Here is a 55,625-nt window from a genome sequence, read left to right on the forward strand (position 1 = left end):
ACCGGTAGACTCTTGCTTCGGTTCGGCGGGCGATCCTCGCTGAACCTTGGCCGCTTTAGCTCAGTCGGTAGAGCGTTTCACTCGTAATGAAAAGGTCATCGGTTCGATTCCGATAAGCGGCTCAAGGAAAATCCGACCTCAGGCTTTTGGACGCGTCCCCCCGGCGTCCCCCCACTGGTTCAACCGGGTCAATGCTGTCTCGTCTGCAGCCGTTCCGAGGTAGTGAAGGTATCTCTGGGTCGTGCCCAGATCCGCGTGTCCCATCCATGCCTGGACCGTCGTCGGAGAGACTCCGCCTTCAAGCCACAGACATGCCGCAGTGTGTCGAAGGTCGTGCAAGCGCCGACCGCGTCCGGTCTCTGCCCAATGCGTCGAGAGCTTGAAAGCGGTGGCATAGAGCCGCGCTCCGCTCTTTGTCGTGACCAGCAGGTCGTCTGCATCCTTACCCGCGGCCATGGACCTGACGAGCGGCAGGACGGCATCGACGAGGGGGACGTGGCGACTGCGCCCTGACTTCGGCCTCTTCGTGCCGATGCCTTCAGGTTGGGCTCGCCGGATCACCAACCGAGGGACGGGCATCTCGACGAAGTCGGCTACCCGCACCTCACGCAGCTCAGACCACCGAAGACCCGTCCACCCTGCAAGCCAGACAGCGTCGGCCAGGTCAGGGTGGTGTACGGCGATCTCGTGTCGAACCTCCTGCAGCTCCTCGCGTGAGAACGGCATCATCTCCGCGGCCGGAGCCATCTGCGCCGGTACCTTCGTGCGGGCGACCGGATTGATCGTGATGATTCGCTCGTTGATGCACGAGGCGAAGAAGGCCATCAGCGTCGCCCGGTATCGCTTCACGGTGGACTCGGCGTAGCGCCGCGACCAGTCGTTGATGCAGCGCTGGACCTCGCGGTCGGTCACCCGGTTTACGTGAAGGTTGGCTATCGCTGGTGGCATTGCCTTGAGGACCGATCGGTCCGACTTGGTCGTCTTGATTGCGACCATGCCTTCCCGGTCGACCAGCCACACGGCAAACGCGTTCCGCACCAGGATCTTGCCGGCGCGCGGGTCGACACCGCCGGCGAGGGAGGCGCGCTCGCGGGCGAGCCACGCCTCCGCCTCGCGCTTGGTGTCGAACGTCCGGCTTGCGACCTGTTCGCGCCCGAACTTCAATCGGGCACGCCACCGGCCAGACTTCTCTTGCTGGACGGCCATCAGGACGCGCGTGACTCGACGTAGGCGAGGAGGTCATCCTCGCGATAGCGCGGCGCATGGTCCGTAACCCAGATGCATCGAGGCCCCGTGCCGGTCTGCCGCATGCGGCACAACGTCGACGTCGCGACACCCAGGATCTTCGAGACCTCGGCAGGCGATAGAAGCTTGAGAGCTGTCATGGCGATCATTCCTTCCTCCCACCACGAGTGATGCTGTGCGGCCTGCCCGACCCTCCAGTTTCGCTCGGTCCGGGCGGGGACGAACCGACTCGATGAAGCTCTGTGGAGAACCGTGCATGCCTACGTCCTGTGGATAGGGCGTCACACAACAAGGGCCGTCTCCAAGGACTGAGCGGTCAGGGAACTTTCGAGTTTCGGGGGAACGTTGGGGAAAACGTTGGGGGAATGCGGGGTGGGGAACGTTCCCCGCCTTGTAAGCGTTGCGTTTATTGTGTTTAATGGAGGTATGGAAAAGACGATGCTCACAACTGGAGAGGCCGCTGAGATCCTCGGCGTCTCACGCCAGCACGTCGTCAACCTCTCCAATCGAGGCGAGATCACCTCGACCAAGGTCGGCGCGCACCGTCGCATCCCCCTGTCAGAGGTCCAGAGGCTGCAGCGCCCGGGTCTGACGCCCGAGCGCGAGAAGTCCTTGCGGCTACATCAGGCGCTCATCGGCGATCTGTTGGAGGATCCGGATGCGGTCATTGGCAAAGCTCGCGAGAACATCGCTCGCTGGCTGCCCCAGCAACGTCCGGATGGCATGAGCGCTATTTACCTGCGGGAGTGGGAGCGGATCCTGGACTCAGGCATCGACCAGATCATCGACGCATTCACGGCGACCGATGAGAAGTCGTATGAACTTCGCGAAAACTCGCCGTTCGCGGGCGTGCTGTCACAAGAGCGCCGAGTGAAGGTTCTCCGGACCATTCGCGAACGCCGGGCTGTTCTCGCCGCGTGAACCGTACGCAGCTGGCTCACGTCCTACGAAGCGCCTCCCGCATCGCTGGCGACAGCGATGTCCTCGTCGTGGGGTCTCAGGCGATCCTAGGAGTCCGCGACGAGGACGAACTGCCAGCTGAAGCGACTGCTTCGATGGAGGCCGACATCGCATTCATGCACGACGCCGATCGCGCGAAGGCTGATGAGGTCGAGGGTGGCATCGGTGAGTTTTCGTCCTTCCACGAGGAGTTCGGCTACTACGCCGAGGGCATCCATATTGACACCGTCGTCCTGCCACAGGGCTGGGCGGAACGACTCGTTCGACCGAATCTAGCTGGTGCTGAGCCGGCCGAGGCAGCGTTTCTTGAGCCCCACGACCTCGTTGCGACCAAGCTGGCAGCCGGTCGTCTCAAAGACTTGGCCTTCGCTCGTGCACTCGTCGACGTCGGCCTCGTCGACTTGGACGTCTTGCTCGAGCGGATCTACGCGATGCCCGCCGGTGTGCACCAGTCGGTCATCGACCGCATGATCGGCTGGGTTGCAGCGATAAAGGACGCCAACGGCTGACCACCGCATCGTCATATCAGCGCATGACGGGCGTTCTCAGTCTTCACCGGGGAACGTCGGCGAGCTTCGATGGGCAAGGCTCATCAGAACTACTCCCTAGGTCGATTCGCCATCGATCGGCTTGATGCATGCGTAGGCTCTCGGTGTGTATCAACCGCAGACCCTTGGAACGCCAGCGGGCTCGGTCGCGGCAAATCTGGCCAGCATGGCACATCTGGGTCGTCTGACGATCTATGCCGGAGCTGGGCTGTCAGCGGCTGATCCAACGTCTTTACCTGGGGCCGCAGCACTCGCCAGCCGCATCTGGCGGCACTTGTCGTCGGTGTTCCCGCTGGACGGGGTGAGCGAGTGGGATCTGCTAGCTGTCGCTGACGCCGTCGCGGAACAGCCGTCGGGGACCGCACTCCTCCGTCGCACCGTTTTAGAGGTCGCTGACATGACTGGCGCCCCGTTCAATTACGCGCACGAAGTCATTTCTCTCCTGCTCTGCGAAGGGGCGGTAACCGTCCTGGAGACCAACTATGACAACTGCATTGAGCGGGCAGCGCAACCAGAGATCCCCGCCGTGGTTCGCACGCCTGATGAACTCCTGCATGGAGCGGCCAAGGCACTCCTAAAGGCACACGGTTGCGCAACTCTCCCCAACACAATGCGGCTCACGACGGCAGAACTAGCAGGCATCGATCTCTGGGCCAATGCCGTCGTCCAGGCACAAATGAGCCAGGACCACGTCGTATTTGTCGGAATCGGAAGCGTCGCTGACTACGTTCGAGAATCGTTGACAGCGGTGGTCAGCGTGGTTGGATCCGAGCATCTGGTTCTTGTCGACCCTGGGCTCGCAGATTGGGATGAAAACGACCAACTCGATTGGCGTCTCCTTCTGGGCGATATCGCTCCTGCGCAGAGGGTCGCGACATCGGCTGATGAATTCTGCGATGCACTACTGCGTGCATACGTTATGGAGGTGTGTCGTCGTCTGACCACCCTTGTCGAATCATTGGCAGACCTTCACCCCCAGAAACTCGGAGTAGGCCGTCTCCTAGATGCATTCTTCGCTGAGGACGCTGTCTCAGTCCTCAGATGGCTCCGGGCAGTGTCATGGAGGCCCCGCGCTGGCCAAGGCGTCACTTCCACGACGGTCACCATGCAGGGGCTGTTCGCGATAAGCGGCCTGCTTGGGGCGACATGGACAACCGGCGCATTGGGACGCGACTTGGTGAGGCTCGAGCCAACCGATGCTTCTGCCTTTGCGCAAGCTGTCACAGTCCTGCCCTTGCTTGCTGGCGAAGTCGTCTCGGGCACTGATCTTGTGCGGGAGGCGGAAAGAAGAATCGCAATCGCCCGAAGGTCCGGTGTGGTCCTCGATGATTCTGAGATTCTGGTCCTGTGTGACGGCCATGTCGGAACTTTGGGCTCCGCCGAACTGACCGTGGGTCCCGACTCCGACCTCGATGTCGTGCTAACCGCAGCGCAGCCGTATGTCGACGGACTTGCCTATGATCTTGTTGCAGAGGCCAGAGCTGATCATCTCATCGACGGAAGCCGGCCTGGCCGAATTGTCTACATCCGCGCATCGCATCTGGGAGTTGACTCGTGACTCTCGATGACGAACTTGCAGACGTCGGCCTCTTGGACCTGGCTCAAGTTGTGATGCTCGAGGCTGGCTATGACGTGCAGCTCGGGTCAACTGAGCGACAGAGTGTCCTGCTAGTGGAGAACGACGACAACGTTGCGGTCATCGCCGCGCCCGTGACCCTCGAGCAGCTTTTCGAGGCAGAACCATCAGTCAGCCGGCTACTGAGCGAACAACTTGTCGCTGGGCCGCCGAGCAGAAAACGGTGGGATGCTTTCGTCATCCTGCTCTGTGCTCAAAATTCGACCCCTGACCATGCAGAGGCGATCTCTGATCTCGTCAACAACCTCAGGTTCGCTCGACGCTTGGTAAGGGTCGGCGTGGAGCCGACCAAGGCGGCACTGTCTCGATCGTTGCGGCCGTTGCTACCACCCCCGACAGCCACGACGAACCAGCTTGAGCAACCGCTTCACCAACTAGAACGATTGTTGGTTCGTGACGGGTTGGATCCGGTGGCAGTGGAGGACGCCATCAGGGATTTCGAGCTCTCCAAGCCGGCTGGGGCGATGATTGCCAATGAGGCTGCAGCGGCTGACGGCGAGGACGACCCATTAATGTCCCTCGACCTTGATGACGAGGAGGAGAGATGAATAGCGAACAGCCGGCAGATCGCCAAGACCTGCGGCGGCGCCTTGTAAGCGTCACCATCGCGGGCTTTCGAGGCTTCAATGACCCAGTCACGCTCGACTTTGATGCCTCGGCAGTCCTTCTCCACGGCCCCAACGGCAGCGGAAAGACGAGTGTATTTGACGCCGTTCAGTGGTTGCTGACAGCCGATCTTCCCAGACTTGGTCAGTATCGACTGCGAAGAACTGACCAGTATCTCGCCAACGCCTTTTCCGGCGGCCATGAGGCGCGCGTTGAAGCCACCTTCGACCTTGGAGGTGCACCTATACGCGTCATCCGACGAGGTGACAACCGGGGCTCAGTTCTCGAGGTTGAAGACCAGTACGGTCGCTACAGCCGCGCGAGTGCCGAGGTTCGCGTTCAGGAGCTCCTAGCGCCGGGCGCGCTGCCCTTGGCAGAAGTGCTGCATACGAGCGGCCTCCTCCAGCAAGATGAATTGAGGCAGATCCTGCAAACCCGACCAGATGCTCGCTATCGCCAATTAATGAGATTGCTCGGCCTTGAGTCACTGGAACAGTTCGAGGTCTATGCCAGAGATCGGAAGGCGCGAGCGCGATCACGATTGAACGAGCATGAACGCGAGCATGACGAGGCCATTCGGAAGCACGAGTCCGCCGTCGAGCAACTTGAGACGGCTGAGATCCAGGTACTGAGGGTCGCGCCGAGGCCGGACCTCGCGAACGCAATTAGCACTGTGCTTGAGCGCTTCCCTGGTGCTTGGACTCTTTCGCTCGCGGGCATAGAAGACGGATCAGGACCCGCGTTCGCCCTCGAAGTCACCCGTCGTCGTGGCGAGGTGACGCGCATTATGGAGTCCTTGAGATCATTTCCGGGCAGTGTTCCACTTGTTGAAGCGAGCGAGCTTGCCGAGTCAGACCAACGACGTGCCGAGGCGGAGCGAAAGGTCGACCAAGCGAGCCAGGCCGTGCAAGTGGCAACGCAGCTACGCGCAGGAGTGGCTGCCACCAGCGACGCGCTGGCGGCGCTGAGCGCCGTAGCTTTGCCTCTCCTCCCTGACACCCAAGAACTAACTCCCTGCCCGGTCTGTGAGTCGAGAATCAACCCGATGGAAACGAGCGCCGCCCTGCGGGCACGTTCTGCCAACGGAGAGGCGCTTGCGGCTGCAGACGAGTCTCTAGCTCTCGCGCAGTCTCAACTTGATGAGGCCCGCACCGAACTCGAACAGGCCGCCGCCGAACAGTTGGCCATAACCGGCAAGCGGGAGGAGCGTGCGCGTTGGTCGAGCGAAGCGAGATCGATACTGAACTCACTTGGAGCACTCGTTGATGGGTCGAACTTCGGGCTCAATGCGAACCTCCGCTCATTCCAACGAGGGGAGGACGAAGTAGGCGACGACTACGAACTCGTCCTTGCAGAACTCGATTCGCTGTTGGTTCAGCTGGAACTCCTCGACGCGGCCGCCGCCGCCCTCGAGTCTGCCTCGCGCGAACTCTCGCAGCACCAAGCCGCGACACGACTGGCGATTGAACGACAGAACGCCATACCAAGGCAGCGACAAAGCGTCGCTCTGTCACAGAGAAGTCTTGACGAACTTGTCACTGTTGTTGAAAGCGATAGGAAACTCGCTGTAGCCGCATCCGCTTTGGCCGATGGCACATCCGCAGCGAACGCCGCCATCTTTCGCGAGAGATTCCAGACCCTCGAGCCACTCATGAATGACGTTTTCGCCAGGCTCGACCCGCATCCGGCTTTTACCCATCTGAGCTTCAATGTCGAGTCCTATCGGGCAAAGGGGACAGCGTCGGCAACAGTCTTGGACTCGGAGCGAGAGATCACCGTCAATCCAATGCTGGTCTTCTCGTCGGCCCAAGCGAACATCGTTGCCCTCTCCGCCTTCTTGGCCTTAGGTTGGGCCGCCGGCCAGGGCCGCCTGCCATTTGTCATGCTCGACGACCCGCTGCAGGCAATGGACGATGTGAACGTGCTTGGCTTTGCGGACCTTGCTCGACACCTTCGTCGGGATAGGCAGCTGGTACTCGCGACTCACGAGGCTCGCTTCGCCGAGCTCCTCGAGAGAAAGTTGTCAGGCATCCATGCGGACGAGGATCTCCTGGTTCACAAGTTCGTCGGCTGGAGTAGGAACGGACCGGAGATTGAGACCACCAGACTGGCCGACGGCGACGAGGGCAGACAACGCATCTTGGTCGCGTAGGGCGTTTCTGTGCCGATGAACTCCTGAGCCTCCTGCCGTCGGCGTTTTGGTTGGCCTTTTCGTCAGTTTTCCGGGAATGCATAAGGTGTGTGACGAAATTCTTTGGAGAACGTGTCGTCTCAGGTAGGGGAACTCGACCTTTGTTGTCAGGAGGTCTTCTGATGAGCGATGACAAGGGATCGAAAGAGCCGAGCAAGCCTCGGTTGTGTGAGCGGTGCGGGAAGAGGATGCCGCCTCAGAAGCGGGGCAGGCCACGGCGTTGGTGTTCCCAGCAGTGTCGGCAGTTGGCGTACGAGGAACGTCACGGTCTGGAGAGCTGGAAGGACAAGCAGCCCAAGGTCAACGACTTGTCGGAGATCGTCGAGGTGATGTCGGAGCGTGGAGCGCGTCGAGATGCCACACGTCGACGGTCGACGTCCGATCGTCGCGGAGTCCATACGCCAAACGATTGCCTTTTTGCCGTCGGCGAGGACCTGATCTCGATGATGATGGTCGTCGAGCGGGTGACCGACATGGTGCGCGACTACGGCGTGGTCAACACATTCGAGGGCCGGCTCCTCGCTGATCGAGTGGCGGAACTCGTGAACACCGTTCTCGAGCGATGTGCGGCGGTAGTGCCGGTGGAGGCGTGTCCTGGGATCAACCCACCACCAACACCCGGAAGTTGACGACTACCACGCCCTGCCGCTTGGAGGATTCTGTTCCCTGTGTGCATCGGCAAGTGACAAATGTTGCCGGTCCACACGACGGACATTCGGAGGGTTGGGTGGCGTGCCCTGCGGGATCAGCTCGCGTCGTTCACTCCATTGTGGACGGGATGCCGCGGACACAGCCGTGGGCGGGCTGGCTAGGCTGGCGGTTCGGCCGGAGAACCGCCGGTCTCGCCGGTGACGAGGGGGCCACGAATGATGGACGCTCCGAGCGCTGACATCCACGTTGACGCAGAGCTCGCGGCCGGGCTCGTGGCGGCGCAGCATCCGGACCTCGTCGGACCAGTGGCCGTCGCTGCGAACGGCTGGGACTGCGTCATGTTCCGGCTCGGGGACGATCTCGCCGTGCGGTTGCCGAGGCGCAGCGTGGCCGCGGGGCTCGTGCTGCATGAGCAGCGCTGGCTGCCCGAGCTCGCAGCCCTCTCGCCGGTGCCGGTGCCCGCTCCCGTGCGTGTGGGGTTGCCGACGCGCGAGTTCCCGTTCGCTTGGAGCATCGTGCCGTGGTTCGACGGGGTCGCGGCGCATGTCCTCGAGCCAGCGTCTCGGGCGGCTGCCGCGCCGGGCCTTGCGGTGTTCGTCGCTGCTCTCGGCACCGGAGCGCCAGCTGATGCGCCTTTGAACCCGCATCGCGGTGTGCCGCTCGCGGCGCGCGACAACGTGATGCGGGCGCGGCTCGCGAGCGGTCGCCTTCCCGATGCGCGAGCGCTCACCGCGGTCTGGGAGCGCTCGCTCGCTGCGCCAGTGTGGACGGGGGCACCGGTGTGGGTGCACGGCGACCTGCATCCAGCGAACCTCGTTCTCGCGGCATCCGGAGTCCTCGCGGCCGTGATCGACTTCGGCGACGTGTGCGCCGGCGACCCGGCGTGCGACCTCGCGACGGCGTGGCTCACGTTCGACGCCGCCGGGCGTACAGCTTTCCGCGCAGAGCTCGAGGGTATGCAGGGGACAAACGCCGCGACGTGGGACCGTGCACGCGGCTGGGCGCTCGTGATCGGCAGCGCAATCGCCGACTCGGTCGAGACGTCGAGTCCGCTCGGACGTGTAGGGACACACACACTCGCGCAGGTGCTGCTCGACTGAAGGGCGAAATGTTACCCGAGAGCTACCCGCACTGCTCCGTCTAGACGGATGGTTTCGCCATTGAGCATCGGGTTCGCGACGATGTGCTCGACGAGCATCGCGAACTCGTCCGGGTCTCCCAAGCGCTTTGGGTGGGGAGTCTGATCGCCTAGCGAACTGATCACGTCGGCCGGCAGCGATTCGAACATCGGAGTCATGAATAGGCCCGGTGCGATGCTGAGAACTCTGATCCTGTGCTGAGCTAAGTCTCGAGCGGCGGGGAGCGTCAAGCCAACGATGCCGCCTTTCGAAGCTGCGTACGCCGCCTGTCCCACTTGCCCCTCGTATGCAGCGACGGATGCGGTGTTGATGATCACGCCTCGCTCTGCGCCGCCCGACTTGTTCTCGATCATGTGGCTGGCAGCGAGCCGCATGATGTTGAAGGTGCCGACGAGATTGATCTCGAGGGTGCGCCGAAATGCATCGAGTGGATGCGGGCCGTGTCTGCCTACGATCCGTGCTGCCTCACCGATACCGGCGCAGTTCACGACTATCGATAGGTTGCCCAGTTGGCCGCCGCGCTCGACGGCGGCTAAAACCTGATCCTCATCTGTTACATCCGCGGGGACGAAGGTGATTGCTCCGCCAACCTCTTCGCCCAGCAACGATCCCTTCGCCGAGGGCAGGTCTAGCGCGACAACCTTCGCGCCCGCTGCCGCCAGCCGGCGAGCCGTGGCGAGCCCAAGACCGGACGCTCCACCGGTGACTAGAGCGACTTGTCCTTTGATCTCCATGTTCCGCCTTCTTGTCGTTTGAGGGATTGGGTTTGCTGGTTTTCAGCGAGCGAGGTCGCGGCTGATGACGAGGCGCTGGATCTGGTTCGTGCCCTCGAAAATCTGCATGACTTTGGCTTCACGCATGAACCGCTCGGCGGGAAAGTCCTTGGTGTAACCGGCGCCGCCAAGTACTTGGACCGCGTCGGTGGTGACCTTCATGGCGTTGTCGGTGCAAACGAGCTTCGCAATGGACGCTTGCCGCGAGAAAGGCTTCCCGGCGTCCTTGAGCCGCGCCGCCGCGATGTACGTCGCGCGGGCTGATTCGACCGCCGCCGCCATATCGGCCAACAGGAAGCCGAGGCCTTGGTGCTCGATCACCGGCTTGCCAAATGCGCGGCGATCCTTGGCGTACGCGATCGCGACGTTGAGCGCCTCTTGAGCTAGTCCGGTGGCAACGGCAGCTATTCCGAGGCGACCCGCATCGAGGCCAGCGAGAGCGATCGATAGCCCTTGCCCCTCAGCGCCGAGGCGACGGTGGGCAGGAATGTGGACGTCTTCGAACAGCATCGTTGACGTGGTCGACGACATGAGGCCCATTTTGCGTTCGGGTGGGTCGGCCGTCAGACCTGGTGTGTCGGCAGCGACAAGGAAGCAAGAGATTCCTCGACCACCCTCGTCCGACGTTCGTGCCATCACCTTGTAGAAGTCGGCCTTGCCTCCATGTGTCGTCCATGCCTTCGCGCCATTGATCACGTAGTGGTCCCCGTCGCGAACAGCCGTAGTGCGCATCGATGCGGGATCTGAGCCGGCGTGAGATTCCGAGAGGCAGTATGCCCCGAGCTGGTCTCCTGCGAGCATCGTCGGAAGCCAGTTCGACCGCTGCTCATCCGTTCCGGCAGTGAACAGACCGAAGCACGAGAGTGCGTGGACGCTGACGCCCACGCCGACGCTGGCGGAGCCGGACGCAATCTCTTCAAGGACCTGCAGGTAGACCTCGTACGGCAGCCCTCCACCGCCAAGACTCTCCGGGTACGGCAAGCCAAGCAGACCCGAGCGCCCGAGAATTCGAAAGACGTCGCGTGGAAAATGTGCCTCAGCGTCGAGGTCTGCGATGACTGGACGGATCTCCCTATCAACTAGAGACCGAGTCAGGCTGATCAGCTCAACCGACTCATCATCGGGTAGAAGGCGCTGGATGGGTGCGTACGACATGATACGCACTATCGTACGATAGTATCCTGATTAGTACAGTATCGATCTGCGATTGAAGGGTGCGACCGAATGCTCAAGACCGAATTTACCGAGCAGTTCGGAGTGGACCACCCAATCGTTTGCGGGGGGATGACTGGCCTCGGTACCGCGGCCTTGATCTCAGCTGTCGCTAACGCCGGCGCACTCGGATTTCTCACGGCTCTGACTCAGCCAACCCCCGGGGACCTGGCTAAGGAGATCGCCAAGACGCGCGATCTCACCGATAAGCCATTTGGCGTCAACCTCACGATTCTTCCGACGATCAACCCCGTGCCCTATGAGGAGTATCGGGCGGTCATCGTCGATGCCGGCATCACCGTCGTGGAGACAGCAGGCTCCAGCCCTGAGCCGCACCTGCCTGACTTCAAGCGCGCGGGGATCAAGGTGATTCACAAAGCGACATCCGTGCGTCACGCTCTGTCGGCGGAGCGCAAAGGGGTCGACGCGATCAGCATCGACGGGTTTGAGTGCGCAGGCCACCCCGGCGAGGACGACGTCCCCGGCCTAATCCTTATCCCGGCCGCGACCCAGGTGCTCTCTGTTCCTGTGATCGCCAGTGGAGGGATTGCGAACGGGCGCGGCCTAGCGGCTGCGCTTGCCCTCGGTGCATCCGCAGTCAACATGGGCACACGTTTCATGGCGACTACAGAGGCGCCCATTCACCACAACGTCAAGCAGCAAATCGTTCTCAACTCAGAACTCGACACCGTCCTCGTATTTCGTCGGTTCAGCAACACAGCTCGTGTCGTGCGCAACTCCGTCTCCGAACAGATCGTTGAGATCTCCGAGACGCCCGAGGCGACCTTCGACGACATAGCGGAACTGGCCTCCGGTGCTAGAGGGCGCAAGAACGTCTTGGCGGAAGGCCGCCTGGAAGATGGCATGTGGTGGGCCGGACAGTCGCAGGGCCTCATCCACGACGTTCGTCCAGTTGGAGAAGTTGTCGATCAGATCATCCAGGACGCTGAACAAATCATCGGCCGTCTGCCGTCTCTGGTGGGGTCACCTCAATCGTGACGGGGCCACTGGCGGGATTGCGCGTCCTGGAACTGGCAGGGATCGGACCGGGGCCCCATGCAGCCATGATTCTTGGTGACCTTGGCGCGGACGTTTTGCGCGTCGAGCGCCCGACGCCCGGGCTGGACGTTCTCGACGGGAACCCAGACCACATGCTCCGAAACCGGCGATCCATCATCGCCGATCTGAAGTCCGAGGTCGGGCTCGACTCGGTTAGGCAACTCGTCTGCAGTGCGGATGTCCTCATCGAGGGCTATCGGCCAGGAGTTGCCGAACGCCTGGGCCTCGGTCCACTGGAGTGCCAAGAATTGAACGCCCGACTTATCTACGCACGAATGACCGGCTGGGGCCAAGACGGGCCACGGTCTTCGCAGGCTGGCCACGACATCAACTACCTGTCCGTAACGGGCGCACTTCACGCGATGGGTCGCAGAAACGAAGCACCGACACCACCACTCAACCTGGTGGGCGACTTCGGCGGAGGGTCGCTGTTCCTGGTCGTGGGGATATTGGCCGCGCTCGTCGAGCGGGAGAAATCAGGCTTGGGGCAAACCGTCGACGCGGCAATCGTCGACGGGGTCAGCGTCTTGTCGCAGATGATGTGGGCAATGCGCGGGTTCAACACCTGGACTGATGCTCGTGAAAGCAATCTCCTCGATGGTGGCGCACCTTTCTATGACACGTACGAATGTGCCGACGGAACCTTCTTGGCAGTGGGAGCGCTTGAGCCCGAATTCTTCAAAGCGCTGATTGGCGCGCTCAACTTGGACCCTGGCTGGTGTGCAAGGCAGATGGACAGGTCTGTCTGGCCAAGCCTTCGACTAGTGCTCACTCGGGTCTTCGCGCAGCATGATCGAGACCACTGGACAAACTTGTTCTCTGGGACCGATGCATGCGTGACCCCGGTGCTCACCTTCGCGGAGGCCGCAGAGGACCCCCACCTGCGTAGTCGCGGGACATTGCTCGAAGTCGGCGGTGTGATTCAGGCCGCCCCAGCCCCACGATTTTCCAGGTCCACGACAACTACTCCTTCCGGACCGCCCGAGTTCAACGCCGATGCTCGCGACCTACTGAAGGAGTGGCAGTGATCGAGAACAGTGGAGGAGTCATGAGCAGAGATCTCCGGAACGAGCGTCAGCTTGGCGTACGGACGGTTGATGGCGTCCTCCATCTGAGATTTAACCGACCCGAACGGCTGAATGCAGTCACGGTCTCGATGCTCGACGAACTGGCAACCCAGTTGGAGGAAGCTGAGCTGGACGTCAGCGTCCGTGTCGTCCTTGTCTCTGGTGAAGGATCCTCGTTCTGCTCCGGTGCCGATCTAGGAGCCAGCGGTGAGTTGGCACCCACCGACCTAGCAGAGGCCGTCGACGCAGCCAATCGTGTCGTCGCAGCGATGACCGGTTTGTCGAAAGTTGTGGTTGCTGCGGTTCAGGGTGCGGCGGCTGGTGTTGGCGCATCGATTGCCGCAGCTGCTGACCTCACAGTTCTCTCGGAGAGCGCTTACTTCATGCTCTCGTTTACCAAGGTTGGGCTGATGCCGGACGGCGGTGCCTCGGTGCTCCTTTCATCATCGATCGGACGAGCGAAGGCGATGAAGCTGGCCCTATTGGCCGAAAAGCTGCCAGCGCTCGAGGCCGAGCGACTCGGACTAGTGTCCACGATTTTTCCGGACGAAGACTTCGAAGAGTCCGTGGCCCATCTGATCGATCGACTCCGCGAGGGGCCTGGTCCAGCGTTCGCGAATACGAAGCACGCAATCAACCAAGGGTCGTTGTCCCAACTCCCTGAAGCGCTGAGATTCGAGAGGGAAGCACAGGTCGCACTCCTTGCCTCGCCAGACTTCGCGGAAGGAGCGGCGGCCTTCGCAGAACGGCGGCCGCCCAAGTTCTCGTCGAGCCAGCCATTGTTCGGCGACGCGGGAGCGAGAACCTGGTCGGAGACTTAGCGGGTCGCGCAGTTTTCGGCGGGCTAGATCGTCCGCCCGGCAGTACCCCAGTATTCGTCCTTGAGCAGCCTCTTGTAGAGCTTTCCGGTCGCGTGTCTTGGCAGTTCTTCGCGAAAGTCAACGGAGCGTGGGCATTTGATAGGCGCGAGGTGCTCTCGGCAGTACGCGATCAGCTCGGCGGCTAGGTCGTCCCCTGCAGCGAGCATGTCGACCGGTTGCACAACGGCCTTGACTTCCTCACCTGTGTCGTCGTTCGGGACACCGAGGACGGCCACATCGGCAACGGCCGGGTGCATGACCAAGATGTTCTCGGCCTCCTGCGGGTAGACGTTTACACCCCCGACGATGATCATGTAGGACTTGCGGTCCGTCAGGTAGAGGAATCCGTCGGCATCGAGGTGGCCGACGTCCCCGAGGGTGGACCATCCTCTTCCTCGGGGGTCGTGCGATTCCTTCGTCTTCTCGGGGTCGTTGTGATATTCGAAATTGCCGCCCCCCGCGATGAATACTGCGCCTGTCGATCCGACAGGTACGTCGTTGCCATCCTCGTCCAAGATATGAATCTGCCCGCTGATCGCGCGGCCAACGGTTCCTTCGTGGGCGAGCCACTCTTCGCTGTTGCAGTAGATGAACCCATTCGCCTCGGTTCCACCGTAGAACTCGTGGATCACCGGGCCCCACCACTCGATCATCTGCCGTTTTACCTCGGGTGGGCACGGCGCAGCAGCGTGTACGACGTCGGTGAGAGACGAGAGGTCGTACTTGGTGCGCATCCCCTCGGGCAGCTTGAGCATCCGGATGAACATGGTCGGAACCACTTGGGTAAACGTGCATTGGTATCGCTCAACCGTCTGTAGATATACCTCGGGCTCGAAGCGTTCCATGACAACGACGGTTCCTCCGGATCGAAGGACTGAGCGCGAAAACCGGTTGGGGGCTGCGTGATAAAGCGGAGCCGGCGAGAGGTAAACCGTCCGATCGGTCACGTTGAACATTCGCTGGCAGAGCTCGGTTGCCGGTTCGGGTTCGCCGAGTGTCGTGCCCGGCAGCGGAACCTGGACGCCCTTTGGCCTGCCAGTAGTTCCTGAGCTGTAAAAGAAGTCTTGACCCTCTGGGCGGTCTTCGAGTGGTGCGGACGAAGCGCCCGCGACAACGCGCTCATATGACTCGAAGCCGTTGGCCACCCCATCGACCATGAGTCGGAGCGTGACTTGCGGCAAGCGCGAGACGGCGTCAACTGCCGGCTCGCCGATTGAAACCGACGTAACGAATGCCGTCGCGCCGCAATCTTCAAGAATGTAGGCCATCTCATCAGAGGTGAGTTTGGGACTAAGCGCCGTGTAGTAGAGGCCCGCGTAGTGGGCGCCCCACACGATAGGGAGAAGTCGAGCATGATTCTCGAGGCAGAAAGCAAAGTGGTCGCCAGGTCGCAGCCCCGACTCGCGGAGCACACGCGACAGCCGGTTGGCCTCTTCGTCCAGCTCGCGGTAGGTGACCGTCTCACCGGTTTCGGCCATGATGATTGCGGCCTTGTCTGGTGTCAGCTCTGCGTAGTAACCGGGGTACATGTGATCTCCAACTCAATTCGGGCTATCCAGACAGTACCAATAAGTGTACTGTCAACCCATATTTGTTACACCACCGGTTGAGGTCAGGGAGACAAGCATGAGCGTTCAAGGTAGTTGTGATCCGCGATTCCAGTCGGTTCGCGAAGAGTTTGAGCGGAACTTCGCCGATCGCGGCGAAGTCGGCGCGGCGGTCTGCGTGATGCTTGATGGGGAGCCAGTGGTCGACCTTTGGGGCGGAGTAGCCGACCCGGCAACCGACGCCGCTTGGGTCGAAGACACGCCTGTGATGGTCTTCTCTTCCACCAAGGGAATGACCTCAACGGCGGCGCACGTGCTGATCGACCGCGGCCAGATCGACATCAACGCTCCTGTTGCACGCTACTGGCCGGAGTTCGCGAAGGCCGGCAAGGAGAACGTGACCGTGCGTCACCTCCTGACGCATCAGTCGGGCCTTGCAACATGGCAGGAGCAGCTCGGGGATTTGGATTTCTACAACTGGGAACGCGTAACACAGTTGCTCGCTGACCAGGAGCCATTCTGGGAACCGGGCACCCGCACGGGATACCACGCGCTGACGTACGGGTACCTCGTCGGCGAAGTCGTTCGACGAGTCAGCGGCCTTTCGCTTGGCACTTTCTTCGATCAGGAGATTGCCCAGCCGCTCGGATTGGATGCTTGGATCGGCACCCCAGCGGAGGTGCACCCTCGTGTGGCCAAGTCGACCTACTACGTCCCGGTGCCGAGCGACCTTGACGGTCCCATCGGCGACCTGGTCAAACTGGTTACCGACTACCCGGAATCCCTCCCAGCCCGGCTTCAGCTCAACAATTCGAACTGGATCGGAGTTCAGGAGAACCTTGACACCCCGGAGTCGTACGCGGCCGAGATTCCGGCCGCCAACGGGATCGCGAGCGCTCGAGGACTGGCCACCATGTACGCGCCGCTATCTCGCGACGGCAGCCACAATGGCGTCCGCTTGGTGCGGCCCGAATCGCTTGCCGCCCTTCGCCATGTTCAGTCACGGAGTTCTGTGGACGCCTCCGTGCCCATCATCACCACCTCGTTCTCTCTCGGCTACATGAAGGGCTGGGACAACCGCATCGTGGGCCCAGGTGCCAGCATCATCTGGGGCGAGGACGCGTTCGGGCACGCGGGACTTGGTGGCAGTGTCGGGTTTGCTGATCCGTCCCTGAAGCTGGCGTTTGCGTATGTCATGAATCAGCATGGGCCGGGGACAGGGATCAACGAACGTGGACAGTCCCTCGTCGATGCGACGTACCGCGTCCTCGGTTCGTCGACGGATGAGCCGGGATTCTGGGTGCGTCCGACTCACTAGATCCACCCCCGCCACTAATATGAGGTGCTAACCATGACTGAGACATCGAGCATCTCCGAAGTTTTGAGACCACCTCGCCTGGGCCCATCCTCCAATGAGCTCAGCGCGAGGGGGCGAGAGATCCTTGACGCGATTGAAGAATGGATCGTGGAGGAGGGCTTCGGGTCGCTCACAATCGAGAAGATCGTCGCGCGCTTGAAGTGTTCACGCAGCACGCTCTACGACCTGGCTCCGAGTCGGGAAGAGCTAGTGCTGGTGGTTGTGGATCGTCGCCTGCGCCGCATCGGTGCGATTAAGCACGAACGGCTGGAGGAACTCGATGATCCCGCCGCGAAGATCCGACTTCTCATCGGCTCGCAAGACCTTCACATTCAGGCAACTGGGCTGCGATTCATGGAAGACGTTGCGAAGGCGCCCGCGGTCCAGCGTCTTATCAGCGACCATCTTCGATACGGGGTCGCTCAACTGCGAGATCTCGTAGAACAGGGAATACGGTCCGGGCAGTTCCACCAGACGTTGGACAGTCGGATTGTGGCTGAGACGATCGATGCGTCGCTGTCGCGCATTCAGAATCCCGTTGTCCTGCGCGAGTCTGGCACGAGCTTCGACGACGCGTCGCGAGCGTTGGCTACCCTGCTCCTAGATGGCTTGGTCGCAAACTGATCCAAGTCCGCGAGGCCGCACAGTCCGCTGGCCCGGAGTCCGAAGTCGGGATGACGCGTCGAATGGATCGGCGAGTGTGACTTATCTGAGTCCCGGCAGCTGGTCCAGCATCGTTGACTTGACCGACGTTACGCTTCCCTCGATCCGAGGATCTGCGAGCACAGCAAGCCATGCCTCATCGGCGTAGAACGATTGCCATGCCTGGGAAGGATCGCCTTTGTGCCGAACAACGTAGACCAAGCGCGGCTCCTTCTCCCGGGTCACCCAGTAGCCGACACCTTCCATGCCGTATTTGCTCATGAGCGGGATGGAGTCAGCCTCGAAGCGAGATATCAGATAGTTCATCTGTCCCGGCACGACTGAGTACTCTCGAAGTTCGTAGGTCATGTTGCTCCCAATATTCTGACAGTCGTAGACGTGTACTATTCACTGGTATATCGTACGGCATATGGTACTCATTGACGAAGTTTCTCTTCCATTGACCGGTCGTGTGGCGCTTGTGACCGGCGGCGGCCGTGGCATCGGCCAAGCCATCAGTCTCGCTCTCGGCCGAGCTGGGGCAGCGGTTGCCGTGAACTGGCGTCGTGACGAAGAGTCAGCAACCAAGACGCTCTCGCTGCTTGAAGAGATGGGCGCTCGCGCGATCATCGTTCAAGGCTCGATCGATGACTACGCGCGACACGCCTCGCTTGTGGCCGAAGTCGAAGAGCAGCTCGGGCCAATCGGGATCCTTGTACACAACGGTGGGGTCGGCAGTCGGGGCGACCTCGTCATCGACACTGATGTCGCTGATGTTGAGCGCTTGTTCCGCGTCCACGGTGCCGGACCTCACTCGTTGACTCGCCACGTGTTGCCGGGCATGCGCACCCAAGAACGGGGCGACATCGTCATGATCAGCAGCGTCGCAGCTCACGTACTGACACCGGGTGGCGGTCCGTACAACATGGCCAAGGCGGCGCTGGAGGCGTTGGCGCACACCCTCTCCAAGGAAGAGATTGACCACGGCATCCGCGTGAACATCGTCGCTCCAGGTTTCGTCGCAACAGAGATGGGCGATCGGTTGATCCGCGGCCTTTCCAAGGGGGAGGTCGCCGACGCCTCAGAGCCGGGCGCGTCCGAAATCATGGGTCACGTCTGCCAGCCCGAAGAGATCGCCGACGCGGTGACATTCTTCGTTTCGCCTCAGTCTGGCTACATCACGGGTCAGAAGCTGATTGTGGATGGCGGCTCGTACCCGCACCGCCCATGATTGCCTCCGAAGCGCCGGTCCTGACGGAACGTCTCGGGTCTGTCCTGTTGGTGACTCTCAACAGGCCAGCTCAACTAAACGCTTGGACCGCGGCGATGGAGAAGGAGTACTTCGACGTACTCGAGGCTGCGGACGACGATCCCGAGGTGCGAGCAATTGTCGTGACCGGAGCGGGGCGGGGATTCTGCGCGGGCGCAGACATGAGCGACCTGGCACACGCTCCGGATGCGACAGAGGAGGAAATGGTTCGTGAGCGCCCAGTCCATCTTCCGCTTGCTCTAAGGAAGCCGCTTATCGGCGCGATCAACGGTCCAGCGGCTGGGATCGGTCTCGTCCAGGCAATGTTCTTTGACGTCCGATTCGCCTCGCCCGAAGCCTTGTTCTTAACCAGCTTCTCGAGGCGTGGTCTCATCGCCGAGTACGGGATCTCTTGGATTCTTCCCCAAGTCATTGGGCGAAGTCGAGCTCTGGATCTGCTCATGTCCAGCCGCAGGGTGGGCGGCGAAGAAGCCTTCCGGATTGGGCTCGTCGACCAGTTGGTTCCAGGCCCGGAACTTGTCGAAGCAGCATTGGCCTACGCGCAGGATGTCGCCACGAATTGCTCGCCCCGCTCGCTTAGTGCGATGAAGTTGCAAGTCAACGCCGATACGCAGCGCGGTTTTGATGAGTCCACGGAGCACGCAGATGTCCTCATGCGGGAGTCCTTTCGTGGCCCTGACATCCCAGAAGGTGTCTTGAGCTTCTCGGAGCGGCGCCCACCCAATTTTGCACCACTCGCTCCCAAGGGGTCCTGATGGATTTCGCACTTAACGACAAGACGCGCGGTTACCAGGAGAAGTTACTGGCGTTCATGGATGAATGCATCTACCCGGCAGAGCCGGTGTATGCGCAGCAGTTGGCCGATTCAGACGACATCCATCATTTCCCACCGATCATGGAGGAGTTGAAGGCGGAGGCGAAGAAACGCGGCCTCTGGAATCTGTTCCTTCCAAACCCTGAGTGGGGCGCGGGTCTGACGAACGTCGAATACGCGCCACTGGCGGAGATCATGGGTCGCAGCCCACACATTGCTCCTGAGGCGATGAACTGCAATGCGCCAGACTCCGGAAACATCGAAGTGCTTGCATCGTTCGGTACGGAAGAGCACAAAGAGAAATGGCTCAAACCACTGCTGGACGGTGAAATCCGATCTGCTTTTGGCATGACAGAACCGGGAGTTTCCAGCTCCGATGCCACGAATATCCAGCTCACCATGGACGCGGACGGCGATGACTATGTTCTGAACGGGCGTAAATGGTGGACGACCAACGCACTGCACACAAATTGCAAGGTGCTGATCGTGCTCGGCAAGACCGACGTCAACGCCGAGACCCACCGCCAGCAGAGCATGATGGTCGTTCCGCTGGACACGCCCGGCGTCACGATCGTGAGGGCACTTCCGGTGTTCGGATACCGCGACCGAGAGGGACACGCGGAAGTGTTGTTCGAAAACGTTCGTGTCCCCAAGACTGCATTGCTTGCAGGCGAGGGCGACGGATTCCTGATCGGACAATCGCGCCTAGGTCCCGGCCGCATCCATCACTGCATGCGTTCGATCGGCGCGGCTGAACGGGCACTTGATCTTATGATCGACCGCGCCGCATCTCGCGAGACGTTCGGCCAGCCTCTTTCAGAGCGAGGGAACATTCAGGACTGGATCGCAGAGTCACGAATAGACATCGAGATGGCCAGACTCCTAACGATGAAGGCCGCATGGCTGATGGACACGGTTGGCAATCAGCATGCACGCATCGAGATCGCGGCCATCAAGGTTGTAGCGCCTCAAATGGCGCAGAAGGTGGTCGATCGAGCGATACAGGTGCATGGCGGCGCAGGGGTCTCCGATGATTTCCCCCTTGCGAGGATGTTCATCGACCAGCGAGTGCTCCGTATTGCCGACGGACCCGATGAGGTCCACAAGCGGACGATCGCGCGCCAAGAACTCAGGCGGCGCCGCACTAGCGTCCCAGCGCCATGACCGAAGCGATGAAGGGCAAGACTGCAATCGTCACCGGCGGGTCCAGGGGGATTGGCTTCGCCGCGGCGACCGCTCTCCATGCCGCAGGCGCAAACGTGGTGCTGACGTCACGCAGCCAAGATGACGCTGTTCACGCGGCCAGCGCACTAGGTGAAAGGGCTCTTGGCATGGGTGCGCATGTGGCGGACCAGGCTGCCGCTCGCGCATGCGTCGACGAGGCGATGCGGACTTACGGAAGTGTCGACGTACTCGTCAACAACGCGGGCACCAATGCCGCACATGGCCCGGTCCTTCAGCAGGACTATGCGCGATTCGCCAAGACAATGGACGTGAACCTTTGGGCGCCGATTCTGTGGAGCTCGCTAGTTGTCGACGCTTGGATGGGCCAGCACGGTGGATCCATCGTCAACACCGCCTCGATCGGTGGTTACTCGGTCAGCCACGGGATAGGCGTCTACAACGTCTCGAAGGCTGCGCTGATTCATCTGACAAAACAGTTGGCTATTGAATTGGGCCCAGCGGTCCGCGTCAACGCGGTGGCGCCGGGCGTCGTGCGGACGAAGCTAGCCGAGGCCCTCTGGAGCGAGCACGAGGAGGCCCTGAACTCAAAGACGCCGCTACGTCGGATCGGCGAACCTCAAGATGTGAGCAGCGCAATCATGTTCCTAGCCAGCAACGAGTCCTCGTGGATAACTGGAGAAACCCTCGTCGTAGACGGCGGCCAGGTTATTGATGCCGGACCGCCCCCGGAGCGAGGCCTTGTCCCTAGAGCGAGTGGGGCTGCGGCAAATGGCTGATGCGGTCACCCCCGACGCTGAGGCGATTACCCCCGACGTTGAGGCGATCAACGTCACGGCCCTGCGCAACTGGATGGTCACGCTCGGAGTACCGGTGGGCGACAGGTTGGCTTCGCGCCCGATTGGCAATGGTCGATCGAACCTGACCTTCGAACTGTCCGACGACTTCGGACGAAAATGGGTCGCTCGACGGCCGCCACTTGGAGTCCTGTTGGAGTCCGCGCACGATGTGGCCCGTGAGTACCGCATACTCTCGGCGCTTCAAGGAACCAAGGTGCCGGTGCCTTCGTTGATTGGGCTCGCGGTGGACGAGTCGATTGCCGAGACTCCGGTCTTGGTCATGGAGCACGTTGATGGTGAGGTCTTTGACCGCCGGCCAATCGCGACGGCACTCGAGCCACGTATCCGCCGGGAGTTGGGGGAAGGTTTGGTCGACACCTTGGTCCATATCCACGAAGTGGATCTAGGGAGTGTCGGGCTTGATTCCTTGGCGAGCAAGGAGCCCTACGCGGCCCGACAGCTCAGGCGCTGGTCGGCACAGTTGGAGCGGAGCAGAAGTCGGTCGTTGCCTGAACTCGACCGGTTGACGGAGTTGCTGAGTCAGCGCGCACCGTCTCGGCAAGCAACGACTCTGGTGCATGGCGACTTCAACCTGAGCAACGTTATGGCCGACCGGAGCTCGGGCAAAGTTGTGTCAGTTCTTGACTGGGAATTGTGCACTCTGGGAGATCCGCTTGCAGATATGGGCAGCCTCCTCGCGTACTGGCGGCACGACAACGAGTACGCCACGGGCGCGTTTGCGGCATCCGCTCTTCCCGGATTTCCCCTCCGAGATGAGCTGGCCGCGCGATACGCGCGGAGCACGGGATGTAACCCGGGCGAGTTGAAGTTCTGGCACGTGTTCGGGCTTTGGAAATTGGCCGTAATAGGTGAGGGAGTGCTGAGTAGGGACCCCGAGCGGTCGCGAAACAGCAGCACCCATCGAGCAGGCGTCGAGCAAATCGACGATCTAGTCCGCCGCGCCTGGGTCGTGGCCAATCACACAGGCCTTGGGAACTAGCCCGGAGACGTTCCGCCGTCTGCCTGAAGCACTTCGGCAACCTTCTCCGGTGGTCCCCCGCTGCGCTGGGCATTATTACCGGGCATTCCACGGAACTTCTTGTGCTTCACGTCACAGTACGCTTTACTGTACGGATTAACGTACGACAGTACAGTCAACAGTTTTGTAAACAAGAGGAGCGTTCCAATGAAACGAACCATGAAGAGAAACCTCGCCGTCCTGGCGACGCTCTCATCCTTCGTGTTTGTCGCCGCCTGTGGTGGCTCTGACTCTGACGGCAGTCAATCGGCGGAGACGCCGCCGGGGGAGGCCATCAAGTTCTCGGTTCTGTACCCGAAGACTGGCCCAGGGCCGGCACCCGAGACCCTCTCCGGCGCTGAAGTCGCCGCCAAGGCGATCAACGACGCCGGCGGAGTTGCACCGAAGGCGGGCGGCGACAAGCGCCCGATTGAGCTGGTCCCGTGTGACGCCGACAACAGCAAGAACCCGTCACAGCCAGCCGGTTGCGCCAAGGAGGTCATCGACAAGGGTGTGGTGCTCGACGTGGGCAAGTACACATTGTCCGGCGACGAGGTAGACGTGTTCGCAAAGGAAGGCGTTGCCATGCTCGGCAACAGCCCCTTCGGTCAGCAGGACTTGACGAATGACCTGTCATTCCCGCTCGGAGGCGCGGGCGCCTCGCTGGTGCCTGGCACTGCGGCAACCCTCCAAAGTGCCGGTGCGAAGAAGGTCGCGTACCTGTCATTCGACATTCCCGCGGCCCGCGCAGCGTCAGACTTCATCAAGCCCATTCTGGAAAGCCCAGATGACCTCGTCGCAACGACGCTGTTGCCGCTCGATCCTTCTGCAGACCTCACTCCGTTCTTTGCGAAGCTGGCTGCTGAAAAGCCGGACGGAATCATCCTTGGAGTTTCACCCGGCGTTACCGCTGCAGCAGTCAACGGTCTACGACAGGCGGGATTTGAGGGCATCTTCGTCGCTACCCCTTACACACTTACGAAGGATTCGATTAAGGCCCTCGGAGCTGAAGCAGACAAACTGCTCGTTACGAGCAACTTCGAGGCCCTCTCGGGTTCATCGGTTCCGAAGATCAAGCAGTTCCGTGAGGAGATGAAGAAGTACGCGCCCGACGCTGATCTCAACGAGTTCTCGCTGAACTCTTGGTTGGCCGTGCATCTGGCAGCTGAAGTAGCCGCTGAGGTTCCGACCATCGACGCCGCCGGCTTCGCTAAGGCACTCAATGGCCGGAAGGTCGACCTTGGTGTCGCGCCTGCATTCACGTTGGGCAAGCAGGACATCTACCTGCCCTTCCCGCGAGTCTCCCGGGCGACAGTTCAGAACCAGAAGCTGAAGGATGGCGAAATTGTGTCCGACGGCGAATGGATCAACCTGAACGACCTCGCAAAGTAACGCTCACAAGCAGATAGGGACACTGATGAGCCAGGTTGTTCAGTTCATTTTGCTGGGCCTGGCGGCGGGCTCCCTGTACGCGCTCGCAGCCCACGGGCTCGTTCTCGTGTACAAGAGCTCAGGTGTACTAAACCTGGCTCAGGGAGCGGTGGGGATGCTAGGTGCATTCCTGTTCTACCGGGTTGGCGACGACCACAACTGGTCAACGCCGGTTCGATTCGCTCTCGGGATCGGTGTCCCTGCGCTCGTGAACTGCGCTATTCACCTTCTGGTGATGCGCAGGCTCAGGACAGCATCGCCCCTAGTCCGGCTTGTCGCCGGGCTAGGGGTGCTGTTTCTGTTGCTGTCTGTAGCGACGTCGATGTTCGGCGATGCCGGAACCAGCGTCGTCTCCCCGTTGCCTACAACAATCCGTCGGCCATTCGGCAATGACGTGATCATTTCCGAGGACCGACTTTGGCTGATGGGCATCGCGATTGTCATGACCGCTGCACTCTGGGCGATTTACAAGTTCTCCGCTTTTGGTCGCCAGACAGAAGCCGTGGCGGAGAACCCGCGCGCTGCCGCCGCGCTCGGATACTCCCCTGATCGGATCGCGGCAGTGAATTGGGCAGTCGGCGGGGCGCTGGCGGGGTTGGCCGCGATCCTCATCGCACCGGTGCTGCTACTTCAGCCTGCAGCCCTTTCCCTCATCATCCTTCGGGCACTCGCCGCCGCACTGGTCGGGCGTTTCCAGTCCTTCTGGATCACGTTGGCCGGCGCCCTAACTATCGGAGTAACCGAATCGCTTCTCGCGCGGTTCGTCGCACATGACGGCTTTTTTGAACGCTTCACCAATTCGGAGGGCTTGCTCTTCGGATACTTCTCAGGGCAATCAGTCTCACGTTCAGTGGCGTTCTTGATCATCGTCTTCGCTGTCGCTATCGGGGGACGGGCGCTCCCCCTGCGAGGAGAACTACTCGATAGGCTCCCTGCCGTCGGTGACGGTCGTGTGCAAACCAAGTTGGTTCTTCCTGCGTTCGTAGTGGCTGTTGCCCTAGTGCTGACAGTCCCAGACGTGTGGGCGACAGCAATCAGCTCGAGCCTTGCCATGGCGCTGATACTTCTCTCGATTGTTGTCGTGAGTGGATACGTCGGGCAATTGTCTCTAGCTCAAGTTGCCTTGGCCGGGATGGGTGCGTGGATTGCGGGACGTCTTGTCGATGCGACGAGCCTGCCCATGCTGGCAGCCGTGCTCGTCGGTGTTTGCCTCACGGTGATCGTCGGAACGGTCGTTGCTTTGCCGGCCACGCGGGCTAGAGGCGTCAACCTGGCTGTTCTGACATTCGGTCTGGCGGTTTGCATTGTCGAGCTTGTCCTGGCGAATCCGGCCCTGACAGGAGGGCTTGAAGGTACGCGCGTACCTGGCCTCACCGCGTTTGGCGCGACGATCGATCCGTTCGAGCAGCCCGGTAGGTACGCTGCAGCAACCTTGCTGGTGCTGGTGTTCGCACTCTTGATTGTTGCGAACTTGCGAAGAAGCGGCACTGGTCGGCGACTTCTCGCGGTGAGGGGAAATGAGCGCGCCGCGTCTGCGTTGGGGATCGACGTGTCGCGCACGAAACTCTACGCATTCGCGCTTGGCTCGGCTATCGCCGCGCTGGGTGGCATTCTGCTCGCGTTTCGCGAGCACACAGTGGCGTTTGCATCATTTGGCACCGTCAACTCGATTCAATCAGTGGTCCTCGCGACGATTGGCGGTATCGGATATCTTCTCGGGCCGCTGATGGGCGCGATGCTAGCTCCCGGCGGTTTGGGCGATCAGATCACTGCAAGTCTTGGACTTTCGGGGAACCTCGTCGACATGCTTTCGGGGGCTCTCTTGCTCGCGGTGGTCCTGACGAACCCGAACGGGATGGCTCACACTCCGTCACGCCTCATGTCTCGGTCGAAGAAGAAGACTTCCTTCCAAATCCTGCTTGATCGCGACGACGCGATCGCACCGGATCGACCTCCCAAATCGTTGATTGTGGAATCGCTCGCGGTTCGTTTTGGAGGGGTCAAAGCGGTTGACGGCGTTGATTTCCGGGTCGCGCCGGGAGAAGTACTCGGGCTAATTGGTCCGAACGGAGCAGGGAAGACCACCGTGCTCGATGCGATCACCGGCTTCGTGCCGTCAGGCGGCGATGTAACTCTTGGCGAGGAACTGATTTCGAGGATGAGCACCCACGCTCGGGCACAGCGCGGTCTTCAGCGGTCCTTCCAATCGCTGGAACTCTTCGACGACCTGACGGTCGCAGAGAATCTGCTAGTCGCATGCGAAGTGCGCAGCCCGATGTCTGGAGTTTCAGATCTCGCTAGGCCGGCAGTACCGCGCCTATCGCCGAGTGCGCGCCAAGCAATCAAAGACTTCGACCTGGAGTCAGTTCTCGATGAGTCACCACGCGAACTTTCCTTTGGCCAACGCCGACTCGTGGCGATCGCACGGGCCGTGGCGTCGACCCCTTCACTTCTTCTGCTCGACGAGCCAGCCGCAGGGCTGGGGGAATCTGAGTCGGCTGAGCTAGGTGTCCTTATTAGACACCAGGCCAGCCAGCGAGGGATAGGTGTCGTAATCATCGAGCACGACGTCGAACTGATCATGTCGATCTGTGACCGGATCTTGGTGCTCGACGCGGGCAAGGTCATTGCGAGTGGTACTCCGAGCGAAGTCACGACTGACCCGCGCGTCATATCCGCCTACTTAGGCGCGGCGCCAGTGAAAGGAACGCTCTGATGGCTCTGTTGGAGATCTCGTCAGCTTGTTCGGGTTACGGCGGTGCGCCCGTTTTGAAGGACGTGTCCCTCTCGATTGACGAGGGGGAGGTGGTCGCTCTGCTGGGATCTAATGGGGCTGGAAAGTCGACGACGATCCTCACGATTGGCGGGGAAGTTCCTCTAGCGTCGGGAACCATCGAGTTCGATGGCGCAACGCTGCGAGGTCCACTCCATTCGCGTGCAAAGCAGGGCATCGCCTTAATCACAGACGATAGGTCTCTGTTCGCACAGATGAGTGTTCGAGACAACCTAAAACTCGGCCGGAGTGATATGGCGCTTGCTTTGGACCTGTTTGGGGAGCTCGGTCCTTTGCTGAATAGGCGAGCTGGGCTTCTCTCGGGCGGGGAGCAGCAAATGTTGAGTGTTGCGAGGGTTCTCGCGGCTCGTCCCCGAGTGGTCCTTGTCGATGAACTTTCATTGGGTCTCGCCCCGTTGATCGTTGATCGGCTACTGAATGCGATATCTGAAGTCGCGAGTACCGGCACCGCTGTTCTGCTCGTGGAGCAGCACGCTCGCAAGGCCCTGGCTGTCGCAGACCGCGCATATGTACTGTGCCGAGGATCGGTCCAGCTTGAGGGGTCTGGCTCTAGCTTGCTCGAGCGCTTCGACGAAGTGCAGCGGGCATACCTAAGCCCTGGCGCGTAGAACGCGCCAGGGCTCAGGATTACGACCGGAAGGGAGGGAGTAGTTCCGTGTCGTTACCTACCCGCCCAAACGGGCGGGCGCTTCTCGGCGAAGGCCTTCGGGCCTTCGACAGCATCCTCTGACTCGAACACGCCGGGCGCATAGTCATCCTGGAGCTTCCACGCCTCAGCCTCAGAGATGCCGATGGAGCGTCGAATCAATTGCTTGCTCGCCCGAACACCGAGCGGACCATTCTTTGCGATCCGTTCTGCAAGCTCGAACGCTACGTCCACGGCGGTGCCCGGCTCCGCGAGTCGGGAGATCAGGCCATAGCCTGACGCCGTCTCCGCGGAGATTGAGTCGGCCGTAAGCGCCAGTTCCATTGCCACGCCGAAAGGAACTCGGTTCGGCAGTCGGAACAACGCGCCACCGGCCGCGAACAGACCAACTCGAGTCTCCGGGATGCCGAACTTGCTTCCCTTCGCGGCCACGAGAAGATCGCAGATGAGTGCGATCTCGAGCCCGCCGGCGAGAGCGAAACCCTCGATGGCGGCGATCAGCGGCTTCTCGCTACCTTCACTGAGAAACGTCTCGAACCCCTTGGGTGGCCCCTCGGCGGCAAATGCCTTCAAGTCCATACCCGAACAAAAGCCGCGACCGGAGCCTGTCAAGATGCCCACCGTCAGGTCTGGATCGCTGTCGAGGAGCTCGACGGCCGCCGCCAGACCATTGGCAAGCTCCGTGTTGACCGCGTTGAGTGCTTCGGGCCGATTCAGAGTTATCAGGAGTACGCGCCCCCTGCGCTCTGTCAGGACCGCACTCATTTGATGGGCAGACGGATAGCGCCATCAACCCGGACCACTTCGCCATTCATGTAACTGTTCGAGAGCATCTCGACTGCGAACGTGGCGTACTCGTCGGGGAATCCGAGACGGTGAGGGAACGGAACGCTCTTCGAGAGGTTCGCTTTGAAGTTCTCGGAGAACTCACCCTCGCCGTAGATCGGCGTATCGAAAAGTCCCGGCGCGATGCAGTTAACGCGAATGCCGGAAGCTGCGAGGTCCCTCGCAACTGGCAATGTCATGCCGACGATTCCGCCCTTTGACGCGGAGTACGAGGCTTGCCCGATCTGCCCGTCGAAAGCGGCGACGGAGGCGGTCGTAATGATCGCGCCTCGTTCCCCACCATCGAGTGCTTCCGTTTGCATCATGGCACCGGCGGCCAAGCGAATGACATTGAAGGTACCGATGAGGTTCACGCGAACGATTCGCTCGAAGGTATCGAGATCGGCAGGTGAGCCATCCCGCGCGACGGTTCGTTCGGGTGCCCCGATGCCGGCGCTATTCACAACAGCGCGGAGCGGTGCGAGCTCAGCGGCGGTGGCTACTGCCGCTGAGACGTCTTCAGTACTCGTGACGTCGGCGCGAACGAACACGCCGCCGATTTCCGCAGCAAGTTCCTTTCCTGCTGATTCGTTCAGGTCGAGCACGATGACGGTTGAGCCACGCTCAGCCAGACGTCGTGCGGTCGCTGCCCCAAGTCCAGAGGCGCCTCCGGTAACAATGGATGACGTGCCTTGAAAGTCGATAGTCATGGGTCTTCTGCTCCGTCTAGAGGGTTTCGATGATGGTCGCGTTGGCCATGCCGCCGCCTTCGCACATGGTGATCAGGCCGTACTTGCCGCCGGTCTGCTCGAGTGCATTGAGCAACGTCGTCGTGAGGCGCGCACCCGAGCAGCCAAGAGGGTGGCCGATAGCGATCGCGCCGCCGTTGATGTTGACCTTGTCCATGTCGGGCTTGAGCTCCTCGGCCCAGGAGAGAACGACAGAAGCGAATGCTTCGTTGATCTCCGTGACGTCGATGTCAGCCATCGTGAGACCGGAGCGCTCCAGCACCTTGTGTGTCGCCGGGATCGGGCCGGTGAGCATCTTGACCGGGTCGTCGCCAGCGACGGCGAAGGTGTGAAAGCGCGCCCGGGGCTTGAGGCCAAGCTCCTCGGCCTTCTCGGCGCTCATGATCAAGACCGCGGCGGCGCCGTCGCTGATTTGCGAGGAACTCGCAGCCGTGACCTTGCCGTCGGGGATGAAGGCTGGCTTCAGGCCAGCGAGCTTCTCAACCGTCGATCCCTCACGGACGCCCTCATCGACCGCGAACAAAACTTCGTTGCCTGCTTCGTCCTTGACGGGAACCGGGACGATCTCGTTCTCGAAACGACCCTCGGCGATTGCTTCTGCAGCGCGTCGATGAGACTCGACGGCGTAGGTATCGAGATCCGTTCGGGACAGCCCCCACTTCTCGGAGATCATCTCGGCGCCGATGCCCTGCGAGACGAGTCCGCCGCGGTCGGCGTAGCGGGCGTGCTGAGCGGGGCTGAACGCGTCCTGGTTGAACGAGTTGTCGATGCTGGCGCCCATGGGCACACGCGTCATCGACTCAACACCAGCCGCCACAACGATGTCATAAGCGCCCGACATCACGCCCTGAGCAGCGAAGTGCACCGCCTGCTGGGAACTGCCGCATTGGCGATCAACTGTCGTTGAGGGCACGGACTCGGGCCAGCCGGCTGCCAGAACCGCGTTGCGGCCGATGTTGAGAGCTTGCTCACCGACCTGCATGACGCATCCCATGATGACGTCATCGACGAGGGCCGGATCCAATCCGTTGCGAGTCTCGAGTGCCTTGAGCACATGAGCTGCGAGGTCGACCGGGTGCCAATCGCGGAGCGACCCATTCCGCTTTCCGAGGGGTGTTCGAACCACATCGACGATAACTGCGTCGCGCATAAGATCTCCTGAAGGGTGTACGAAAGATAGAAAGATCGTACAGTCTATGGTACTGTCCCGCAACATGACGACCTACGCGAACTCGGTGAATGCGCGCCCTGACTACGAGGCGACGACCCGACACCCGATCTTCAACGACGACCACGAGCAGCTCCGCAAGACGATTCGCGCATTCGCAGAAAAGGAACTTGCGCCGCACGCTGATGAGTGGGAAGAGACGACGTTTCCCAGCTCCGTATTCAAGCGAATGGGCGAGCTGGGATTTCTCGGTCTCGACAAGCCAGAGGAGTACGGCGGCCAGGGAGGCGACTACGCCAGCGAGCTGGTACTCGCCGAAGAAATCGTCCACTCGAATTCCGGGGGGCTAGCGATGGCAGTGGCCGTTCACGTGGACATCGCGATGCCGCCGATCATCGCTTTCGGCAGCGAAGAACAGAAGCAGCAATGGATCGTCCCTGCGATTGCTGGAGAGAAGATCCTTTGCTTGGGGATTACGGAGCCCGAAGCCGGCTCGGACGTGTCGCAGATCAAGACGCGAGCCGTGAAGGACGGTGACGACTACGTCATCAACGGTTCGAAGATGTACATCACGAACGGCCACCGCGCCGACGCGATCGTTCTTGTGACCAAGACAGATCCTGACGCCGGCTACGGCGGATTCACCATGTTCCTCGTTCCGATGGACACGCCTGGTGTGATCCGAGAGAAGAAGTTGAAGAAGCTCGGGATGCACGCATCCGATACAGCACTCCTTGTCTTTCAGGATGTACGAGTTCCTGCGAGTGCTGTTATTGGTGAGGTCGGCAAGGGCTTCTACCAGATCATGTGGCAGTTGCAGGGGGAGCGCCTGATTGCGGCGGCGGGCTGCGTTTCCCAAGCGCAGAAGGTATTTGACGACACTCTCCGGTACGCGAAAGAGCGGTCCACATTCGGCAAGGTTCTCGGCACGCACCAGGTCATTCGCCACAAGTTCGCCGAGATGGCTGTGCAAATCGAACTCGCGCGTCAGCAGGTGTACTCCTGTGCGGCCAGGGTGCAGAACGGGGACTATCCGGTCAGGGAAATCTCCATCGCGAAGCTCAACGCCGCGCGCATGGTGGTGGCCATCGCCGATGAGTGCATTCAGATCCACGGCGGCGCTGGCTATATGACGGAGTACGGCATTGAGAGGGTCTGGCGAGACATGCGGCTCAACAGGATCGGTGGCGGAACCGACGAGATCCTCCTCGACGTAGTCGGCCGGTCGTATGGTCTCTGATTTCCACTCACCCGAACCAGCCCGGGCCGTCGCGCTCGTGAACTGCGCAGACGGCCCGGGCTGCCACGACAACTTGACCCAACATCTACACACGGATTGGACGTTCATGAGCAACCCCGCAATGAAGGTCGCCGTGGTGACTGGATCTGGCCGAGGCATCGGTCTCGATCACGCCCTCAATCGCACCTACGTGGGCGCGCGGGTGGTCGTCCACGGCAATTGGTAGTCAACATCTACGCACAGATTGGACGTTCATGAGCAAGCTCGCAAACAAGGTCGCCGTGGTGACTGGATCTGGCCGAGGCATCGGGCGCGAAATCGCCCTCAAGCTCGCCTCCGAGGGCGCACGGGTAGTCGTCAACGACCTCGACGCTCAGCCCGCGGAGGAGACGGTTTCCACGATAGAGGCAATGGGCGGGGAGGCGATCGCATGTATCGGAAGCGTCACCGCTGAGGGCTTTGCCGAGCGCTTCATCGACACCGCAGTGGGCACGTTCGGCGCCTTAGACATCATTGTGAACAACGCTGGCTATACCTGGGACAACGTCGTTCAGAAGATGACCGACGAGCAGTGGGACGCGATCCTAGATGTACACCTGAAAGCGCCTTTCCGGATTCTCCGTGCCGCCCAGCCCGTCATTCGCGACTTGTCGAAGCAGGACGCGGCGTCTGGAGACATTCGGGCTCGAAAGGTCGTCAACGTCTCCTCTATTGCTGGAGTGAGCGGAAACGCGGGGCAAGCGAACTACGCGTCAGCAAAGGCCGGTGTTATCGGACTTACTAGGGCCATGGCCAAGGAGTGGGGCCGCTACAACGTCACTGTGAATGCCGTTGCGTTCGGGCTCATCTCGACGCGTCTGACAGACGCATCAGCGGACGGGCCGAGCGAGATCGACATCGCCGGGCAAAAGATCGCCGTCGGCGTCAACCCCGAGTTGCTCAAGGCGGCTGAACGCGCGATCCCACTTGGACGTGCAGGGACGGCCTCCGATGCTGCCGGTGCGGTCTTCCTGCTCTGCAGCCCCGAGTCCGACTACGTCAGCGGTCAGACCCTCATCTGTGGCGGCGGATGGGAAGGGTGACCTAGTCGCCCGGCGTATGAATCGAAGAACATATTCGATTCACAAACGGGGGTGGAACGGACCAGGCAATTGACGGAAAAGTGGGCGCCATGGGGACGTGTCTGGACACGTGCCTTTCGAGATCTCCGCGTGGACACATTTTGGGCACACCTTGTTGTGATCTAGCGGGATTCAGACACATCACTGTGATGCGAATGCATTGGAATAGCAGGGTATTCACGCATTGGCGCAGGTTGCGAAAGGGCGAATTTCGAGTTCAAATCCCACCCAAGACTCGCTGCGGCGTGCGCTATGCCTCGCGCTTCCATCGTTGGCCGTCAACGGCTTTCGTCTATCGGGCGACGGCTTGCGAGGCGACGCCTGTTGTGTTGTACCGAAACCTCGCCATCTCGACGGTCACGTCGTACTGGCTCGCGATCTGCTCGATACTGGCACGACGGCGCGCCGCACTCAGAAGCAGCGGCCGGGGTAGGAGCAGGGTGCCGCCGAACGCTGTGGCTTCTTCTTCCTCTTCGGGCTTGCAGGTGCGAAACGGCATCCCATCGATCTCGCGGATTTCTGACAAGTCGTGCGCGAGCAGTACGTGCGCAAGTTCGTGTGCGATGTCGCTGTTCTGGCGACCAGTTGTGCGCAATGGGTTGACGACGACGATCTTTCGGCCCTCAATGTCGAAGGTGGCTGCGGAGAACGCGAATGCTTGGAGGCGTTCGAGTTCCTCCAACTCTGCGAGGTCTACTAGATCACTGGCGTCAACGATCGCAACGTCGAGATGATTAGCAAGATCGCGTGGGTCGAGTGGGTCATGGGGTGCGAGTCCAAGCTCTTTGCGCATTCTTGCTGCTTCTCGCTCGGCTTCAGCTTTGAAACCGCGCCGTAGCGTCACAGATCCCCGGCAGCCACGCGGGCTGCCAAAGTGTCGTGCATGTGACCAAGCATGGAGTTGAGGCGATGAGGAACGCCGGGACGTAGCGTTGTCGCGGCCCGAAGATGGCATGCGACAACCTGCCGTTGTGCCGGCCCTTTTGCCAGGACGTCGTACATGTTGCGTAGAACGTCCGCGATCTTCAAAGCCGCGTCGGGTTCCAGCCTCGGGTCAGATGTCAGATGTGCTATTGCTTCGTCGATCGGAGTGACCTGGCGTTCGTTGACTGGTGTGAAGAAGTGAGCGGGGGACACTCCCAGCCATTCGCAGAGCAGCGTGAAGGAGGTGAGGTCGGGTTGTGCGCCAGCCTCGATGCGCGTGAAGGTGCTGAAGCTGACTCCGGCTTCAGCTGCGGCTTGCCGCAACGACAGCCTGCCACGGTGTTCGCGCAGCATTCCTCCGAGTTGGGCGAGGTCGAGTCGCTCAACGGTGGAGGAGTTGTCAGAGGCGCCAGTCACGCTGTTCCTGTCGGCCATGCCGACGTCACACGGTTCCGTTGCATGCGCCGATACTAGCGCGGAATTGTTGCTTCAAAGACACGACACGGTGATTCTGGCGATCGTCACTGCCGCTTTACTGATACAGTCAAGGCACAGAGTTCCGAACGGGGCTCATCTTCGAAAGGAGGGGCCATGAGTCCCGAAACCAGCAAGAATCCTGATCACGGCAAGCCGCCCGTGACGATCTTCGTCAACACTCGCGAGTTCGCCTGGACTGAGAAGGAGATCTCGTACGAAGAGGTCTACAACTTGGCGTTCCCCGATGAGCCGCTCAATGACGGTGACGTCGTACGGGTTGAGTACTCGCGGGGACACAACGGGGGCGGTGCCGGTTCGTTGCAGCCCGGGCAGACGGTCAATGTCAAGGTGAACATGGTCTTCGATGTGTATGTCACAGTTCGATCGTGATCCGTCGACTCGTCGACTGCTCGACGACGGCTACTGCCTCACGTTTGAGGGCAACCACCTCCTAGTCGAGCACGTCCCTTACGTCACCGCCGCCAAGACGGTGGCGTACGGGCGACTCGCCCTTCCTGTCGTGTTCAGCGGCGACATCGTTCAGGACAGTTCCGGTGACCATCGGATCTGGTTCATCGGCGAGCAGCCCTGCGACGAGAACGGGGCGCCGATCCCGGGTCCTTCACCCGAGGCGCACGCCATCACTGCGGAGACCAGTGCGAGCTTCATGATCTCCAGCAAGCCCAAGAACGGCGGCGCCTACGCCAACACCTACGACAAGATCACCTCGTACGCGCGCATCTTGAGCCATCCGGCGAAAACTCTCGACCCGAGTGTGACCGCCACCCCCGGTGCCGGCTGGACCGAGATCCCGGACGACCTCCCGTTCGTCTACCCCGACACCGGTACCGCACGCGCTGGCTTGGCAGCCATCAACTCGAAGTTCCGCGGCCACCGCATCGGCATCATCGGTCTCGGTGGAACGGGCAGTTACATCCTCGACCAAGTCTCCAAAACCTGGGTCGTCGCGATCGACCTGTTCGACGGCGACGTGCTCGACAACCACAACGCCTACCGCGCGCCCGGCGCTGCCGACATTGAAGACCTCAAACAGCGCCCCAACAAGGCCGACCACTTCGCGCGCGTCTACTCCCACATGCACACCGGCATCACCGCCCACCCGGAATTCATCACTGCCAACAACCTCGAACTCCTCGGCAACTGCACGTTCGTTTTCATGGCAGCAGCCGATGCTGACGACAAGCCCGCGATTCTCGCCTGGCTGCGCGAACGTGCCATCCCCACCATTGAGGTCGGCATGGGCATCCGCGACGAAGGTGGTCATCTGTCCGGACTGCTGGCGGTCGTCAACCACTTCCCTGGCGTTCCATCCAGCCCGGCCACTAGCGCCACCGGTGGTGCGCGCGACGACTACGACCGCAATATCCAGACCGCCGACCTCAACTGCCTCAACGCCATGCTGGCAGTCATCAACTGGAAGAAGTACCTCGCTTACTACGCCGACCTCGAACAGGCCGATGAAACCGTGTATCGGATCTTCACCGGAACGATTCGCAACGGGACCGTCGAACAGAATCAGAGCATCGAGGAAGGTGCAGCATGAAGGTGAGTCACATCGTTGCGGAGTTCGTGACATCGTTTCCCGACCAGCTCGAGCCTGGCCGCCTTTACGTGTCGACCCAGTTCGCAAGCGCATCGCACCTCTGCGCCTGCGGTTGTGGTCGCGAGGTCATCACCCCCCTCTCGCCTGCTCAGTGGGTACTGACGTTCGACGGAACGATCTCTGTGAAGCCGTCGATCGGGAACTGGGCTTTCCCATGCCAGTCCCACTACGTCATCGACCACGGCAACATCCGGTGGGCGCGCGGCTTCACTCGCGACGAAATCCACCGCAACCGCGAATCGGACGGAAGAATTCTCGCCGCGACCCATCCTCCACATTTGAGTTGGTGGGATCGGTTGCTTGGGCGTCACAAGGACAAGTAGGCGCGGTTGCGGGCGCGATGTGCGCCCGCCGCGGCCCGCGCAGGCGCCAGTCAGTGGCAAATGGATGCCCACGGCGCGCACCCCCGGCGCACCCCCAGGATGAGAATCGATGGAATCTGCGGTATCAATGGGACTGGAATTGCAGGACAAAACACCTTAGACAGTCACTCGTAATGAAAAGGTCATCGGTTCGATTCCGATAAGCGGCTCCACAACAACACGTTGCTCCGCAGGTTTGGCTACTCCAAATTGCGGAGACTAGATCGCACCTTCCAGCTTGATTGAGTCTGGGCCGTCCTGGAGTGCGCGACGCAAGAGTTCTCCGGCCACCCTCTTTAGTTGTCTAAGGGGGCGGTTTTCGAAGGCCTCGGACGTGCTGTCCAAGAAGTAGTCGAAGGGATTGGCACCGGGAATGACCTCCGAGCCGTGGATGTGCCCAGTGTGTACCGTTTTGGATCTGAGGGTGTAGATCCGGTCCAAGGCCGCGGCTTCCTGCTCGTCGAGCACTAGCCTCAAAGCAAGTTTGAAATTCTTGCTGATTCCGGTTTGTACACCGCATTCTTGGCATCGAGGACGTGGCGCGAGCCCGTCTGAAAACACTTCGATACACGCTGTGTAGGCGACAGCGGCCATAGAAGGGTGGCGTCGCTCAATGTATTCGCCTTCCAAGAAGGCATCAAGGGCTCGGCGGCACTTCGTGTTGGGGAGTTGGGTCCGCTCCCATCCGAGTTCGAACCATTCAGGTAGTTCTACTGCATTTTCGACCGGACCGTCCATTTCGGGGAAGGGGAATTCGGGTGTGCCCACTTCCGATTCGGGTACATGAGGCTCACCGTGCTCAAGCGGTCTCGCGGCCTGTCGAACTGAGATGGGTTGCCCGAATCTGAGGCTCAACATCCCACAGAGAGTGTGCAGGTCCCGCGCGGCTAAGAGCGAAGCGCTGTTCCACGCGTACCCGATACTTGACCCCGAGACAATGATCGGTATCGATACCAATAGGCTGCCGCCACCCATGGAGTGCTCTGATCGTTGTATTTCGCGGTACTTGATATCAGAGGACTTAAGGCTCATGCCCCCGACTTGTCCTGGCGCGGCCAAATGAATTTCTTGGCCCCCGATCCGATCCGCTGAGGGCCCGATGACTGCCGCCCATGCGAATGACTCGCCCTCCGTCCCCAGGGTCTCGTCCACCCGCTTTACCGCCGCCGACAGGAGTTCAATGACGGTCTCGTCGGGGGACACCGATCCGGCTGCAAGTACTGCTGTTGCCCCGCTGATCTCAGTTAGGAGCGCGACTGTGTCGATCCGAATGCCGTCTCGATATAGGCCGAGAACGATAAACGGCCCCGTGGTCGCGTCGGTCAGCACCGAGCCGACCTTTACTCCGGATGGGTCGAGCTCTTCTAGAGCCTTATAGAGGCGAACGAGCCATTCTTCTCCCGCATCTCCGAGTCGTGCGCCGGAGACGCCAACCTCTTTGGCCCAAGTGAGTTGATCCAGCATGCTCGAATGATTGCACCGCGTGACCCGAAGCGCTGGATTCGCGCTCGACCGCGCCTTCTGCACCGGAGGCACCGCGTTTCAAACTGTCTGTGTGTCGAGCGAAGATCGTCCTATGAAGTACGTCGTGCTGTTCCGCGGCATCAATGTCGGCGGACGCAACAAGATCCCGATGGCTGAGCTGCGAGTGCACTTGTCCGAGGACTTCGACAATGTGCGCACCTACATCCAGTCCGGAAATGTGCTGCTCGAGAGCAAGCTCTCGGCCACCAAGGTGGCGGAGCACATCGACTCCAACCTCAGGTCGGCTTTCACGATCGACTCCGACCTCGTACGCGTGCTGGTGCTCGACCCCAAGAGCTACGGCGAGGTCATCGCAGGTGCGCCCAAGGGTTTCGGCAGCGATCCAGACACTTATCGCTATGACGTGTTCTTCTACATGGGCGTCACTGCAGCCGAGGTCGAGCCGCACATCGTCGCGCACCCCGAGGTCGACGAAGTAGTCGTCGGCAAGCGGGCCACCTATCACCGCCGGATCGCGGCCAGGGCGTCGAGCAGCCGGGTCAACAAGATCATCAGCTCTCCCGTCTACCCGGGCATCACGATCCGCAACTGGAACACCACGACCAAGCTGGCCGCACTCCTAGCCGAGTAGGTGCTTCGTGGGTGATCGTCAGACCGCGATTCCCGAGACGTTCCCAATGCCATCCTCGATCAGAGTCGTACGCGCTCAAGATAGCGCGGGACGACGGCGTTCCAACCAAGGTCGTCGGTCAGTCGCGCGGCCAGGGCCCGCGCTGCGTCCTCCTCACCATGCACGACATAGGCGGTCTCCGGCGGCTTCATCCCCGACAGCCACTGCACCATCTGCTCGGCGTCGGCATGTGCGGAGTAGGCGTTGGTCATCTGGACCTCTGCTAGCACCGGGACATAGCGGCCGTGGATCTTGATCTGCTTCGCGCCATCTGCAAGGGCGCGCCCCCGGGTACCAGGCACCTGGAAGCCGGTCAGAATCACGCTGTTGCGGGCGTTAGGCAGCTGGTGCGTCAGGTGGTGCAGCACGCGGCCGCCGGTCGCCATGCCGGAGGCCGTCACGATGATGCAGGGCTTGCCGGGCCGGTTCAACTTCTCCGACTCCTCGACGCTCGGAGCGAGCCTCAGACGGGTCGGCCGGTACTGTCCGCTGGCCCCGGTCACCTCAAGTCGGAGCTGAGGGTCGTGCTTCGCGATCGCCTGCTCGTAAACTTCGAGCGCGCGCAGGGCCATCGGGCTGTCAACGTACACAGGAACCGATGGGATCCTGCCCTCATTCTCCAGGCGCGCCAGGATCATCAGCAGCACGAAGGTGCGGTCCACGGCGAATGCCGGCATCAGGACGACACCGTCCCGGCCGACCGTGCGGGTGATGGTGTCCGCCAACAGATCGTCGTCCTCCGCCTCATGCAGCCGGTTTCCGTAGGTCGACTCGACAACAACCGTCTCGGCATCGTGGGGTGTCTCCGGAGGCAGCAGCAGCGGATGGCCAGGCCGTCCGATGTCGCCGCTGACAAGCAGTCGAGAGCCTCCGACATCAAGCTCTGCGTAGGCCGATCCGAGGATGTGCCCGGCAGAGCGCAGCTCCAGACCGACCTCTCCGCCGATCATCGTCGGGGTGTCGTGCGCCACGGTGGTGAGCAGGGCGATCGCCTTCTCCGCGTCACCGGAGTCGTACAACGGCAGAGCTGGCTCGTGCTTCGAGTAGCCGTGCACGTTGGCGTAGGCAGCGTCGCTCTCTGCAATGTGCGCCGAGTCGCGCAGGATGATCGCGGCGAGCTCCGCAGTTTCGGGGGTGCAGAAGGCCGGCCCGGTGAATCCGTTCCTGACCAGGAGCGGGAGGTACCCGCTGTGGTCGAGGTGGGCGTGGGTGATCACCACGGCATCCACCTTCGCCGGGTCGACGGTCAAAGGCTCCCAGTTGCGGCGCCGCCACAGGCGCTCACCCTGGAAGAGTCCGCAGTCGATCATGACGCGTAACTCTTCAGTGTCAACGAGGAACTTGCTGCCGGTGACGGTTCGAGCGGCACCGAGGAACGTCAAAGAATTGTGCCCTGCCATCACCGGTCATCCCTCTCACTGATCTCGCCTGAATGTGAGCCTCGGGGTTCACCGTGAGTACCGACAGAGGCCAAGGTCCCCAAGCCCAAGCATCCGCCTATTCGACGACCACCTTGGGTACGTCTGTCGACTCGACGACCCCGCATACTTCGGCGCATGGACCGCCACGGATGATCCGGTCGTAGTCCGCGCGCCGGCGACTCCATGCGACCGAGATCGCGAGCCCAGCAACTACGGAGCCGAGCCACCCGAGACTCAGGTCCACCACCGTGTCGGCGTAGGCCGTGGGCAGGTCACTGGATCTGGTCATGAAGGAGACGTACTCGAACACTTCCCAACCGAGTGCCAGCGTCATTCCGGATGCGACGGCGCGCTCCATGGTTGCTGCGACGGTCGTCACGCGAGGTGACGCGGTGAGCACCACCGCTGCACTGAGCAGGGCGGTGTTCATGAAGTGCATCCAGTCGTCGAACCACACGATCGAGTCATAGAGGTCGAGCCGGTTGCCGAGGATGTCAGTGAAGCAGGTGGCCGTGACCATGAGGTCGACGAGCCAGGGGTAGGTCGAGTGTCGGCGCCGGAGCAGCCATCCGATCGGCACCACGAACGCGAACAGCGGGTACGTGATCGCCCGAGCGAGGGGTGCCTTGCCATCAAGGTGACCCCAGGACGGGTCGGCAACCGAGAGGAGCAGGAAGGCAACCAGCAACAGCTTCGCTGCGAGGTCCAGGGCCGCGAGCATGACCCGAAGGTGTTGCCGACGTGAGTGTCGCCCTGCATCGCCGCGCGGGTCGGTAGACACCTCCGCCACGTGATGGTTCGACGTCAGGTGACTCATGGCAGACCGCTCTGGCGCTCGCTGTACATCGGTCACATCGTTTGCGGTCGCCATACCTCGATGCTCCGCCTGGTTCGATCGCGCGGAGCAGGGGACAAAGACCCCACCTGACCGGGACGTTCGGGCGCTGCCTCCTGCGCTGGTGGTCTGCCAGCCGCACGAAGACGGCTGGACTGATCAGTTTTCGAGAAGCAGCCGAGGGCACTGCGCACATAACGTCGTGGTCATGACAAACATCAACCACATCACCCTCGAAGTAACTGACACGACGGCCGCCAAGGCCTTCTACGCCGCCGCCTTCGACGTCGACAAGCAGATCGAGCTTCGACAGGCATCGGACGAGCCAAGCGAAGGGTTCCGCGGCTACACGCTGTCGCTCGTCGTCGCCCAGCCGTCGACCGTCGACAGCCTCTTCTCCTCAGCCCTCGAAGCCGGCGCCACCGAGATCAAGCCGGTGACCAAGAGCTTCTGGGGATACGGCGGATCGCTCCGGGCGCCCGACGGCACGATCTGGAAGATCGCCTCCTCGTCGAAGAAGGAGACTGGACCGGCGACCCGGCAGATCGACGATGTCGTACTTCTGCTCGGCGTTGACGACGTGAAGGCGACCAAGCAGTTCTATGCCGATCAAGGTCTGAAGGTCGGCAGGAGCTTCGGCAGCAAATACGTCGAGTTCGAGACCACGAACGTCAAGCTCGCGCTCTACGGCCACAAGGCGCTCGCCAAGGACGCCGGGGTGCCAGTCGGCGGCACGGGTTCGCACCGTATCGCGATCAGCAGCGATGCCGGTACGTTCACCGACCTCGACGGCTTCGGCTGGGAATGAGTCAGCGGTAGGCGAAAGGGACGTTTGGCCCGGTACGACCGGCAATACGAGGACGTACACTCCAGAAATGGTGGGCAAGCACGATCTCGCGATGCCGCCGGGTGCAGACCCGGCGTCGCTGTCGAGATATCTGAACGAGGCACACGACGAGTTCGTGAGCTCGGGCCAGGCCGACCCCGCCTTGCGCCAGCTGGTGCTGGACTCGTGGCAGCGGAGCGTCGACGGCGGACTCGACCCGGAGCGGGCGATGGCAGTCATCCGACTCGATGATGCTGCCCTCGCCGAGATCCGTGACACGCACCCATTGGCGGCGGGCATGCCGGTGATCCGGCGGCTCCTGGTCGAGAGCGCTGCCGACGCGGGCTTGCTCGTCGCGGTGAGTGATGCCGCCGGTCAGCTGCTGTGGGTTGAGGGGTCGGCGTCGTTGCGATCGCGTGCCGAATCCATGCACTTCGTCCCCGGCGCTGACTGGAGCGAGACGATCGCCGGCACCAATGCGCCAGGTACCGCCCTTGCGCTCGATCGCCCGGTGCAGATCTTCGGACCAGAGCACCTCGCCAGGCAGGTCACGCCATGGAGCTGCTCGGCAGCACCGATCCACGATCCCGACACCGGGGCGGTGCTCGGCGTGCTCGACCTCACCGGCGGTGCTGAGGTTGCAACGCCCCAGAGCCTGACGCTCGTACGCGCGACTGTTGCGGCTGTGGAGGCGGAGCTGCGCATCGAACGGTTGAGTCCGTCGAAGCCGGCTGTCGTCTCGAGCGGTTGGTCGCTGCCAGCACTCGACGTGCTGGGCGGCCATGGCGCGACACTGCGCCACGGATCCACCACGACCCGGCTCAGTCTCCGGCACAGTGAGCTGCTGCTCCTGATCTCCGAGTCAGCGGATGGCCTCACGACGGACGAACTGGGCGTGGCTCTCAGCGATGACGAACAGGCGAAGGTGACCATTCGGGCAGAGATGTCCCGCCTTCGATCGGCGCTCGGACCGATCGAATTGGCCTCGCGTCCCTATCGCCTCAAGAACGTGATCGAGACGGATGTCGTCCGCGTTCGTGACGAACTCGCCCGGGGGCAGCTTCGCCAGGCAGTCGCGTCATACCGGGGTCCGATACTTCCGACATCGACCGCACCTGCGATCGAGCGTCTGCGCGACGAGCTGCACATGCATGTCCGCTCCTGCCTGTTGATGAGCGAGAACGCGGACGCGCTTTTGTCGTTCGCCGACACCGCCCATGGGCGTGACGACTTCGAGATCTGGCAGCGCACCCTCGAGGTCCTGCCGCTCACATCACCCCGCTATGCCCAAGTGGCGGCGCATGTTGCGCGCCTGGATGAGGAGCTCGGCTGAGCAACCTTTGTGCAACGTCGGTGTGACTACGGTCACGATAACTGACCACAAAGGAGCACCCCCATGACTGTCTACGCTCAGCCGGGTACCGAGGGAAGCGTCGTTTCCTACAAGCCCCGCTATGACCACTGGATCGGTGGCGAGTATGTCGCGCCGGTCAAGGGCCAATACTTCGAAAACGTCTCGCCGGTGAACGGCAAGGTCTTCACCGAAGTCGCCCGCGGCACCGCCGAGGACATCGAAGCCGCGCTCGACGCGGCACACGCCGCTGCACCTGCCTGGGGCAAGACCTCAGTGACGGAGCGCGCGAACATCCTGAACCAGATCGCTGACCGCATCGAGCAGAACCTTGAGATGCTCGCCGTCGGCGAGACGTGGGACAACGGCAAGCCCGTACGTGAGTGCATGGCTGCCGATCTGCCTCTCGTGGTTGACCACTTCCGCTACTTCGCTGGTGCGATCCGGGCGCAGGAAGGCTCGCTGTCGCAGCTCGACGACAACACCGTGGCCTATCACTTCCAGGAGCCGCTCGGAGTCGTCGGCCAGATCATCCCGTGGAACTTCCCACTGCTCATGGCAACGTGGAAGGTTGCACCGGCTTTGGCTGCCGGCAACGCCATCGTCCTCAAGCCGGCCGAGCAGACCCCCGCATCGATCATGTTGCTGATCGAGCTGATCGGGGACCTGCTGCCCGCCGGTGTCCTCAACATCGTCAACGGCTTCGGTGTCGAGGCGGGTGCACCGCTCGCGCAGAGCTCACGCATCCGCAAGATCGCCTTCACCGGCGAGACAACGACCGGTCGACTGATCGCGCAGTACGCGAGCCAGAACTTGATCGCCTCGACGCTGGAGCTCGGTGGCAAGAGCCCCAACATCTTCTTCGAAGATGTGGCGAAGCACGATGACGCGTTCTATGACAAGGCGCTCGAGGGCTTCGCGATGTTCGCTCTCAACCAGGGCGAAGTGTGCACCTGCCCGAGCCGCGGACTGATCCAGAACTCGATCCTCGAACAGTTCCTTCCCGCAGCAACCGAACGGGTCAAGCAGATCGTGCAGGGCAACCCGCTCGACACTGACACCATGATCGGCGCTCAGGCGAGCAACGATCAGCTCGAAAAGATCCTGTCGTACTTCGACATCGGCGTGAAGGAAGGTGCGCGCATCATCACCGGTGGTGAGCGCGTCGACCTCGGCGGCGATCTGTCGGGCGGCTACTACGTGGCGCCGACGATCTTCCAGGGCAACAACAAGATGCGGATCTTCCAGGAAGAGATCTTCGGACCGGTCGTCTCGGTCACAGGCTTCGAGGACTACGACGATGCGATCAACATCGCGAACGACACGTTGTACGGTCTCGGCGCAGGTGTCTGGTCCCGCGACACCAACACGGCATACCGCGCCGGCCGCGACATCCAGGCCGGTCGAGTGTGGACCAACTGCTACCACCAGTACCCCGCCCACGCCGCGTTCGGTGGCTACAAGTCGTCCGGTATCGGCCGTGAGAACCACAAGATGATGCTCGACCACTACCAGCAGACCAAGAACCTGTTGGTGTCCTACGACCAGAACAAGCTCGGCTTCTTCTGATGGTCGAACGCGTCGCGATCACCCCGAAGGCTGCGGAACTTCTCCGCAGCCTTCGGGCCTCGCACGACATGCCGCTGATGTTTCACCAGTCAGGCGGATGTTGTGACGGGTCCGCGCCGATGTGCTTCACGGAGGGCACCTTCCTGACGGGTCATCAGGACGTACATCTGGGCGACCTGGATTACGGCGCGAGCGAGGTCGCTCCCGTATGGATCTCGCGCGAGCAGTTCAACTACTGGTCACACACCCACATCACGATCGACGTCGTACCAGGTCGAGGCGCGGGATTTTCCATTGAGGGCCCAACCGGAAACCGCTTCATCATCCGGTCGCGGGTCTTCACCGAGGACGAAGCCGCAGAACTCGCGCTCGCCGACTAGTCACTAGGGACCTTGGACCCTCGACGTTTCGAGACGTTGGCCGGGATACTGAACGCTCCCGTCCCAAGGAGAGTTCATGACGACGCGCGTCTTTTTGCTGGATGACCACGAAGTTGTCCGGACCGGTCTCAAGCAGTTGCTGGAGAGCAGCGGCGACATCGAGGTCGTGGGCGAGGCGGGAACAGCTGCAGGTGCGTTGGCGCGCATACCTGCGCTCAAACCGGATGTGGCTGTTCTCGATGCCCGGCTCCCCGATGGCAGCGGTATCGAGGTATGTCGGCAGATTCGCTCGAGCCACCCTGAGATCAAGGCGATCATCCTCACGTCGTTCGATGATGACGAGGCGTTGTTCGCCGCGATCATGGCCGGCGCTGCGGGATATGTGTTGAAGCAGGTGACGGGTCAGGACCTGATTGAGGCGGTTCACCACGTCGCATCGGGGGGCTCCTTGCTTGATCCAAGCGTGACCGCGAAGGTGATGGAACGTCTGCGCGAGGGCGCTCCCGGTGAGCCTGAGGAATTGAAGTCCCTGACCGCGCAAGAACGACGGATTCTAGAGCTCGTCGCCGAAGGCCTGACCAATCGTCAGATCGGTGAGCGGCTGTTCCTTGCCGAAAAGACGGTCAAGAACTACATGTCGAACGTCTTGTCCAAGCTTGGTCTTGAGCGTCGAACCCAGGCCGCAGTGTTCGCGAGCCGGCTGCTCGGCGAGAGCTGACGGCCGCCGTTCAACTCGGCACGGACCAGACGACCCGCGTACCGCCGCCGCCAGCAGCGCTGATCTCGAACGTGCCGCCTCGTGACTCGGCTCGCTCCCGGAGGTTCGACAGTCCGCTGAGCCGGGGCGATTCACCGGGTCCGACCCCGTCGTCGGCTACCTCGATACTGACCTGCCCTGACACAGCCGACACGGAGATGTCGACATGATTTGCATGGGCGTGGCGGACTACGTTGGTCAGGGCCTCCGTGACAACAGCAGCCATGTCGTCGGTGAGGCTCGCATCAGCCATCAGGTCGACAGGACCTTGGAACGTGACTCGCGGCTTGTTGGGTAGCTGATCGCCTGTCCGCTCGACGATCTCCAGGATGCGCGCCCGCAGGCTCACTCCGGTGCTTTCGGAGTCGCGACGAATCGCGAAGATGCTCTGCCGGATCTGCGCAATCGCCCCATCGATTTCCTGGATCTGGGAAGTGATCCTGTCGGCCAGATCCGCGTCTGCAGCTGATGCAGCAGCCTGAAGGTTGAGACCCGTCGCGAAAAGGCGCTGGATGACGTGATCATGAAGGTCCCGCGCGATGCGGCTTCGATCCTCAAGCAGTGCAACCCGACGGCGAGTGGATCTGGCATCGGCGCGATCGAGGGCCACGCTGATGTGTCCGGCGAACGACATACCCATGTCGAGATCGCGTGGCGCGAATGTCGATCGACCCACTGCCCGCGCGATCGTCAGTAACCCTGCGAACTTTTCGCCAGCACTGAACGGTATGAGCATGGCGTTGTCGAGCAAGGACTGCTGGTCGATGCCAAGGCTGCCGTGCTCGCTGAGGTAGCTGACAACCGTGGGTTCGCCGGTACGGAGGACTCGATCCGCGAGGGTTTCGGACACCGGGAATGACATGGACAGCAGCTGATCAGCGCCCACGCCGGTGGCGCGATCGACTGTGAGCTCATCGGTGTCGGCGTTGAGCATGGCGACGCTCACGAGGTCAGCATCGGCCAGTTCACGGACTCTGCTGATCAGTGCATCGACTTCGTCGCTCTCATCGGCCGTCATGAGTCGGCGTGACACGTCGACGAGGGCAGTTGACCAACGAGCTCGGTACTCGGAGTCCTCGAACAGGCGGGCATTCTCGATCGCAATGCCGGCCGTGGCGGCCAGGGCCTGGGCGAACTCCTCGTCGTCTGCGGAGAACTCACCGTTCTTGCTGTCGGTCAGATAGAGGTTCCCGAACACCACATCGCGAACCCGGATCGGCACCCCGATGAAGCTGTTCATGGGTGGATGATTCGCGGGGAAACCGCTTGACCGTGCGTCAGACGAGATGGTGCTGAGTCGCACCGGCCGCGGATCGTCGATCAGTGCACCGAGGAGACCTTTGCCTTCGGGTAGGTGGTCGATCTGGTCGGCGATCTCCTTGTCCATTCCGACGTGTATGAACTGCTCAAGTCGTCGCTCGTCACCGATCACTCCCATCGCACCGTAGCGGGCCTGGATGAGTTCAACTCCGATCTCGACGATTCGGCGCAGAACGGTTGGCAGATCGAGATTGCTGGTCAGGTCGTTGTTCACCCGGATCAGATCTCGCATGCGGGACTGGGAGCCGATCATCTGTTCGGCCCGGTCAACGAACTGCGCGAGGAGTACTTCGAATTCCAGAGTCGGCCCCGGACTGCTCTGACGTTGGTCTGGCATAGACCCTCCCAGTCGTGATGCGGTCTGCGGCTCACCTTACGCCCGAGGAGGTGGACTTTGGTCCCGCCGATCGTGGTCAGGAGCCCGTACCCCGGAAAGCGAATGGAGCGCATCGTGGAAGCACCTAGCCCGCTTTGGAGGAGTCATGAAGTCCGTCAAGCCAGTCGTCGTCGTAGGCATCGTCGACAAGCAGCAGAGTGTGCTGCGATTCGCTGCACGACAGGCTCGGCTTGTCGGAGCACATCTACAGATCGTCAATGCCGCAGGACCCGCCGTAGAAACTGCTGCCGTCTACCCCGAGCTGGGCATCCTCAAGTCGTTGCGGGATGTCGGGCAACACGTCTTGGACGATGCGCGAAAGTTCCTGAATGACGAGCTGGACATATCAGACGCGGAGTTCACGCTGGCCGACGGAATCCCTACAGAAGTTCTCAAGAGGGTGGCCGATGGGGCGCGAATGCTGGTTCTTGGGGCTGATGACGTGCCTTGGTATGACCGGCTGATCCGTACGAAAGTCTCTGGTCACGTTGCGATGCATGCTCGATGCCCCGTGGTGATTGTTCCTGAAGTCGCTTATCCGAAATCCATGGAAGGCGACGTTGTCGTCACAATCGATGGCGACACCTCGGCCGACGGGCCACTTCGATTTGCCTTCGAGCAGGCGGACGCCCGCAACGGCGTGCTGCACGTTCTGCATGCCGTCCCGCCAGGGACTCTGCCATCGGATGTCGCCGACCTTCGCGCGAACATGTCTGAAGTGCTTGCTGGATGGCGCGACGCCTTCCCAGATGTTGCCGTGATGGACGTGTTCGCCGTCGGAGACCCGAAAGATGTCGTGGCCAGGGCGACGAGTGGTGCCGAGTTGGTTGTCGTTGGAAGGCCACACGGACGCACGATGCCGTTCGCGATTTCGAGGCCTCTTGCCTCGGACGTGCTGCGCAAAGCGAACTGCCCCGTTGCAGTTGTGCCGGCCGACTACCGGGGTGCTTGAGATGACTACGCCAGCAGCCGTCAAGACTCTGGTGGTATCTGCGGCCAGTCGTCACGGAGGAACATGCGAGATCGCCGATCGCATCGCCGAAACGTTGGGACGTGTACTCCCAGACGAATGGCATGTGGTCCGGGGCGATCTCCGTGATCTGAGGGTCTTTGACGGGGCCGATGCGGTCGTCCTTGGAAGCGCCATCTACTACGGACACTGGATGCACAGTGCGGCCCACGCACTCGAATACCTACGCGAAGACATGCCCCAGGACCTGTGGCTGTTCAGCACTGGGCCGATCTCCGAGATCGAATCAGAGAACGCGCAGGTGATCTCGGCCGATGCGATGGCTGATATCGGCGAGGCCGATGAGCACATGGTGTTCGGCGGCAAGCTCGACACCAGCCATCTCACCTTCCTTGAACGCCTCGTGGTCAAGGGTGTCCACGCTCTACCAGGCGACCACCGGGACTGGGCCGCTGTTGATGCGTGGGCCAACCACATCGCGGCCGAGCTTCGCACCGGAACAGTCCGTTCCCACGCTGGGACCAAGGACCCCTCCGATCAGGGCATCCGCCCCTGAATTCACCGTTCCTGCAGCGCGACTGTGGGAGTCATCACCTCACACCAGGAGAAGTCATGGCCACAAGTCCAGCGGCTACGAAGCCGAAGCGTACGTTTCATTTTCCGAGCGCGTTCACGGTGCTCTTCGGTGTCACCGTTTTGGTGTGGCTGCTCGCATTCATCGTCCCGACCGGTGCCTACAAGCTCGACGACTCGGGGGCGCCGATCCCAGGATCGTACGAGGGTGTTGACTCTGGCCTGAGCTTCGGTGATCGCCTGATGCAGCTCTTCATGGCGCCGGTCAACGGTCTCTACGGTGTCAAGGCGAGCGAGGGCGGGTTCATCGGTCCGTATGAGTCGGGTGAGCTCTTCGGCGCTGTCGGCGTGTTCATGTTTGTGCTCGCCATCGGCATCTTCATCACCATGTCGATGAAGACCGGAGCGATCGACGCGGGTGTTGCACGTGTCGCGCGCCGCTTTCAGTCCCACGGCGTTGTGGTGATCGCGATCCTCATGGTGCTGTTCTCGCTGGGCGGCACCACAGAGGGCATGGCCGAGGAGACGCTCGGGTTCTACGCTTTGGTCATCCCACTCGCACTCTCCTTGGGATACGACCGCATGGTCGCTGCGGCGACGATCCTCATCGGCGCAGGGATCGGTGTGCTCGCCTCCACGGTCAACCCGTTCGCCACGGGGGTTGCATCTGAAGCCTCAGGCATCTCAATTGGCGACGGCATCGGGTTCAGGCTTCTGATGTACGTGGTCCTCGTGCCCGTAGGCGTTCTGTTCGTCGTCCGCTACGCCGGCAAGGTCAAGGCTGACCCGACCAAGTCGTTGGTCGGTGCTCAGGAGGGTGACGCAGAGCTGATTGCTCTAGGTGTGGGTGAAGTGCCTGAGCTGACCGGTAGACAGAAGAGCGTCCTGGCGATCGTGGGCTTGACGTTCGCATTCATGATCTTCGCCATCGTCCCGTGGGCTCAGGTGATCGGAGGTCCCGACGCGGCCAGCTACGGATGGCAGCTCGACTGGTACTTCCCGGAGCTGGCAGCACTCTTCATCGTGATGTCGATCGTCGTCGGTCTCATTGGCGGACTCGGCGAACAGGGCCTGACCAGCACCCTCGTACGGGGCGCTGGCGACTTCATCGGTGTCGGCCTGATCATCGTGCTCGCCCGTGGCATCACCGTGATCATGAACAACTCTGAGATCACCGACACGGTCTTGCACTCGATGGAGGACGTCGTGAGCAACACCTCAGCGGGTGTGTTCGGCGGGCTGATGCTCTTGATCAACATCCCGTTGGCGTTCCTGGTTCCTTCGACGTCTGGGCACGCGGCCCTCGCCATGCCGATTCTCGCGCCGCTTGCCGACTTTGCGAATGTTCCGCGTGCCATGGTCGTAACGGCGTTCCAGTCGGCCTCGGGCATCGTCAATCTCATCACTCCGACCTCGGCAGTGGTCATGGGCGGCTTGGCGCTGGCGAAGGTCAGGTATGACCAGTACCTGCGGTTCATCGCACCTCTGTTGCTCGTCCTCGTGGTCCTGTGCACCGCCTTCATCGCGATCGGAGCGACCCTATGACGACCGACCTCTCGGCATCGGGCCAGCCAACAGCCGAAGACAAGCAGATGAAATTCCATGTGGATTCAGAGGTCGGGGTGTTGCGGGAAGTCATCGTTCACCGACCCGGGAGTGAGCTGTCGCGGCTCACTCCCGGCAACGTCGACGAGCTGCTCTTCGACGACGTCATGTGGGCCGAGCGGGCTCGAGAAGAGCATGATGGCTTCGTCGCCCAGCTCCGTGCTCGTGGCACGACAGTGCACCACTTCGAGGAGTTGCTGGCGACTGCGCTCGATCAGCCCGGTGCTCGCGAATTTCTCCAGGACCAGCTGACGACGGCCACCCAGTTCGGCCCTGCGCTTGACGCTCCGCTGGACACACTGGTCGGCGGCACCCCGGCGGTCGAGCTGGCAGACCTGTTGATCGGAGGTGTGCTCAAGCGTGAGATCGCACCACTGCTTCACGCGTCGAGCCTGCTGATGGAGTACCTCGACGACGAGGACTTCCTGCTCGCACCTCTGCCAAACCATCTGTTCCAACGTGACAACTCGGCGTGGATCTACGGCGGCGTATCGATCAATCCGATGTCCAAGCCAGCCCGCAAGCGAGAGACCATCAACTCTCAGGTGATGTACAACTTCCATCCGATGTTCAAGGGCAGCGACTTCACGTTCCTGTACGGCAACGACTCGCTGCAGCACGAGCCAGCAACGATCGAGGGTGGTGACATCACGGTCATCGGGAACGGTGCCGTCATGATCGGTATGGGGGAGCGCACCAGCCCGCAGGGTGTCGAAATACTGGCACAGCGCCTGTTCGAGACTCGTACGGCCGAGCGGATCATCGTGGTCGAGCTGCCCAAGACGCGTGCTTTCATGCACCTGGACACGGCCATGACGATGGTCGACCGTGACGCGTTCTGCGTCTATCCGTACCTGCCGGAGGAACTGCGGTCGTTCACGCTGGCGCCCGTCGGTCAGCGCGGCCACTACGAAGTGCGAGAGAACCGTGAACTGTTCGCGGCGATCGCCGAAGCGCTCGAGATCGACAAGCTCCGTGTCCTCAAAGTGCCGATGAACCGTATGACGGCAGCACGCGAGCAGTGGGACGACGGAACCAATTTCCTTGCCGTCTCACCGGGAGTCGTCATGGGCTACGAGCGCAACACGTTTACCAATCAGTACCTCACGGAGAACGGCATCGAGATCATTCCTGTCATCGGCTCAGAGCTGGGCCGAGGTCGCGGTGGACCCCGATGCATGACCTGTCCCATCGTCAGAGAGGCGGTGTCGTCATGACGCTGCTAGACCCTGAGCTCGGCTTCGAGCTCCCCCGTACACGCCTTGGACTCCGCGGAAAGAGCATCACCAAGGAGCTCGACCTGACCCTTGATCAGTGGGAGGGGCTCATCCTGCTCGCTCAGGATCTCAAGGCTGAGAAGAAGAACAGGCTTGAGGTGCAGCGACTCAAGGGTCGCAACATTGCGCTCGTATTCGCCAAGAACTCGACACGTACGCGATGTGCGTTCGAAGTCGCAGCGCATGACCAGGGCGCCCACGTGACCTACCTCGACCCGACTGGGTCTCAGTTAGGGCACAAGGAGTCCGTCAAGGACACCGGCCGGGTGCTTGGGCGCATGTTTGACGGCATCGAGTACCGAGGGTTCGCTCATGCGAGCGTCGAGGAGCTGGCGCACTCATCTGGCGTTCCAGTCTGGAACGGACTCAGCGACACGTGGCATCCGACGCAATCGCTGTGCGATGTCTTCACGATGCTGGAGCACTCAGGAAAGGCCGGAGACGAGATCTCGTTCGCGTACGTCGGAGACGCGCGGAACAACGTCGGCAACTCGCTCCTTGTCGCCGGAGCCATGTCTGGCATGGACGTGCGTATGGTCGGCCCGCAAGGTCTCTGGAACGCCGAATCGATCGTGAAGTCAGCGCAAGCAATCGCGGATGAGACCGGTGCGTCGATCCTGCAGACCAGCGATCCCAAGCGCGGCCTCGAAGGTGTCGACTTCGTCTACACCGATGTTTGGGTGTCGATGGGGGAGCCCGAAAAGGTATGGACCGAGCGCCTTGAGCTGCTGAACGACTACCAGGTCAATGGCGACCTCATGTCGCTGAGCGGGCGAGAGGACACGGCCTTCATGCACTGCCTTCCCGCTTTTCACGACCGTCGGACGGAGATCGGCGAGAAGATCTTCAGGCAGACCGGTCGAATCAGCCTCGAGGTCACCGATGAAGTCTTCGAATCGGACAACTCGATCGTGTTCGACCAGGCCGAGAACCGGATGCACACCATCAAGGCCATGCTCGTCGCGACTCTGGAAGCCTGATGCGGGTCGTCGTCGCGTTGGGTGGCAATGCGATCCTTCGGCGTGGCGAACCCATGTCAATCGCCAGTCAGCGGTCTTCGATCGCCCTCGCGTGCGGTCCACTGGCGCGAATTGCTCATAAGCACGAGCTCGTCGTCTCGCATGGCAACGGGCCGCAGGTGGGCCTGCTCGCGCTGCAGGCGGCGGCGTATGACCACGTCAGCGAGTACCCGTTCGACGTGTTGGGCGCGCAGACCGAAGGGATGATCGGCTATCTCATCGAGCAGGAGCTCGGCAATCGCATCGGCAACGATCGTGTGATCGTCACCTTGGTCACACGTACGGTCGTGGACTCAGGTGATCCGGCGTTCAGTGACCCCTCGAAATTCGTTGGACCGGTCTACGACGAGGTCGAGGCAACCGCCATAGCTGATGCTCGAGGATGGGTGATGAAGCCCGATGGTGCGTTCTTTCGCCGAGTTGTGCCGTCACCCACTCCGCTCCGCATTCTCGAGACCAAGCCGATCGAGTGGGTGCTTCGCGAGGGTGGTGTTGTCATCTGCGCGGGCGGTGGGGGCGTGCCGACGACGTTTGACAGCATCGACGATGTGATGTCAGGTGTGGAAGCGGTTATCGACAAGGATCTCGCCAGTGCGGTCCTCGCCCGCGATCTTCACGCTGACCTGCTGGTGATCGCCACAGATGTCGACGGTGTGTTCCTAGACTGGCGCGGCAAGAATCAGCGCATGATTACGCGGGCGCATCCCGATGCGATCGACCCGGACCTGTTCGCAGCCGGCTCTATGGGACCCAAGGTGCGCGCTGCCGCTCAGTTTGCTCGCGAGACTGGGGGTACGGCCGTCATCGGTTCGCTCCAGCACATCGATGAGCTGCTTGTGGGTCACGCAGGCACCAGGATCACGGCCAAGGCGGACGGAATCGCACTTGCGCCGGACTGGTGAGTGATCGTCTGCTGAGTCCGACGACACGACGAGGCTCGTGCGCTGCGAACGGCAAGTTCAGTGATCAGAGACGCGACGACCGTCGATGGAGTCGATGTTCACTCGAATGACCATTGGACGTACTCCGCCGGCCCATGGGCGAAGGCGGGCGTGGGACAGCACGAGGTTGATCGTGGCTCGGTCCTCCACCTCCGAGGCGGAGCCCTTCACCGTGACGTTCCAGCCGTGTCGATACGTGTCGGCGTGGTGGTCGACGCCGAATGCAACGTCATCGTGGTTTCGCGCCAGCTGAGCGAGGAATCCGTCCGGAAGGGTTCGGAAGTAGATGGCCCCGTCGATCACGGCGAAGTTGACGGGGACGAGCTGCTGACCTTCGTCATTGACGAACGCAATCCGTCCGACCGTTGTCGTTGTTAGCAGGTCCCGGCACTCATCTTCAGTGAGCACGGTGATCCGGCCTTTGCGGCCATCGTGATCGATTGTCATGTCGAGCCTTTCTCGAATGCCTGCCCGGGCGGCTTGCGGCGGACCCACCGCTCCCAGTTCCGGCTAGGTGGTCCTGCCACTCTCTCGACCGGTCCCCCGGTGAGTCCGCCTATTTCAGTGTGTCGCCGCATGTTCTGCGAACCCACGGTCGTTGAGCATCCCTCAGAGGGACCTTGGTCCCTCTTGCAGGATCCGCATTCTGCGTACCTTCTCAACTATGGACATCATTGAGACGATCGATGTGCGGGGTGGCATCCTCGTCGGACACGACGGCTCCGCCGCTGCCACTTCAGCGCTCCGCACGGCGCTGCGGTGTGCGGAAGTGTTCGGCCCGCACGTGCAAGTGGTCCGGGCGTGGACGTTGGCGACAGCCGAGACGCCATCGAGCTATTCGCCCGGATACATGCCCTCGTACGAAGACTTCGAAGCGGCCACGTTGGAGGCTCTGGAGCGTGATGTCGCAGCGGTCGTCGCCGAACATCCGGATGCTGAGGTCTCCTGCTCAGTCGTCCATGGAAACGCATCTCACCGGCTGATTGATGCATCGAGCCGGGTCGAGCTGATCGTCGTCGGCGGGCGCGGGCATGGCGGGTTTGCCGGCTTGCTGCTCGGCTCAGTCAGTGACCAGGTCGTTCGGCATGCTCGGTGTCGAGTGCTGGTCGACAGGGTTGCCGCCAACGCCGAGCCGAAGACCGAAGAACGAAGTGAAGAGGCGCTGCAGCGTGCACTGGTCAGCGAGCTGAAGCTCGATGACTCGGATTGAGAGCGTTCGGCCGTACGCGTTCATGGAGGGATCATGAGCAAAGCTTCGAAGCCAGTCGTCGTCGCGATCGCTGACAGTCAGCCGAGGGCTCTGCGCTTTGCCATGGACGAGGCGTCGTTGTTCGGCTCTCGCGACGCGTTGCCGTCAAGGTGCTGACCAAAGCGCACTGTCCCGTGGCAATCGTGCCTGGTGACTACTCCGGAATTGCTGGCAGTTAGGCGCTGATCGTCAGCTCATCGGCGCCACTGCGGTGATCGACCGTCACGGTGCTGCCGTCGTGCACGTCGCCTGACAGCAGCATCCGGGCGAGCTGGTCGCCGATCGACTGCTGCACGAGCCGGCGAAGCGGGCGCGCACCGTATGCCGGGTCCCAGCCGGTACGGGCGAGCCACTCACGCGCTGCTGGAGTGACGTCGAGCGTGATGCGGCGAGCATCCAGCCGCTTGGCCAGCGATGCGACCTGCAGATCAACGATGTGCGTCAGCTCATCGGTACCCAGTGCATCGAACATCACGATCTCGTCAAGTCGATTGAGGAACTCGGGCTTGAACGACGCCTTGACGACATTCATCACAGCCTCATGCTTGGCATCGTTGTCCAAGGCCGAGTCGGCCAGGAACGTCGATCCGAGATTGGACGTCAGGATCAGGATGACGTTTCGGAAGTCGACCGTACGTCCCTGTCCATCGGTCAGACGTCCGTCGTCCAGGACTTGGAGCAGGATGTCGAAGACCTCGGGGTGGGCCTTCTCGACCTCGTCGAGTAGCACGACGGCGTACGGGCGGCGGCGCACGGCCTCGGTCAGCTGGCCGCCTTCGTCGTACCCGACGTAGCCGGGAGGTGCGCCGACGAGTCGGCTCACCGTGTGCTTCTCGGAGTACTCGCTCATGTCGACGCGTACGATCGCCCGCTCGTCATCGAACAGGAATTCCGCCAGGGTCTTGGCCAGTTCGGTCTTGCCGACACCGGTCGGACCCAGGAACAGGAACGAGCCCATGGGTCGGTCGGGGTCGGAGATACCGGCGCGGGAGCGGCGTACGGCGTCGGACACAGCGACAACGGC

56 protein-coding genes, 1 tRNA gene and 1 pseudogene (1 of these 58 running past the window's edge) are annotated in these 55,625 nt (G+C 61.7%); 40 read left to right on the forward strand and 18 right to left on the reverse strand.

What is annotated here, in order from left to right:
- Positions 1–49: 49 nt before the first annotated feature.
- Positions 50–122, forward strand: a tRNA-Thr gene (locus tag V6M39_RS03000).
- Between the two features lie 16 nt (positions 123–138).
- On the opposite strand, the gene V6M39_RS03005 is transcribed toward V6M39_RS03000, so the two are convergent.
- Positions 139–1,206: a tyrosine-type recombinase/integrase gene (locus tag V6M39_RS03005; protein ID WP_332642186.1), complete on the reverse strand. Its 1,068-nt coding sequence runs from the start codon at positions 1,204–1,206 to the stop codon at positions 139–141.
- Positions 1,206–1,385, reverse strand: coding sequence for a helix-turn-helix transcriptional regulator (locus V6M39_RS03010; RefSeq protein ID WP_332642187.1), 180 nt, complete (start codon positions 1,383–1,385; stop codon positions 1,206–1,208). Before V6M39_RS03010 ends, V6M39_RS03005 begins: the two co-directional genes overlap by 1 nt.
- Positions 1,386–1,671: 286 nt before the next feature.
- On the opposite strand from V6M39_RS03010, the gene V6M39_RS03015 reads away from it, so the two are divergent.
- The 7 genes from V6M39_RS03015 (at position 1,672) to V6M39_RS03045 (ending at position 8,937) form a co-directional block, all read left to right on the forward strand.
- The gene (locus V6M39_RS03015) at positions 1,672–2,166 is read left to right on the forward strand and encodes a helix-turn-helix domain-containing protein (protein WP_332642188.1); all 495 of its coding nucleotides are present in this window, start codon (positions 1,672–1,674) and stop codon (positions 2,164–2,166) included.
- On the forward strand, positions 2,163–2,714 hold the full coding sequence (locus V6M39_RS03020; RefSeq protein WP_332642189.1) for a DUF6036 family nucleotidyltransferase: 552 nt from the start codon (positions 2,163–2,165) through the stop codon (positions 2,712–2,714). Before V6M39_RS03015 ends, V6M39_RS03020 begins: the two co-directional genes overlap by 4 nt.
- A 145-nt stretch (positions 2,715–2,859) precedes the next feature.
- Positions 2,860–4,311: an SIR2 family protein gene (locus V6M39_RS03025; protein WP_332642190.1), complete on the forward strand. Its 1,452-nt coding sequence runs from the start codon at positions 2,860–2,862 to the stop codon at positions 4,309–4,311.
- Positions 4,312–4,424: 113 nt separating this feature from the next.
- Positions 4,425–4,937 carry a hypothetical protein gene (locus V6M39_RS03030; RefSeq protein WP_332642191.1) on the forward strand — a complete coding sequence of 171 codons (513 nt, stop codon included), beginning with the start codon at positions 4,425–4,427 and terminating at the stop codon, positions 4,935–4,937.
- On the forward strand, positions 4,934–7,147 hold the full coding sequence (locus V6M39_RS03035) for an AAA family ATPase (RefSeq protein WP_332642192.1): 2,214 nt from the start codon (positions 4,934–4,936) through the stop codon (positions 7,145–7,147). The genes V6M39_RS03030 and V6M39_RS03035 overlap by 4 nt, the downstream gene beginning before the upstream one ends.
- Before the next feature lie 284 nt (positions 7,148–7,431).
- Entirely contained in the window at positions 7,432–7,815 is a 384-nt protein-coding gene (locus tag V6M39_RS03040; protein ID WP_332642193.1) for a hypothetical protein, read from the forward strand.
- Positions 7,816–8,052: 237 nt separating this feature from the next.
- A complete protein-coding gene (locus tag V6M39_RS03045) occupies positions 8,053–8,937 on the forward strand; it encodes an aminoglycoside phosphotransferase family protein (protein WP_332642194.1) in 885 nt (294 codons plus the stop codon).
- Positions 8,938–8,948: 11 nt separating this feature from the next.
- Here V6M39_RS03045 and V6M39_RS03050 read toward each other — a convergent pair whose 3' ends face one another.
- Positions 8,949–9,710 (reverse strand): SDR family NAD(P)-dependent oxidoreductase, encoded by a 762-nt coding sequence (locus V6M39_RS03050; RefSeq protein ID WP_332642195.1) that lies wholly within the window; start codon positions 9,708–9,710, stop codon positions 8,949–8,951.
- A 42-nt stretch (positions 9,711–9,752) separates the two neighbouring features.
- Positions 9,753–10,904 carry an acyl-CoA dehydrogenase family protein gene (locus tag V6M39_RS03055; protein WP_332642196.1) on the reverse strand — a complete coding sequence of 384 codons (1,152 nt, stop codon included), beginning with the start codon at positions 10,902–10,904 and terminating at the stop codon, positions 9,753–9,755.
- Between the two features lie 69 nt (positions 10,905–10,973).
- On the opposite strand from V6M39_RS03055, the gene V6M39_RS03060 reads away from it, so the two are divergent.
- From V6M39_RS03060 to V6M39_RS03070, 3 genes are read left to right on the forward strand one after another with little or no spacing between them, the layout of a single operon-like run.
- Entirely contained in the window at positions 10,974–11,960 is a 987-nt protein-coding gene (locus V6M39_RS03060; protein WP_332642197.1) for an NAD(P)H-dependent flavin oxidoreductase, read from the forward strand.
- Positions 11,957–13,048, forward strand: coding sequence for a CaiB/BaiF CoA transferase family protein (locus V6M39_RS03065; RefSeq protein WP_332642198.1), 1,092 nt, complete (start codon positions 11,957–11,959; stop codon positions 13,046–13,048). Before V6M39_RS03060 ends, V6M39_RS03065 begins: the two co-directional genes overlap by 4 nt.
- Positions 13,049–13,068: 20 nt before the next feature.
- Positions 13,069–13,908, forward strand: a complete 840-nt coding sequence (locus tag V6M39_RS03070; RefSeq protein WP_332642199.1) for an enoyl-CoA hydratase-related protein — start codon at positions 13,069–13,071, stop codon at positions 13,906–13,908.
- A 23-nt stretch (positions 13,909–13,931) separates the two neighbouring features.
- Here the strand turns inward: V6M39_RS03070 and V6M39_RS03075 are convergent, their stop codons facing one another.
- Positions 13,932–15,476: an AMP-binding protein gene (locus tag V6M39_RS03075; protein WP_332642200.1), complete on the reverse strand. Its 1,545-nt coding sequence runs from the start codon at positions 15,474–15,476 to the stop codon at positions 13,932–13,934.
- Between the two features lie 97 nt (positions 15,477–15,573).
- On the opposite strand from V6M39_RS03075, the gene V6M39_RS03080 reads away from it, so the two are divergent.
- Both V6M39_RS03080 and V6M39_RS18030 read left to right on the forward strand, forming a co-directional pair.
- On the forward strand, positions 15,574–16,812 hold the full coding sequence (locus V6M39_RS03080; protein ID WP_332642201.1) for a serine hydrolase domain-containing protein: 1,239 nt from the start codon (positions 15,574–15,576) through the stop codon (positions 16,810–16,812).
- Between the two features lie 33 nt (positions 16,813–16,845).
- Positions 16,846–17,007: pseudogene (locus V6M39_RS18030) on the forward strand (hypothetical protein); the annotation flags it as partial.
- A 51-nt stretch (positions 17,008–17,058) separates the two neighbouring features.
- Here the strand turns inward: V6M39_RS18030 and V6M39_RS03085 are convergent.
- Positions 17,059–17,322 (reverse strand): hypothetical protein, encoded by a 264-nt coding sequence (locus V6M39_RS03085; RefSeq protein ID WP_332642202.1) that lies wholly within the window; start codon positions 17,320–17,322, stop codon positions 17,059–17,061.
- A gap of 234 nt (positions 17,323–17,556) precedes the next feature.
- The gene (locus tag V6M39_RS03090; RefSeq protein ID WP_332642203.1) at positions 17,557–17,862 is read right to left on the reverse strand and encodes an NIPSNAP family protein; all 306 of its coding nucleotides are present in this window, start codon (positions 17,860–17,862) and stop codon (positions 17,557–17,559) included.
- Positions 17,863–17,965: 103 nt separating this feature from the next.
- Between V6M39_RS03090 and V6M39_RS03095 the strand changes: the two genes are divergently transcribed.
- From V6M39_RS03095 to V6M39_RS03130, 8 genes are all read left to right on the forward strand, one after another.
- Positions 17,966–18,724: an SDR family NAD(P)-dependent oxidoreductase gene (locus V6M39_RS03095; RefSeq protein ID WP_332642204.1), complete on the forward strand. Its 759-nt coding sequence runs from the start codon at positions 17,966–17,968 to the stop codon at positions 18,722–18,724.
- Entirely contained in the window at positions 18,721–19,518 is a 798-nt protein-coding gene (locus tag V6M39_RS03100) for an enoyl-CoA hydratase-related protein (protein ID WP_332642206.1), read from the forward strand. Before V6M39_RS03095 ends, V6M39_RS03100 begins: the two co-directional genes overlap by 4 nt.
- On the forward strand, positions 19,518–20,741 hold the full coding sequence (locus V6M39_RS03105) for an acyl-CoA dehydrogenase family protein (protein ID WP_332642207.1): 1,224 nt from the start codon (positions 19,518–19,520) through the stop codon (positions 20,739–20,741). The genes V6M39_RS03100 and V6M39_RS03105 overlap by 1 nt, the downstream gene beginning before the upstream one ends.
- The gene (locus V6M39_RS03110) at positions 20,738–21,538 is read left to right on the forward strand and encodes an SDR family oxidoreductase (RefSeq protein ID WP_332642208.1); all 801 of its coding nucleotides are present in this window, start codon (positions 20,738–20,740) and stop codon (positions 21,536–21,538) included. The genes V6M39_RS03105 and V6M39_RS03110 overlap by 4 nt, the downstream gene beginning before the upstream one ends.
- Entirely contained in the window at positions 21,531–22,598 is a 1,068-nt protein-coding gene (locus V6M39_RS03115; RefSeq protein WP_332642209.1) for a phosphotransferase family protein, read from the forward strand. The genes V6M39_RS03110 and V6M39_RS03115 overlap by 8 nt, the downstream gene beginning before the upstream one ends.
- A gap of 198 nt (positions 22,599–22,796) precedes the next feature.
- Positions 22,797–24,008, forward strand: coding sequence for an ABC transporter substrate-binding protein (locus V6M39_RS03120; protein ID WP_332642210.1), 1,212 nt, complete (start codon positions 22,797–22,799; stop codon positions 24,006–24,008).
- A 25-nt stretch (positions 24,009–24,033) separates the two neighbouring features.
- Positions 24,034–26,763, forward strand: a complete 2,730-nt coding sequence (locus V6M39_RS03125) for a branched-chain amino acid ABC transporter permease/ATP-binding protein (protein WP_332642211.1) — start codon at positions 24,034–24,036, stop codon at positions 26,761–26,763.
- On the forward strand, positions 26,763–27,449 hold the full coding sequence (locus V6M39_RS03130) for an ABC transporter ATP-binding protein (RefSeq protein ID WP_332642212.1): 687 nt from the start codon (positions 26,763–26,765) through the stop codon (positions 27,447–27,449). Before V6M39_RS03125 ends, V6M39_RS03130 begins: the two co-directional genes overlap by 1 nt.
- Positions 27,450–27,502: 53 nt before the next feature.
- Here the strand turns inward: V6M39_RS03130 and V6M39_RS03135 are convergent, their stop codons facing one another.
- Genes V6M39_RS03135 through V6M39_RS03145 form a run of 3 tightly spaced genes read right to left on the reverse strand, consistent with a single transcriptional unit; the run spans position 27,503 to position 30,211 of the window.
- Positions 27,503–28,252: a crotonase/enoyl-CoA hydratase family protein gene (locus tag V6M39_RS03135; protein WP_332642213.1), complete on the reverse strand. Its 750-nt coding sequence runs from the start codon at positions 28,250–28,252 to the stop codon at positions 27,503–27,505.
- A complete protein-coding gene (locus V6M39_RS03140) occupies positions 28,249–29,022 on the reverse strand; it encodes an SDR family NAD(P)-dependent oxidoreductase (protein ID WP_442880663.1) in 774 nt (257 codons plus the stop codon). The genes V6M39_RS03135 and V6M39_RS03140 overlap by 4 nt, the downstream gene beginning before the upstream one ends.
- A gap of 16 nt (positions 29,023–29,038) precedes the next feature.
- Positions 29,039–30,211: a thiolase family protein gene (locus V6M39_RS03145; protein WP_332642214.1), complete on the reverse strand. Its 1,173-nt coding sequence runs from the start codon at positions 30,209–30,211 to the stop codon at positions 29,039–29,041.
- A gap of 64 nt (positions 30,212–30,275) precedes the next feature.
- On the opposite strand from V6M39_RS03145, the gene V6M39_RS03150 reads away from it, so the two are divergent.
- Entirely contained in the window at positions 30,276–31,469 is a 1,194-nt protein-coding gene (locus tag V6M39_RS03150; RefSeq protein ID WP_332642215.1) for an acyl-CoA dehydrogenase family protein, read from the forward strand.
- A 254-nt stretch (positions 31,470–31,723) separates the two neighbouring features.
- Complete coding sequence (locus V6M39_RS03155; RefSeq protein WP_332642216.1) at positions 31,724–32,551, forward strand: SDR family NAD(P)-dependent oxidoreductase; 828 nt, start codon at positions 31,724–31,726, stop codon at positions 32,549–32,551.
- 331 nt (positions 32,552–32,882) lie between these two features.
- Here V6M39_RS03155 and V6M39_RS03160 read toward each other — a convergent pair whose 3' ends face one another.
- Both V6M39_RS03160 and V6M39_RS03165 read right to left on the reverse strand, forming a co-directional pair.
- A complete protein-coding gene (locus V6M39_RS03160; RefSeq protein ID WP_332642217.1) occupies positions 32,883–33,383 on the reverse strand; it encodes an ImmA/IrrE family metallo-endopeptidase in 501 nt (166 codons plus the stop codon).
- Between the two features lie 47 nt (positions 33,384–33,430).
- Complete coding sequence (locus V6M39_RS03165) at positions 33,431–33,931, reverse strand: helix-turn-helix domain-containing protein (RefSeq protein WP_332642218.1); 501 nt, start codon at positions 33,929–33,931, stop codon at positions 33,431–33,433.
- A 174-nt stretch (positions 33,932–34,105) separates the two neighbouring features.
- On the opposite strand from V6M39_RS03165, the gene V6M39_RS03170 reads away from it, so the two are divergent.
- From V6M39_RS03170 to V6M39_RS03180, 3 genes are read left to right on the forward strand one after another with little or no spacing between them, the layout of a single operon-like run.
- Entirely contained in the window at positions 34,106–34,381 is a 276-nt protein-coding gene (locus V6M39_RS03170) for a multiubiquitin domain-containing protein (protein WP_332642219.1), read from the forward strand.
- Positions 34,362–35,555: a ThiF family adenylyltransferase gene (locus tag V6M39_RS03175; protein WP_332642220.1), complete on the forward strand. Its 1,194-nt coding sequence runs from the start codon at positions 34,362–34,364 to the stop codon at positions 35,553–35,555. The genes V6M39_RS03170 and V6M39_RS03175 overlap by 20 nt, the downstream gene beginning before the upstream one ends.
- Positions 35,552–35,938 (forward strand): DUF6527 family protein, encoded by a 387-nt coding sequence (locus V6M39_RS03180; protein ID WP_332642221.1) that lies wholly within the window; start codon positions 35,552–35,554, stop codon positions 35,936–35,938. The genes V6M39_RS03175 and V6M39_RS03180 overlap by 4 nt, the downstream gene beginning before the upstream one ends.
- A 258-nt stretch (positions 35,939–36,196) precedes the next feature.
- On the opposite strand, the gene V6M39_RS03185 is transcribed toward V6M39_RS03180, so the two are convergent.
- Positions 36,197–37,441, reverse strand: a complete 1,245-nt coding sequence (locus V6M39_RS03185) for a hypothetical protein (RefSeq protein ID WP_332642222.1) — start codon at positions 37,439–37,441, stop codon at positions 36,197–36,199.
- Between the two features lie 112 nt (positions 37,442–37,553).
- Between V6M39_RS03185 and V6M39_RS03190 the strand changes: the two genes are divergently transcribed.
- Complete coding sequence (locus tag V6M39_RS03190) at positions 37,554–38,093, forward strand: DUF1697 domain-containing protein (RefSeq protein WP_332642223.1); 540 nt, start codon at positions 37,554–37,556, stop codon at positions 38,091–38,093.
- A 59-nt stretch (positions 38,094–38,152) separates the two neighbouring features.
- Here V6M39_RS03190 and V6M39_RS03195 read toward each other — a convergent pair whose 3' ends face one another.
- Positions 38,153–39,532 carry an MBL fold metallo-hydrolase gene (locus V6M39_RS03195; protein WP_332642224.1) on the reverse strand — a complete coding sequence of 460 codons (1,380 nt, stop codon included), beginning with the start codon at positions 39,530–39,532 and terminating at the stop codon, positions 38,153–38,155.
- Between the two features lie 97 nt (positions 39,533–39,629).
- Positions 39,630–40,274, reverse strand: coding sequence for a hypothetical protein (locus V6M39_RS03200; RefSeq protein ID WP_332642225.1), 645 nt, complete (start codon positions 40,272–40,274; stop codon positions 39,630–39,632).
- Between the two features lie 322 nt (positions 40,275–40,596).
- On the opposite strand from V6M39_RS03200, the gene V6M39_RS03205 reads away from it, so the two are divergent.
- The 5 genes from V6M39_RS03205 to V6M39_RS03225 all read left to right on the forward strand — a co-directional run bounded on the left by V6M39_RS03205 (position 40,597) and on the right by V6M39_RS03225 (position 45,232).
- Positions 40,597–41,196, forward strand: a complete 600-nt coding sequence (locus V6M39_RS03205) for a glyoxalase (RefSeq protein ID WP_332642226.1) — start codon at positions 40,597–40,599, stop codon at positions 41,194–41,196.
- A gap of 67 nt (positions 41,197–41,263) precedes the next feature.
- A complete protein-coding gene (locus tag V6M39_RS03210; protein WP_332642227.1) occupies positions 41,264–42,547 on the forward strand; it encodes a GAF domain-containing protein in 1,284 nt (427 codons plus the stop codon).
- Between the two features lie 63 nt (positions 42,548–42,610).
- Positions 42,611–44,134: an acetaldehyde dehydrogenase ExaC gene (gene exaC, locus V6M39_RS03215; RefSeq protein ID WP_332642228.1), complete on the forward strand. Its 1,524-nt coding sequence runs from the start codon at positions 42,611–42,613 to the stop codon at positions 44,132–44,134.
- Complete coding sequence (locus V6M39_RS03220) at positions 44,134–44,514, forward strand: DUF779 domain-containing protein (protein ID WP_332642229.1); 381 nt, start codon at positions 44,134–44,136, stop codon at positions 44,512–44,514. Before exaC ends, V6M39_RS03220 begins: the two co-directional genes overlap by 1 nt.
- 76 nt (positions 44,515–44,590) lie before the next feature.
- Positions 44,591–45,232, forward strand: a complete 642-nt coding sequence (locus V6M39_RS03225; RefSeq protein WP_332642230.1) for a response regulator transcription factor — start codon at positions 44,591–44,593, stop codon at positions 45,230–45,232.
- A 10-nt stretch (positions 45,233–45,242) separates the two neighbouring features.
- Here V6M39_RS03225 and V6M39_RS03230 read toward each other — a convergent pair whose 3' ends face one another.
- Positions 45,243–46,928: a sensor histidine kinase gene (locus V6M39_RS03230; RefSeq protein WP_332642232.1), complete on the reverse strand. Its 1,686-nt coding sequence runs from the start codon at positions 46,926–46,928 to the stop codon at positions 45,243–45,245.
- A 145-nt stretch (positions 46,929–47,073) separates the two neighbouring features.
- On the opposite strand from V6M39_RS03230, the gene V6M39_RS03235 reads away from it, so the two are divergent.
- Genes V6M39_RS03235 through arcC form a run of 6 tightly spaced genes read left to right on the forward strand, consistent with a single transcriptional unit; the run spans position 47,074 to position 53,313 of the window.
- The gene (locus V6M39_RS03235; protein WP_332642233.1) at positions 47,074–47,919 is read left to right on the forward strand and encodes a universal stress protein; all 846 of its coding nucleotides are present in this window, start codon (positions 47,074–47,076) and stop codon (positions 47,917–47,919) included.
- Between the two features lies 1 nt (position 47,920).
- Complete coding sequence (locus V6M39_RS03240) at positions 47,921–48,493, forward strand: flavodoxin domain-containing protein (RefSeq protein WP_332642234.1); 573 nt, start codon at positions 47,921–47,923, stop codon at positions 48,491–48,493.
- Between the two features lie 56 nt (positions 48,494–48,549).
- Entirely contained in the window at positions 48,550–50,055 is a 1,506-nt protein-coding gene (locus tag V6M39_RS03245) for a YfcC family protein (RefSeq protein ID WP_332642235.1), read from the forward strand.
- Positions 50,052–51,332, forward strand: a complete 1,281-nt coding sequence (locus tag V6M39_RS03250; protein ID WP_332642236.1) for an arginine deiminase — start codon at positions 50,052–50,054, stop codon at positions 51,330–51,332. Before V6M39_RS03245 ends, V6M39_RS03250 begins: the two co-directional genes overlap by 4 nt.
- Complete coding sequence (gene argF, locus V6M39_RS03255; protein ID WP_332642237.1) at positions 51,329–52,372, forward strand: ornithine carbamoyltransferase; 1,044 nt, start codon at positions 51,329–51,331, stop codon at positions 52,370–52,372. Before V6M39_RS03250 ends, argF begins: the two co-directional genes overlap by 4 nt.
- Entirely contained in the window at positions 52,372–53,313 is a 942-nt protein-coding gene (gene arcC / locus V6M39_RS03260; RefSeq protein WP_332642238.1) for a carbamate kinase, read from the forward strand. The genes argF and arcC overlap by 1 nt, the downstream gene beginning before the upstream one ends.
- A gap of 57 nt (positions 53,314–53,370) precedes the next feature.
- Here the strand turns inward: arcC and V6M39_RS03265 are convergent, their stop codons facing one another.
- Positions 53,371–53,799: a pyridoxamine 5'-phosphate oxidase family protein gene (locus tag V6M39_RS03265; RefSeq protein WP_332642239.1), complete on the reverse strand. Its 429-nt coding sequence runs from the start codon at positions 53,797–53,799 to the stop codon at positions 53,371–53,373.
- A 217-nt stretch (positions 53,800–54,016) separates the two neighbouring features.
- Between V6M39_RS03265 and V6M39_RS03270 the strand changes: the two genes are divergently transcribed.
- Together V6M39_RS03270 and V6M39_RS03275 are read left to right on the forward strand one after the other, a co-directional pair.
- Entirely contained in the window at positions 54,017–54,562 is a 546-nt protein-coding gene (locus V6M39_RS03270) for a universal stress protein (protein WP_332642240.1), read from the forward strand.
- 33 nt (positions 54,563–54,595) lie between these two features.
- Entirely contained in the window at positions 54,596–54,718 is a 123-nt protein-coding gene (locus V6M39_RS03275) for a hypothetical protein (protein WP_332642241.1), read from the forward strand.
- Between the two features lie 58 nt (positions 54,719–54,776).
- Here the strand turns inward: V6M39_RS03275 and clpB are convergent, their stop codons facing one another.
- On the reverse strand, positions 54,777–55,625 hold the 3' portion of the coding sequence (gene clpB / locus V6M39_RS03280) for an ATP-dependent chaperone ClpB (protein WP_332642242.1). It continues 1,737 nt past the right edge of the window; the window shows 849 of its 2,586 coding nt (coding positions 1,738–2,586); its start codon lies off the right edge, out of view — the gene reads right to left on this strand; its stop codon occupies positions 54,777–54,779.

It is taken from the genome of Aeromicrobium sp., from assembly GCF_036675695.1.
Classification (GTDB): Bacteria; Actinomycetota; Actinomycetes; order Propionibacteriales; family Nocardioidaceae; genus Aeromicrobium.

Bases quoted from the DNA above. Each gene is read 5' to 3' on its own strand.
- V6M39_RS03005 (WP_332642186.1), bottom strand. From the start codon at position 1,206: ATGGCCGTCCAGCAAGAGAAGTCTGGCCGGTGGCGTGCCCGATTGAAG.
- V6M39_RS03010 (WP_332642187.1), bottom strand. From the start codon at position 1,385: ATGACAGCTCTCAAGCTTCTATCGCCTGCCGAGGTCTCGAAGATCCTG.
- V6M39_RS03015 (WP_332642188.1), top strand. From the start codon at position 1,672: ATGGAAAAGACGATGCTCACAACTGGAGAGGCCGCTGAGATCCTCGGC.
- V6M39_RS03035 (WP_332642192.1), top strand. From the start codon at position 4,934: ATGAATAGCGAACAGCCGGCAGATCGCCAAGACCTGCGGCGGCGCCTT.
- V6M39_RS03045 (WP_332642194.1), top strand. From the start codon at position 8,053: ATGATGGACGCTCCGAGCGCTGACATCCACGTTGACGCAGAGCTCGCG.
- V6M39_RS03050 (WP_332642195.1), bottom strand. From the start codon at position 9,710: ATGGAGATCAAAGGACAAGTCGCTCTAGTCACCGGTGGAGCGTCCGGT.
- V6M39_RS03055 (WP_332642196.1), bottom strand. From the start codon at position 10,904: ATGTCGTACGCACCCATCCAGCGCCTTCTACCCGATGATGAGTCGGTT.
- V6M39_RS03060 (WP_332642197.1), top strand. From the start codon at position 10,974: ATGCTCAAGACCGAATTTACCGAGCAGTTCGGAGTGGACCACCCAATC.
- V6M39_RS03070 (WP_332642199.1), top strand. From the start codon at position 13,069: ATGAGCAGAGATCTCCGGAACGAGCGTCAGCTTGGCGTACGGACGGTT.
- V6M39_RS03075 (WP_332642200.1), bottom strand. From the start codon at position 15,476: ATGTACCCCGGTTACTACGCAGAGCTGACACCAGACAAGGCCGCAATC.
- V6M39_RS03080 (WP_332642201.1), top strand. From the start codon at position 15,574: ATGAGCGTTCAAGGTAGTTGTGATCCGCGATTCCAGTCGGTTCGCGAA.
- V6M39_RS03090 (WP_332642203.1), bottom strand. From the start codon at position 17,862: ATGACCTACGAACTTCGAGAGTACTCAGTCGTGCCGGGACAGATGAAC.
- V6M39_RS03100 (WP_332642206.1), top strand. From the start codon at position 18,721: ATGATTGCCTCCGAAGCGCCGGTCCTGACGGAACGTCTCGGGTCTGTC.
- V6M39_RS03105 (WP_332642207.1), top strand. From the start codon at position 19,518: ATGGATTTCGCACTTAACGACAAGACGCGCGGTTACCAGGAGAAGTTA.
- V6M39_RS03110 (WP_332642208.1), top strand. From the start codon at position 20,738: ATGACCGAAGCGATGAAGGGCAAGACTGCAATCGTCACCGGCGGGTCC.
- V6M39_RS03115 (WP_332642209.1), top strand. From the start codon at position 21,531: ATGGCTGATGCGGTCACCCCCGACGCTGAGGCGATTACCCCCGACGTT.
- V6M39_RS03120 (WP_332642210.1), top strand. From the start codon at position 22,797: ATGAAGAGAAACCTCGCCGTCCTGGCGACGCTCTCATCCTTCGTGTTT.
- V6M39_RS03125 (WP_332642211.1), top strand. From the start codon at position 24,034: ATGAGCCAGGTTGTTCAGTTCATTTTGCTGGGCCTGGCGGCGGGCTCC.
- V6M39_RS03130 (WP_332642212.1), top strand. From the start codon at position 26,763: ATGGCTCTGTTGGAGATCTCGTCAGCTTGTTCGGGTTACGGCGGTGCG.
- V6M39_RS03135 (WP_332642213.1), bottom strand. From the start codon at position 28,252: ATGAGTGCGGTCCTGACAGAGCGCAGGGGGCGCGTACTCCTGATAACT.
- V6M39_RS03140 (WP_442880663.1), bottom strand. From the start codon at position 29,022: ATGACTATCGACTTTCAAGGCACGTCATCCATTGTTACCGGAGGCGCC.
- V6M39_RS03145 (WP_332642214.1), bottom strand. From the start codon at position 30,211: ATGCGCGACGCAGTTATCGTCGATGTGGTTCGAACACCCCTCGGAAAG.
- V6M39_RS03150 (WP_332642215.1), top strand. From the start codon at position 30,276: ATGACGACCTACGCGAACTCGGTGAATGCGCGCCCTGACTACGAGGCG.
- V6M39_RS03155 (WP_332642216.1), top strand. From the start codon at position 31,724: ATGAGCAAGCTCGCAAACAAGGTCGCCGTGGTGACTGGATCTGGCCGA.
- V6M39_RS03160 (WP_332642217.1), bottom strand. From the start codon at position 33,383: ATGCGCAAAGAGCTTGGACTCGCACCCCATGACCCACTCGACCCACGC.
- V6M39_RS03170 (WP_332642219.1), top strand. From the start codon at position 34,106: ATGAGTCCCGAAACCAGCAAGAATCCTGATCACGGCAAGCCGCCCGTG.
- V6M39_RS03175 (WP_332642220.1), top strand. From the start codon at position 34,362: ATGTCACAGTTCGATCGTGATCCGTCGACTCGTCGACTGCTCGACGAC.
- V6M39_RS03180 (WP_332642221.1), top strand. From the start codon at position 35,552: ATGAAGGTGAGTCACATCGTTGCGGAGTTCGTGACATCGTTTCCCGAC.
- V6M39_RS03185 (WP_332642222.1), bottom strand. From the start codon at position 37,441: ATGCTGGATCAACTCACTTGGGCCAAAGAGGTTGGCGTCTCCGGCGCA.
- V6M39_RS03190 (WP_332642223.1), top strand. From the start codon at position 37,554: ATGAAGTACGTCGTGCTGTTCCGCGGCATCAATGTCGGCGGACGCAAC.
- V6M39_RS03195 (WP_332642224.1), bottom strand. From the start codon at position 39,532: ATGGCAGGGCACAATTCTTTGACGTTCCTCGGTGCCGCTCGAACCGTC.
- V6M39_RS03200 (WP_332642225.1), bottom strand. From the start codon at position 40,274: ATGCTCGCGGCCCTGGACCTCGCAGCGAAGCTGTTGCTGGTTGCCTTC.
- V6M39_RS03205 (WP_332642226.1), top strand. From the start codon at position 40,597: ATGACAAACATCAACCACATCACCCTCGAAGTAACTGACACGACGGCC.
- V6M39_RS03210 (WP_332642227.1), top strand. From the start codon at position 41,264: ATGGTGGGCAAGCACGATCTCGCGATGCCGCCGGGTGCAGACCCGGCG.
- exaC (WP_332642228.1), top strand. From the start codon at position 42,611: ATGACTGTCTACGCTCAGCCGGGTACCGAGGGAAGCGTCGTTTCCTAC.
- V6M39_RS03220 (WP_332642229.1), top strand. From the start codon at position 44,134: ATGGTCGAACGCGTCGCGATCACCCCGAAGGCTGCGGAACTTCTCCGC.
- V6M39_RS03225 (WP_332642230.1), top strand. From the start codon at position 44,591: ATGACGACGCGCGTCTTTTTGCTGGATGACCACGAAGTTGTCCGGACC.
- V6M39_RS03230 (WP_332642232.1), bottom strand. From the start codon at position 46,928: ATGCCAGACCAACGTCAGAGCAGTCCGGGGCCGACTCTGGAATTCGAA.
- V6M39_RS03235 (WP_332642233.1), top strand. From the start codon at position 47,074: ATGAAGTCCGTCAAGCCAGTCGTCGTCGTAGGCATCGTCGACAAGCAG.
- V6M39_RS03240 (WP_332642234.1), top strand. From the start codon at position 47,921: ATGACTACGCCAGCAGCCGTCAAGACTCTGGTGGTATCTGCGGCCAGT.
- V6M39_RS03245 (WP_332642235.1), top strand. From the start codon at position 48,550: ATGGCCACAAGTCCAGCGGCTACGAAGCCGAAGCGTACGTTTCATTTT.
- V6M39_RS03250 (WP_332642236.1), top strand. From the start codon at position 50,052: ATGACGACCGACCTCTCGGCATCGGGCCAGCCAACAGCCGAAGACAAG.
- argF (WP_332642237.1), top strand. From the start codon at position 51,329: ATGACGCTGCTAGACCCTGAGCTCGGCTTCGAGCTCCCCCGTACACGC.
- arcC (WP_332642238.1), top strand. From the start codon at position 52,372: ATGCGGGTCGTCGTCGCGTTGGGTGGCAATGCGATCCTTCGGCGTGGC.
- V6M39_RS03265 (WP_332642239.1), bottom strand. From the start codon at position 53,799: ATGACAATCGATCACGATGGCCGCAAAGGCCGGATCACCGTGCTCACT.
- V6M39_RS03270 (WP_332642240.1), top strand. From the start codon at position 54,017: ATGGACATCATTGAGACGATCGATGTGCGGGGTGGCATCCTCGTCGGA.
- V6M39_RS03275 (WP_332642241.1), top strand. From the start codon at position 54,596: ATGAGCAAAGCTTCGAAGCCAGTCGTCGTCGCGATCGCTGACAGTCAG.